General features: G+C 44.4%; 38 protein-coding genes, 1 tRNA gene and 5 pseudogenes. 7 read left to right on the top strand and 37 right to left on the bottom strand.

The window, feature by feature from the left end; all coding sequences use genetic code 11:
- The coding region (dgt, locus tag AC058W_RS06535; RefSeq protein WP_479389843.1) for a dGTP triphosphohydrolase at nucleotides 1–670 on the bottom strand (670 nt) is incomplete at its 3' end.
- Between the two features lie 198 nt (nucleotides 671–868).
- Here dgt and AC058W_RS06530 point away from each other — a divergent pair.
- Nucleotides 869–953, top strand: a tRNA-Leu gene (locus tag AC058W_RS06530).
- Nucleotides 954–1245: 292 nt separating this feature from the next.
- Here the strand turns inward: AC058W_RS06530 and AC058W_RS06525 are convergent.
- The 17 genes and pseudogenes from AC058W_RS06525 to AC058W_RS06445 form a co-directional block, all read right to left on the bottom strand.
- On the bottom strand, nucleotides 1246–2517 hold the full coding sequence (locus tag AC058W_RS06525; RefSeq protein ID WP_118609613.1) for a peptidoglycan-binding protein: 1272 nt from the start codon (nucleotides 2515–2517) through the stop codon (nucleotides 1246–1248).
- Nucleotides 2518–2616: 99 nt separating this feature from the next.
- Nucleotides 2617–3036 (bottom strand): PD-(D/E)XK nuclease domain-containing protein, encoded by a 420-nt coding sequence (locus AC058W_RS06520; RefSeq protein WP_118609612.1) that lies wholly within the window; start codon nucleotides 3034–3036, stop codon nucleotides 2617–2619.
- A 32-nt stretch (nucleotides 3037–3068) separates the two neighbouring features.
- Nucleotides 3069–3215 carry a hypothetical protein gene (locus AC058W_RS06515; RefSeq protein ID WP_479389842.1) on the bottom strand — a complete coding sequence of 49 codons (147 nt, stop codon included), beginning with the start codon at nucleotides 3213–3215 and terminating at the stop codon, nucleotides 3069–3071.
- 81 nt (nucleotides 3216–3296) lie between these two features.
- On the bottom strand, nucleotides 3297–4028 hold the full coding sequence (locus tag AC058W_RS06510) for a DUF554 domain-containing protein (protein ID WP_118138039.1): 732 nt from the start codon (nucleotides 4026–4028) through the stop codon (nucleotides 3297–3299).
- A 1019-nt stretch (nucleotides 4029–5047) separates the two neighbouring features.
- Nucleotides 5048–5752 (bottom strand): response regulator, encoded by a 705-nt coding sequence (locus AC058W_RS06505; RefSeq protein ID WP_025576945.1) that lies wholly within the window; start codon nucleotides 5750–5752, stop codon nucleotides 5048–5050.
- Entirely contained in the window at nucleotides 5745–7310 is a 1566-nt protein-coding gene (locus AC058W_RS06500) for an ATP-binding protein (protein ID WP_118609610.1), read from the bottom strand. The genes AC058W_RS06505 and AC058W_RS06500 overlap by 8 nt, the downstream gene beginning before the upstream one ends.
- Nucleotides 7311–7382: 72 nt before the next feature.
- On the bottom strand, nucleotides 7383–8030 hold the full coding sequence (locus AC058W_RS06495) for a potassium channel family protein (RefSeq protein ID WP_118571070.1): 648 nt from the start codon (nucleotides 8028–8030) through the stop codon (nucleotides 7383–7385).
- Nucleotides 8031–8049: 19 nt separating this feature from the next.
- Nucleotides 8050–8721 (bottom strand): potassium transporter TrkG, encoded by a 672-nt coding sequence (locus AC058W_RS06490; protein ID WP_479389841.1) that lies wholly within the window; start codon nucleotides 8719–8721, stop codon nucleotides 8050–8052.
- 16 nt (nucleotides 8722–8737) lie between these two features.
- Nucleotides 8738–8977, bottom strand: a complete 240-nt coding sequence (locus AC058W_RS06485; RefSeq protein ID WP_479389840.1) for a potassium transporter TrkG — start codon at nucleotides 8975–8977, stop codon at nucleotides 8738–8740.
- Nucleotides 8974–9381, bottom strand: a complete 408-nt coding sequence (locus tag AC058W_RS06480; protein ID WP_479389839.1) for a potassium transporter TrkG — start codon at nucleotides 9379–9381, stop codon at nucleotides 8974–8976. Before AC058W_RS06480 ends, AC058W_RS06485 begins: the two co-directional genes overlap by 4 nt.
- A 230-nt stretch (nucleotides 9382–9611) precedes the next feature.
- Nucleotides 9612–9824 (bottom strand): hypothetical protein, encoded by a 213-nt coding sequence (locus AC058W_RS06475; protein WP_117677573.1) that lies wholly within the window; start codon nucleotides 9822–9824, stop codon nucleotides 9612–9614.
- Nucleotides 9825–10142 carry a DUF3990 domain-containing protein gene (locus AC058W_RS06470; RefSeq protein WP_243098536.1) on the bottom strand — a complete coding sequence of 106 codons (318 nt, stop codon included), beginning with the start codon at nucleotides 10140–10142 and terminating at the stop codon, nucleotides 9825–9827. It abuts the gene before it with no gap.
- On the bottom strand, nucleotides 10135–10359 hold the full coding sequence (locus AC058W_RS06465; protein ID WP_019161275.1) for a DUF3791 domain-containing protein: 225 nt from the start codon (nucleotides 10357–10359) through the stop codon (nucleotides 10135–10137). Before AC058W_RS06465 ends, AC058W_RS06470 begins: the two co-directional genes overlap by 8 nt.
- Nucleotides 10360–10600: 241 nt before the next feature.
- A complete protein-coding gene (locus tag AC058W_RS06460; RefSeq protein ID WP_055153924.1) occupies nucleotides 10601–11044 on the bottom strand; it encodes a hypothetical protein in 444 nt (147 codons plus the stop codon).
- A complete protein-coding gene (locus AC058W_RS06455) occupies nucleotides 11031–11246 on the bottom strand; it encodes a helix-turn-helix transcriptional regulator (RefSeq protein WP_019161272.1) in 216 nt (71 codons plus the stop codon). Before AC058W_RS06455 ends, AC058W_RS06460 begins: the two co-directional genes overlap by 14 nt.
- Before the next feature lie 165 nt (nucleotides 11247–11411).
- Nucleotides 11412–11756 carry a TnpV protein gene (locus AC058W_RS06450; protein WP_019161271.1) on the bottom strand — a complete coding sequence of 115 codons (345 nt, stop codon included), beginning with the start codon at nucleotides 11754–11756 and terminating at the stop codon, nucleotides 11412–11414.
- Nucleotides 11753–12631, bottom strand: a pseudogene (locus AC058W_RS06445) (DUF4368 domain-containing protein); the annotation flags it as partial. The pseudogene AC058W_RS06445 and the gene AC058W_RS06450, both read right to left, overlap by 4 nt.
- 436 nt (nucleotides 12632–13067) lie before the next feature.
- On the opposite strand from AC058W_RS06445, the gene AC058W_RS06440 reads away from it, so the two are divergent.
- The 3 genes from AC058W_RS06440 (at nucleotide 13068) to AC058W_RS06430 (ending at nucleotide 20327) form a co-directional block, all read left to right on the top strand.
- A complete protein-coding gene (locus AC058W_RS06440; RefSeq protein ID WP_226824885.1) occupies nucleotides 13068–13274 on the top strand; it encodes a glycosyltransferase in 207 nt (68 codons plus the stop codon).
- Entirely contained in the window at nucleotides 13271–19897 is a 6627-nt protein-coding gene (locus AC058W_RS06435) for an InlB B-repeat-containing protein (RefSeq protein ID WP_479389838.1), read from the top strand. The genes AC058W_RS06440 and AC058W_RS06435 overlap by 4 nt, the downstream gene beginning before the upstream one ends.
- Nucleotides 19898–20033: 136 nt before the next feature.
- Nucleotides 20034–20327: a hypothetical protein gene (locus tag AC058W_RS06430; protein ID WP_207724676.1), complete on the top strand. Its 294-nt coding sequence runs from the start codon at nucleotides 20034–20036 to the stop codon at nucleotides 20325–20327.
- A gap of 60 nt (nucleotides 20328–20387) precedes the next feature.
- Here the strand turns inward: AC058W_RS06430 and AC058W_RS06425 are convergent, their stop codons facing one another.
- The 3 genes from AC058W_RS06425 to AC058W_RS06415 form a co-directional block, all read right to left on the bottom strand.
- The gene (locus tag AC058W_RS06425) at nucleotides 20388–21416 is read right to left on the bottom strand and encodes an SdpI family protein (RefSeq protein ID WP_118610146.1); all 1029 of its coding nucleotides are present in this window, start codon (nucleotides 21414–21416) and stop codon (nucleotides 20388–20390) included.
- The gene (locus AC058W_RS06420) at nucleotides 21400–21705 is read right to left on the bottom strand and encodes an autorepressor SdpR family transcription factor (RefSeq protein ID WP_207663147.1); all 306 of its coding nucleotides are present in this window, start codon (nucleotides 21703–21705) and stop codon (nucleotides 21400–21402) included. The genes AC058W_RS06425 and AC058W_RS06420 overlap by 17 nt, the downstream gene beginning before the upstream one ends.
- Nucleotides 21706–22075: 370 nt before the next feature.
- The gene (locus AC058W_RS06415; protein WP_118610145.1) at nucleotides 22076–23134 is read right to left on the bottom strand and encodes a PDDEXK nuclease domain-containing protein; all 1059 of its coding nucleotides are present in this window, start codon (nucleotides 23132–23134) and stop codon (nucleotides 22076–22078) included.
- 97 nt (nucleotides 23135–23231) lie between these two features.
- Between AC058W_RS06415 and AC058W_RS06410 the strand changes: the two genes are divergently transcribed.
- Nucleotides 23232–23513, top strand: a complete 282-nt coding sequence (locus tag AC058W_RS06410) for a type II toxin-antitoxin system RelB/DinJ family antitoxin (RefSeq protein ID WP_117677606.1) — start codon at nucleotides 23232–23234, stop codon at nucleotides 23511–23513.
- Nucleotides 23510–23794, top strand: coding sequence for a type II toxin-antitoxin system YafQ family toxin (locus AC058W_RS06405; RefSeq protein WP_117677607.1), 285 nt, complete (start codon nucleotides 23510–23512; stop codon nucleotides 23792–23794). Before AC058W_RS06410 ends, AC058W_RS06405 begins: the two co-directional genes overlap by 4 nt.
- A gap of 118 nt (nucleotides 23795–23912) precedes the next feature.
- Here AC058W_RS06405 and AC058W_RS06400 read toward each other — a convergent pair whose 3' ends face one another.
- The 16 genes and pseudogenes from AC058W_RS06400 to eno all read right to left on the bottom strand — a co-directional run bounded on the left by AC058W_RS06400 (nucleotide 23913) and on the right by eno (nucleotide 38516).
- Nucleotides 23913–24242: a hypothetical protein gene (locus AC058W_RS06400; protein ID WP_118610144.1), complete on the bottom strand. Its 330-nt coding sequence runs from the start codon at nucleotides 24240–24242 to the stop codon at nucleotides 23913–23915.
- On the bottom strand, nucleotides 24239–24691 hold the full coding sequence (locus AC058W_RS06395; protein ID WP_118610143.1) for a helix-turn-helix domain-containing protein: 453 nt from the start codon (nucleotides 24689–24691) through the stop codon (nucleotides 24239–24241). The genes AC058W_RS06400 and AC058W_RS06395 overlap by 4 nt, the downstream gene beginning before the upstream one ends.
- A gap of 144 nt (nucleotides 24692–24835) precedes the next feature.
- Entirely contained in the window at nucleotides 24836–26329 is a 1494-nt protein-coding gene (locus tag AC058W_RS06390; RefSeq protein WP_118138066.1) for a sensor domain-containing diguanylate cyclase, read from the bottom strand.
- A gap of 392 nt (nucleotides 26330–26721) precedes the next feature.
- Nucleotides 26722–28017 (bottom strand): RIP metalloprotease RseP, encoded by a 1296-nt coding sequence (rseP, locus tag AC058W_RS06385; RefSeq protein WP_117846292.1) that lies wholly within the window; start codon nucleotides 28015–28017, stop codon nucleotides 26722–26724.
- Between the two features lies 1 nt (nucleotide 28018).
- A pseudogene (dxr, locus tag AC058W_RS06380) lies at nucleotides 28019–29169 on the bottom strand (1-deoxy-D-xylulose-5-phosphate reductoisomerase).
- Between the two features lie 55 nt (nucleotides 29170–29224).
- On the bottom strand, nucleotides 29225–29326 hold the full coding sequence (locus AC058W_RS06375) for a phosphatidate cytidylyltransferase (protein WP_479389837.1): 102 nt from the start codon (nucleotides 29324–29326) through the stop codon (nucleotides 29225–29227).
- Nucleotides 29280–30014, bottom strand: a pseudogene (locus AC058W_RS06370) (phosphatidate cytidylyltransferase). Before AC058W_RS06370 ends, AC058W_RS06375 begins: the two are co-directional and overlap by 47 nt.
- Nucleotides 30015–30017: 3 nt before the next feature.
- Nucleotides 30018–30726 (bottom strand): annotated as a pseudogene (locus tag AC058W_RS06365) (isoprenyl transferase).
- 176 nt (nucleotides 30727–30902) lie between these two features.
- A complete protein-coding gene (frr, locus tag AC058W_RS06360; RefSeq protein ID WP_117677616.1) occupies nucleotides 30903–31454 on the bottom strand; it encodes a ribosome recycling factor in 552 nt (183 codons plus the stop codon).
- Between the two features lie 33 nt (nucleotides 31455–31487).
- The gene (gene pyrH / locus AC058W_RS06355; protein WP_117677617.1) at nucleotides 31488–32183 is read right to left on the bottom strand and encodes a UMP kinase; all 696 of its coding nucleotides are present in this window, start codon (nucleotides 32181–32183) and stop codon (nucleotides 31488–31490) included.
- Nucleotides 32184–32296: 113 nt separating this feature from the next.
- Complete coding sequence (locus AC058W_RS06350; RefSeq protein ID WP_118411687.1) at nucleotides 32297–33343, bottom strand: hypothetical protein; 1047 nt, start codon at nucleotides 33341–33343, stop codon at nucleotides 32297–32299.
- A gap of 349 nt (nucleotides 33344–33692) precedes the next feature.
- The gene (gene smpB, locus AC058W_RS06345; protein ID WP_025580321.1) at nucleotides 33693–34163 is read right to left on the bottom strand and encodes an SsrA-binding protein SmpB; all 471 of its coding nucleotides are present in this window, start codon (nucleotides 34161–34163) and stop codon (nucleotides 33693–33695) included.
- Between the two features lie 140 nt (nucleotides 34164–34303).
- A pseudogene (rnr, locus tag AC058W_RS06340) lies at nucleotides 34304–36245 on the bottom strand (ribonuclease R); the annotation flags it as partial.
- Nucleotides 36206–36715, bottom strand: coding sequence for a hypothetical protein (locus tag AC058W_RS06335; protein WP_479389836.1), 510 nt, complete (start codon nucleotides 36713–36715; stop codon nucleotides 36206–36208). The gene AC058W_RS06335 and the pseudogene rnr, both read right to left, overlap by 40 nt.
- A 151-nt stretch (nucleotides 36716–36866) precedes the next feature.
- Nucleotides 36867–37103, bottom strand: a complete 237-nt coding sequence (gene secG / locus AC058W_RS06330; protein ID WP_117677620.1) for a preprotein translocase subunit SecG — start codon at nucleotides 37101–37103, stop codon at nucleotides 36867–36869.
- 75 nt (nucleotides 37104–37178) lie between these two features.
- Entirely contained in the window at nucleotides 37179–38516 is a 1338-nt protein-coding gene (eno, locus tag AC058W_RS06325; protein WP_117677621.1) for a phosphopyruvate hydratase, read from the bottom strand.
- A gap of 1109 nt (nucleotides 38517–39625) precedes the next feature.
- Here eno and AC058W_RS06320 point away from each other — a divergent pair.
- Nucleotides 39626–40471 carry a delta-lactam-biosynthetic de-N-acetylase gene (locus tag AC058W_RS06320; RefSeq protein WP_117677622.1) on the top strand — a complete coding sequence of 282 codons (846 nt, stop codon included), beginning with the start codon at nucleotides 39626–39628 and terminating at the stop codon, nucleotides 40469–40471.
- Nucleotides 40472–40810 lie beyond the last annotated feature (339 nt).

Raw genomic sequence — 40810 nt, 5'->3', positions numbered from 1 at the left:
CAAATGTATTTAACCGCTCCCTGGTCGTATATCCAAGAAGCATACGCAACGTAACCGGGATGTCATCCTCCGTAATAATCCCTGCTCTCTGAGCATCATCCATATCATGATGAATATATGCGATCTTGTCTGAAAGTCTTACCACCTGGCCTTCGAGAGTTGACGGACTTCCACTGGTTCTGTGATTCAGGATGCCATCCCGGACCTCCCAGGTGAGATTCAACCCTTCGCCGTTCTTCTCAAGTACCTGTGCAACCCTGACGCTCTGTTTATAGTGGGCAAAGCCATCCGGGTTCACTGCATTGAGAGCTCTCTCTCCTGCATGTCCAAAAGGAGTGTGTCCAAGGTCATGCCCAAGTGCGATTGCCTCCACAAGATCTTCATTCAGCCTTAAAGCCTTAGCGATAGTTCTGGCTATCTGTGATACCTCAAGAGTATGTGTCAGTCTGGTTCTGTAATGGTCACCCTGAGGTGCCAGAAAAACCTGTGTCTTATCCTTCATCCTGCGAAATGCCTTGCTATGAAGGATCCTGTCTCTGTCTCTCTGATAGACGGTTCGTACATCGCATTCTTCCTCCTGCCTCTCTCTGCCCTTAGAATAAAGGCTGAATGAGGCATAAGGGTTTAGCATCTTTAGTTCTCTCTGTTCCATGCTTTCCCTGATATTCATAAGCGATACCTCCACAAGCTGACAAAATACCTCTTATTAATTATATTCTACATAAAATTTCAAATTCCTCTTTTTTTCAAAAAAAATTTGAAATTTTTTATATTTTTTTCAAAAAGTTGTTGACATTGTCTTTTGCATCTGGTATAGTATCACTTGTCGCGAGGGAGAGCACAAAAGAATCCCAAAGAAATGCGATATGCGGAAGTGTCGGAACTGGCAGACGAGCAAGACTAAGGATCTTGTGAGCATTGCGCTCGTGTGGGTTCAAGTCCCATCTTCCGCATTAAAGAATGAGGAACTATGAGAAGTCATGGCGCCTTATTTTTTTGCGTTTTTATTTTAGATATATAATAACCTCATTACCTTGACACTGATTTTTAATGAATCCCGACATACCGATAAAAAACTCTGGCGAATGAGCTTCTCACTGATCTCATAGCACACCTGTCCGTAGTCTTTACATAGTATTCTCAATAAATAGCAGCAATAATACTCTCTATAAATACAGATAAAATAATGACCGGTTATATCACCTTATGATATAGCCGGTCATATATTTTATCTGTTCATATTCATCACAGTTCTGCAATTCTGCTGACTGCCACATAAATTTCCTGTATTTTGTACCAGGTCGGATAATCAACAATCCCCGTCTGTCCCAGACCAAAAATCCCCTGAAAAACTCTGACAGCATTTTTTGTCTCATCTCCGTATATTCCATCCACGGTCACAGTTGGCACTGCCGGATATGCCCCGGCGATTGTATTTAACTGCTCCTGAATCTGACTTACTTTACTTCCTGTTGCGCCAATATCAAGATCATATCCCGGCCATGATGCCGGAATCCCTGATACCGCTTCTGCCACATTAATGTACATATCATTTCCGTAAAAAGCCCGAAGAATCTCAATCGCAGAATATCCCTGATCACCCAATGTTTTACTGCCCCATTGCGTCATCCATCCCCTGTTTCTGCACTGCACCTGCTTTCCATCACAGTACTGTGTCAGAATCGGCTGGCGCACATTCGGTCTGGACAGATAATTCTCAAATAATTCATCTACAATGCGGTCGATACTGTCAAAAATATTTCTGCCATAGATCCATTTATGGTCATATGCAGTGGAAGAAGTTATGGTAAAATCATATCCTTTATTCCGATACCACTCAGTATAAACTCTGTTTAACGTAAACGACATAATCGCCAGGACATTTGCCCGGATCGTATCGTCCGGCCAGGTGGCATAGATTTCGCTGCTGGCTACGTTTTTGATATAATCTCTGTAACGCACATAATAATTCTCTGCCAAAGAATCACTTACCGGGCCATCATGTACTACGATATATTCCGGAATAACAACCTTGCTCAGCACGATCTCTCCCGTCTCATTCACCGGCTTAATCTCAGATTCTTCTATTTTAGGTGGATATTTATAAAACAATGTGTGTGGCGGAATCACCACCCGCTGGTAGCTTTCTCCCTGTTCCATAGCATTTAAAGTTGCCGGCTGTCTGGACAAAACATCCGGCAAAACCTCACTGCCCGCTACTTCTTTGGGTTCAAAACCTTCCGCATCGATCTGCACCGTATATTCTGCATAAGGCTGTTCTTCTACCGGCTCCATACTATATTCCAGCGGCGGCGTTTTTAATTCAAGAACCGGTGTCCGGCCGGAGGAATCTGTCACCACCTCTTCAATGACGCTGTCCGGCGCACCTGTATAAGAGATCCTGACTCTTGCATTCTCTACCGGACGGTTATTCAGCCGGTCCAGCACCACCACCTGATACCGCCCCGTATCCACATTCTCCTGCTGCATATGCATTTCTTTATCAAAAAAAGCCATACAAACATCCTCAACGCATTGCTTCCTTAATAGAATATTCACCGCAGCTATATATGTTACAATTTTTCCTGATGTTTCTTTACTTTCTCATCAAGCTCGTCAAGCTTTCTCATAAGTGGCATCATATACCCGACATTTCTTTTTATTACAGACAATTCCATATTTCCAAATAGTTCCAATGCCGTTATCTCTTAATTCATCTGCATATTTCTTCTGATCTATCTGAGTGATTGCTTTCCTACATTCTATATCTCCTGTATCATTTTCAGAATACTTTACTTCAATAACAATTCCCACATCCGAATCGTCAATTCTAATTAGAATATCACTGAATCCATCTCCTGCTTCCTTATTTGAATTCACTCTCCAACCCGATTTAAATCCCAAAATTCCAAGTAGAATTCCATAGTAAAAGTTTTCTTTTGTTGCTTTTTTTACAAATGTATCGCGCACACTGATTGTCTTTTTCATATAGTCTGTAAATATAGATTCCACTGTTACTCTTTGTGTCTCCATCATAACATGACCGTATCTGTTTTACTTCATTTACTTTATTTGAATGTTTTCTCAAATTCCATAATTTCCTTACGACACATTTTTGCCGCTTCATTACACATTTCCACATCATCACGGTCAATCTCTATACTGTCATCACCCAGATATCTGGTTGAGAAATAAAATCCATCTATCATTCTCATATATGTTTGTGCACTCTTAGAAAACTCCAAATTCATATTTTCCTTCAACACTCTTTCCACGAAAAAAGCATCAGAAAAATATCAGGATACTAACGGAAGTACATAAGTCACCCAGAACCATGACATCGGCATGATCAGTACCATAGCTGGTATCATATCCGCAGTCGGGAAGTTTTTCAGTTTCACCATACGGAATCCTGTTGCAAGCATCAGAAATCCACCACAGGCTTTAAAGTCATTGATCATCCCCGGTGTTGTCAGTGGGAAAATCGCCGTTGCCGCAAAAAACAGAATCAGGAAAATAATCACCTGCGGAATCGCGATCATGCATACAACCATTCCCAGACTGCATGCAAAGATCGCCGCTGTAAATAAATCCAGAATAGATTTGGAAATCAATACAGAATGATCTCCACTCATACCGGATACGATAGAACCATAAATTCCGGTTCCGCTGGCACAGAACAATACAATAATTGTCACTAAAGTGTTCATAAATTCATCTTCAGACATTTCAGAATTTGAATTCTTGATAAATTTGCTGATCACTCTCTGCATTGCACCTGCACCGGCATTGATTTTTTCCCCAAGATGAATCGCAAGACCGATTCCTGTTCCGATTACGATGGAAAAAATAACCGCCGGCATATTTTCCATCAGGCCGATAGTACTGATTCCCATTCCCATAGAACATACACCGAACACCAGGGTAATGTCTGCCTTGAATTTCGGACTTAACTTATGTCCCATAAGGGCACCCAGGATTCCTCCTATAACTACGGATAATGCGTTGATAATTACTCCAATAGGCATAGCTTTTTTTCTCTCTCCTTTACCTGATTTCAGGCAAATGCCGCTTTTTCTGACATCTGCCTGAAGCTTTTTCTTATTATTTAAAACATATCCGGCAGCCAGTATTTCGGATTTACGTCCATAAACTGAGTTCTCTGGAAACGATCTTTCTAGTCGAACGGTACAGTGCAGTCAAAGATTGCCTTGCGTGCCACACCACGTTCGCGTATTCCCGGATGATAGGCCGGATTGTTGGACGAATCCAACGGATGACATTGTACACCAGGAACCGTGATCAGGTCAACATAATAGCGGATTCTGTTTTAAAGCAATATTGATCTTTTAGTTTATTGGGCAGCAACTGTCTGATGCAGAAATCGTCTGCCTCCTTATCGCCTGCTGTCCCTCTTCAATATTCTACCACCGACTTTTCCCAGGTATGAAAAAAAAGAAAAGAATCTCAATTTTGTGATTGTTCAGCGTATAAAAAAAGAGAACATTTTCTATTCCTCAAAAAATACCCTCTTTCTGCGGCATATTGACATATTCTAATTTCTGCTTTTTGTACACAACGTTCTATGATATATTTAATATGTTGCTGCCCTCAATCTGGCAACAGAAAGGAGGGATGCTTGTGTTAGATATATTTATTTCGTTCTTAATTTCTGTCATGGCTGGTATAGCCTGCCACTATATCTGCAAATGGTTAAACAGGAATAAATAACAGCAACTAGCCTCGGTTCGTGTACCGTAAAAGCACACAAAGAAGGCCCTCGGTATTGCAGTACCGGGGGCTTTCGCCTGTATTAGATATTTATTTCGTTCTTTGCCTATTGGCATTATATCATATGCAGTTTTTATTTGCAATATGCTCAATATATTTTTTCATATACCAAAAACCGTATTGCGGAATTGCTCGGGAGTTTGTGATAATGCGTTGTCAATTGCCACACGCAGTCTTGGATTTTTGTATAACAGAAAAAAGCAAACAATCAGATGATTGGGCGATATCCTCTGTGACATACTCCGTATCCAGCTTTTTACTTCTCTATCCTAAGCATGCGATATCCAATGCCAATATGTGTCTGGATATATTGTACTCCATTTTTCTCAGGCTCCAGTTTTTTTCGCAATGTTGCCATAAAAACTCTAAGAGAAGCAACGTCATTATCCGAACATCGTCCCCAAATCTGCTGGGTAATATAGGTATGTGTCAATACCTTTCCCACATTGCGGGACAAAAGGCAGAGCAGCTTATATTCTATAGGTGTCAGATGCAATTCCTCTCCCTTCAGATATGTACAGCCTGCCGTATAGTCTATCTTTAATCCACCATTCTCAAAAACAGAGCTTTCTATCTGCTCTCCGCTCTGCATAACCGCAAGTCTCCTCTGGGTGACACGGATACGCGCAAGTAATTCCTCAACAGAGAACGGTTTCGTAATATAATCATCCGCTCCTGCATCCAGCGCCTCTATTTTATCTGTGTCCTCACTTCTGGCGCTGATCACAATAATCGGCATATTCGACCAGGTACGGATTTTTTTTATCACTTCTACCCCTTCCATATCAGGAAGCCCCAGATCCAGAAGAACAATATCCGGATTGTGGGACGAAGCTTCCAGAATGGCTGAAAATCCGTTTTCTGCAGCCAGATATTTATAATCATGTGTTTTTAATGTAGTAACGATCAGATTGCGTATGGGTCTGTCATCCTCAACCACCAGAATTAATGTTTTATTCATTTAATGTCACCTCGCTTAAGGGTAAAGTAAAAGTAAAATTGCATCCATGAGGATCATGATCTGTCAAAACCAGGGTTCCTTCATGTGCTTCTATAATAGAGTGGCAAAGTGCCAGTCCAAGTCCCAGACTTCGGTGACTATCCGCAACTGTTGTTTTCCCTGTATAAAACATCTCAAAAATATGTGTTTTCATTTCTTCCGGAATTCCCGGGCCATTATCTTCCACACTTATCTGCGCTTTTCCATCTGTTTTCGTTCCCCGAATGCAGATCACAGAACCCGGTGGTGTATATTTTATTGCATTGTCAACTAAATTTACCAGAACCTGCATAATAAGACGTACATCCATACGTGCAAGAACAAGTTCTTCGCAGTCTGTCACAATTTTATAATCATCATGTTTCCGGCTGATATGCCTCAGGGATTCTGCAATCACCTCATCCAGAAGCTGGTCTGTAAATTTAAATTTCAGTCTTCCGTCATTCAGTCTGGTAATGGAAAGCAGATTCTCCACAACTCCGATCAGCCATTCAGAATCATCATAGATATCGCTATAAATCTGATGTTTTGTAGCTTCGTCCAGACGGTCGCTATTGCCAAGCAGCATATCTGCATTACCGGAAATGGAGCAAAGCGGCGTACGAAGATCATGCGAAATCGCCCGAAGAAGATCTGCCCGCAGCTGTTCATTTTTGGCCATAACTGCATTTTTTTCTTTTTCTAATGCATTTTTCGCATTTTCCATTGCAAGCGCACATTCATTTATTACAGACAACAGGATGCTGTATTCAAAAGTGTCCAGTGTTTCTTTTTGCAATGGTATCCCGATCACACCGTAAACATTATCCCCGCTCCGGATTGCCAGATATAAACATTTAGCCTGAGGAAAATGGTGTGTGGACGCACCGGCATGCTGTCTGTTTTCACAGACCCATCTGGCTATCTGCTGCTCTTCTGGTATCAAAAAATCTTCTGTGTCCTCTTTTTCCCCGGAAAAAAGCTTTCCCTCTGATAAAGTTCCGTTTTCTACTACATATGCTGTAATATTGCGGTTTAATAAACGGAGAAGCTGTGTACAGGTGACATCAAGAATCTCTGTTTTCCCTTTTGCATTTTGCAGCAGACGGTCTGTATCGAACAGAATCTGTGTACGAAAAGCAAGCTGTGTAGACAGCTTTGCATGTGTTTTCAGCTTTGCTGCAAGTGCTCCCGTAAGTACGGATGAAATAAGCATTATGAAAAATGTCACCGGATAACCCACCGCATAGGTTTTAAAAGACATCCTTGGTTCTGTCAGAAAAAAACAAAATAAAAATACACTTAAGAAAGAGCCTGCCACACTGCAAAGATAGCCATCTGTCACAATCGAAGTAAGCAAAACTCCCAGAATATATATGGTTACAATATTCGTATCCGTAAAATTCAGTTTCTGAAACAACAGACCAATTAAAGTGCATACCACAAATATAAATACCGTCAGAAAATAATCCTTTGCAGACGGTTTTTCCATAGACCATGTGAATGACCGTTTCTGATGATTCACATTTTTTAAACTCATCCTGTCCCCCACCTTTTTTACTGTTTTGAAAATTATATCATGGGGCTGTGTTGTGGTCAAAAGTCTTTTTTACTATATGCGGAAGCACTTTTGAAGAGCTCTGTATTCTCCCAGCACCAGTAATTTACTATTCTCTTCCAAATACGTATCCGGAGAAATTGCAATATTAAATTCTCCTTCATTTTTTACTGCCAAAATATTAATATTGTAACGCTTTCTGATATCCAGTCCGCCTACAGTTTTTCCAGTCCATTCCTCCGGCACTTCTACCTCAAAAATCGCATGGGAAGCATCCACCTCCATATAATCAAGGATATGATCATCTGTGTAACGGATAGATGCCCATTTTGCAACCTGCTTTTCCGGATAAACCACCTTATCTGCACCATTGCGTAAGAGAAATTTTTCCTGAACATCACGTTCAGCTCTGGATATTACCAGTTTTGCTCCCAGTTCTTTCAGAAGGGAAGTGGTCTCAAGAGAATTCTGAAAACTTCCTCCGATGGTCACGAAACAGATATCGTAGTTTCCAATCCCAAGAGATTGTAAAAATTCCGCATCAGTACTGTCCCCAATCTGGGCGTTAGTCACAAACGGAAGCACTTTATCCACCCTTTCTTCCTTCCAGTCGACTGCCATAATTTCATGCCCAAGCTGATTCAGCTGCATGGCAATATGTTTTCCAAATCTTCCAAGTCCAATAATCAATACATTCTTCATAATATTACTTGTCTCCTTCTCATCCAACTGTAATTTTCTCCAGAGGAAGCTTTGCATTTCCCTTGTTTCTTCCTGAGAATACTGCATAAATCAGGGTCAGGCCGCCTACGCGTCCCAGATACATCAGTATGATCAGCACAACTTGTGAAAAAACATGAAGTCCCGGTGTGACTCCCAAGGTCAGACCTACCGTACCCACAGCTGAAGCTGCTTCATACAGACAATCCAAAAGTGGAAGATCTTCGTATACGCTGATTGCAACACCTCCGCAAAAGAACAATGTAAAATAAAGCATGGCTACTGTGGCTGCATTTTTTATCACATGATATTCCAGTCTCCGACCAAAAGCCCCTGCATTTTCCTGACTGCGAAACGTTGCAATTGCATTCAGAATCAGTACCGTAAAAGTGGTTGTTTTCATTCCTCCTGCTGTAGAACCCGGCGAACCACCAATCAGCATTAACAGTATCATAACCGCTTTGGATGCCTCGCTCATCTCTGAAATGTCTGATGGTATTAAAGCCGGCAGTTCTGGTAGTCTACCCGATCGAAACATGGAATCTAACAGGCGTTCTCCTGCAGGCAGGTTTTTCAGATCACAGGCAAAGAAAAAAACTGTCGGAAAAATAATCAGGCATACAGCAGTCATAAGAATAATCTTGCTTTGCATGCGGTAACGTTTAAAATTCATTTTATTCCTATAAATATCATCCCAGGTAAGAAAACCAATTCCCCCTGGTGATGATCAGCAGCATAATTACCACATTTATAAGGATATTTCCGGAATAGCCCGTCAGAGACGGAAAAGCATTATCTGCTGTTCCCAGAATGTCAAATCCTGCATTACAAAAAGCAGAAACAGAATGAAAGGCTGCCATCCAGATTCCCTTTAAGCCATAATCCTGATACAAAAACCGGCAGCAATCACATAGCTCCTGCTGCTTCAATCAAAAAAGTCCCCTTTAAAAATGAACCTTGTCAATCTGACGATTCCTCCAACTTTAGGTGCTGAAATTGCATCCTGCATTGTACTTCTTTGCATGAGAGATATTTTTTTCCCTGAAAGAAGCGAAACCGCTGCCGCTACGGTTACTACTCCAAATCCACCTATTTGTATAAGCGCAAGAATAACCGTCTGTCCGAACACAGACCAGTAACTTCCGCTGTCCTTTACTACAAGTCCCGTAACGCATACTGCCGAAGTGGCTGTAAAAAGTGCCTCATGAAATGGCGTCGGCATTTTCTCCAAAGAGGAAACCGGAAGCATCAGCAGAATGCTTCCCAAAAGGATCACACCTGCAAATCCCAGAATGATCAGTTGAAAAGACGTCAGGTGTTTTTTCTTACGCATTTTTCTTTTTCCGGCATAAATGATTATAACTCCTTACTAATGATTCTATAGCAATATCTTCATAATGCGTTTTATTATATACAATTGCTTTCAAAGATAGTATAAAAGTCTATGATTCCGTATTAAGATTGTATAAAGACAGTCAGCACTTTTACAAATAGCGTATCAGCATATACTATAATCTTATAACTATTGATTTCTCAACAAAGACAGACGGATATACATTCACCTCAAATCTGATATCCGGATTTCTTTAACTCTTCCCTATACAATTCAGCTATATATGCCGGACCATTGCACCACAGCTTTGTTTTTTCATCATACAGTGCTTTTCCTGTCTTTGAACAAAGAAAATCTGTCAATGTCTCTTTCCTGTCCTTGCCCGTTTCTTCTGCAATCTCATCCGTCACCATAGTGATAAGAAGATCTATTGTATAATTCATTCATTTTTTCTTTCGATGAGCTGCAATGCAATGTAACCAGTCTACATCTGCATTTTCAAAAATAAGCGTTTCAAGATTTCCTGAAAATTTGAATTCAAAAGTCGAAATATATCCGAACTTCTGTCCCTCTTCAATTGTTCCTATTGCAATTGCTTTGGCTATTGAGGTTCTCAGAAAACTTTCTGCCTGCTCCTTGGATGTAGTTAAATAGAATCCCTGCCCAAAATCTTTTCTCTTTGCACATTTGGCAAGATCTGGCTTTTTTACTTCACAATAACTTCCATGATAGAGAACAAAGTCATCTTTTAACTCAAGCACTAATCTCTATTCCCTTTCTTTGCAAAAATTCAGTAATATCTTCAAACACAGCTTCATCGCCTTCACAATGAAAAATCCCATAACATTTTTCTATATATCCAAGAACATCGGCTTCTTTAAACAAGTGGATAATCTGTTCAACAGGTAAATGCCACTCTTCTGAAGCAAGCCGGATTAATCTTGTTTGCATGAAAGTAATCTCTGTTTTCTCACTCATTATGAATCCTCCAAATTTATAACTTTATATGTCTGTATCTGAAATATTCAGTTACAAACTTTATTGGGATAGGCACCTGTGCCGCAAGGGGAAATAGCCCCTTGTACGAAACCTCTGATTTCGCTGTATTTCCCATTTTGAGATTTTTCAAAACTGGGAATGGCACCGCAGGTCGCACGATACAGGTAGATGGAATTGCCTGTATAGAAGTGCGCCCTTTAGTTCCTAAAGGGATTTTTCCTTAATACTTTTTCATCAGCTTATTAAAAATGACAATTCCTGCGATAACTTGAAACAGTAAATATCCGCTAAGATAGAGTACAATCATGCGAGCATTATCAATGACTTCCAATGCTCCGAGAATACCGAAAACCAAAATGGAGAAACAAACAACCAGCAGTCCTAAGCTGTAAGTATATCTTCCGGCTCTATCTCTGATTTTTGTTTTCAACTCGTCATGCTGTTCAATTCGTTCGTTCTCCAAACGCTCTTCGTATCGCTCTTTATTTTCGGGGGAACTCCAATAAAAATATTTGCATATCATCATAATTCCGGGGAAGATACCTGCGCCAGCAAAGCCCCATAAAATGCCCTCTAACTTTGTTTCAATCAACAGCGCAACAATCAAACAAGCCACACCGAAAAGAACATATAGTATCCCGGTTATCAAATTACTCTTTTTCATTTTCTGCACCTCTTTCATAGAAAAAGATTTCTTCAATCCGTTTGCCAAAAAAGTCTGAAATTGCAAAAGCTAATTCCAATGATGGATTATACTTTCCTGTTTCGATTGAACTAATGGTTTGTCTTGAAACACGAAGCATTTTTGCAAAATCATCTTGATTTAATCCTCGCTCCTTTCGTAACTGCTCAACTTTATTCTTCAAAAAACGCCTCCTTGTATGACAAGTTTCCTTTACAAACTTACTATAGCATGACACGCATCTCTTGTCAAGTTTCCTTTACAACATTTACTTCTTTATCATGGGAAAATTGCAATTTATTCATACAGTAAGAGCACCCAAACATTTTTCGTCCGGGCGCTCTCAGTATCAGTCATAAATCAGCTCAAACTTCACAATCTCCTCTGCCTGTGCCTTGCAAGCGTTCATCTGCCGCACCCATTCCATTTGATTTTCAGCTTTCAGTTGCTCTGTCACGCCGTTGCGCTTCGCCAGCTCCGGCACGATCAGCTCCATGCGGTTTCGTGCCGCTTCGTCAATCTTGGCGCAATGTTCAAAGAGCTTGTCGGATAGTACCCGCTCATTGAACAGTATCGGGCGGTGCATTTCCAGATACGCCTTGCGGAGTCTGCCGTAGTGTCCGAGGGGCTTGGTCTTGCGGATAACGATGTTCGAGATAAGATAATCACCGTTCTGTGTGTAAGCGATATTCATGCTGTTTGTACTCCTTTCATCGGCTCTCTCTGCGGTAAACTGCTGACAGGGACGAACACGCCCTTTGCAATGTCCTCTGCACGAATGCCGGCTTTCTCGGCTTCGATTTCCGCCTTTTTCCTCTCCTTGATTTTGTCCTCGTATCGCTTCTGCGCTCCGCTGGCTTTACGCTTCAAGTAGTTCTGATGAAGCCTGCCCTTGCGGTCGCGCTCATGCACAAGAATTTTCTCGACAAACTCGTTGAGCATGGCAATGGTCAGCTTGTCGAAGTTCTCATACTTATCAATCAGAGCGATAAAACGGTCAGCGTCCTTTTCGTGCGTTTCATAGCTCTTGATAGCCTTTTCCAGAGCAGAGATTTCAGCGGTAAGCTCGGCTTGCTCCTTTGCGTATTGAACGTCCAGAGTGGCGTATCTGCTGTCGGACAGCTTTCCTAAAATGTTGTCCTCATAGATTTTACAGAGCAGGACTTCCAGCCCGGAAGCCCTCTGTCTGGCGGCAGCAAGGCGTGTGCGCTGTTTCTTAACCTCTGTTGGCTGCTGGCTGGACTGCACTTCCTGTACCACTCGGACAAACTCGGCTCGGTCATACTTTGCATACTCGGCAATGGCTTTGAGCATTTCGGAAACAAGGGACAGTACCACATCTTCATTGATACGGTGCTGGGTCTTGCAGAGCGTTCCGCAAGGAACTTTGATGTACTGTGAGCAGGTGTATTGAGAAATGCGCTTGCCGTTGTTGGTGCGGTGGACATACATCTTGCCGCCGCAATCGGCGCAATAGAGCAAGCCCGTGAGGGGAGCTGCTTCGCCCCAGCCGTCCGGGTAGCGTCTGACATTCCCACGGATTTTCTGCACAAGGTCAAAGGTCTGCTGGGCGCGGCCATCACCCTCCACGCCATCTATAATCTGCTCATCGCCTATGGCGGCGCGGCGCAATATATCGCCTATGCCCTGCCGGTGGCGGTGGGAAGGTTGTCTGCTTTCCGCTTATCGCAGAGGGAATAACCGAATATCTACTCCCTGAGAGCTGCTTTTTGGCGGCTCTCAAATTTTTTGAAAAATTTTTCGTTTTGGGTGAGAGTTTTTTCGATTTTTTGTACCTATATAAGTGAAAGGGTTTTTATCACAATTCCAGACAAACCGGAAAGGGGGGCAAACGATATGTACGATACCTGCAAGACGGGTCGCACTCGTCAAGCAGCGGGTGCGGGAAAACACCCGCCGGAGGCAGCGGCGCGAGGCAATAAGCCTCTCCGCTTTCTGCCTGATGTTATTCACGGCACTTGCCGGGGCGGCGGACGCACTTATAGTGCGGGGACAGACCGCCGCATGGGGCGTGTTCGGCACGAGGCTGCTGCGGGAGGACGCAGGCGGCTATGTGCTGGTGGCCGTCGTCTCCTTTGCCGCGGCGGCGGCGATCACCGCGCTGTGCATTCGGCTCAGAAACAGGAAAAATCAGAAAAAAGGCGGGACAAACAAGCCCGCCCGATACGAACAGGAGGAGAAAAGCCAATGAAGAAACGAATACTCAGCATACTGCTCGTCTGCTGCATGGTGCTGACGCTGCTGCCGGCGACCGCGTTTGCGGCGGAGGTAGAGACCGGCGCACGTGCATCGAACCCGGGCGGTCTGTGCGAACACCACCCGGAGCATGACGAGGCCTGCGGCTATACCGAAGGGACAGCGGAAATTCCCTGTTCCCATGAACACACGGAGGAATGTCATAGTCTAATAACCCGGTGCGTCCATGCGCATACGGCGGAATGCTACACGGCGGAAAGCGTGTCGGAGAATGCCGACGGCTTATCGGAGGCAGAGAACGCAGCACCGACGGAATGCGTTCACGCGTGCACCGAGGAAAGCGGCTGTATCCTTCAAACATCAGACTGCAAGCACGCGCATGACAAGGATTGCGGCTATGCACCGGCTTCCATGGGGAAGCCCTGCACCTATTTATGTGAGATTTGCGATTCCAAGGACGGAAAAACGCCAATGCCTCTGCTCGGGGCAGCCCGTCCCGCTGCCACCCAATACACCTATACGCTGCATTACGATGCCAACGGCGGCAGCGGCGCGCCGCCAAGTCAGAGCGTGGACAGTTCGGAATTTCATGTATGGGTTCCCATATCAGAAATAATTCCAACCCGTGACGGATATACCTTCATGGGTTGGGCGAATTCTCGGACTGGTAAGCCGATATATGGCGGAAACGGCGGTTATACCAGTTGCCTGGTAGTACATGGGTATGATATGAGCACAACCATCTATGCCATATGGGAGGTGCACAATCATAGCTGGGGCGAATGGACCTCCAACGGCAACGGAACGCACACACGCACCTGCATCACGGACAGCAGCCACACCGAAACAGGCAACTGCTCCGGCGGCAAGGCCACCAGCACGGAGAAGGCCATTTGCGAAACCTGTCATACGGCCTACGGAGAACTTTTGCAGCTCACCAAAACGGTCATCACCACCCCGCCCACGCTGCCCTCTAAGGGGTACGTCGGCGAGTGGTACCTTGATGGAGATCTCAAAGGCGGCGAAGCAAAGGCCCAGGGGACGGACATCGTTGTTCCCGGCTCGTTCCGCTTCAAGCACAATTGGGGCGGCGTAGTAGACCCGGGCGAAAACCGCATGGAAATCCTCTTTACCCCCGACGATACGGAGACATACGCCACGGCGGAATGTATCGTCACCGTGACGGGGCTTAAGTACACGATCACAAGTGTCATAGAGAAAGTCATCAACAACATGCCGTTGGGTACGACGTTTGAGGATCTGTGGCTTCCTTTCGACGTCGATGTAAAAACCAACACCGGCGATATCTTCTATTCCATCCCCGTGACATGGGACGGCTCCTCCTATGACCCGAACAAATATGGCGAGCAAATCATTACCGGCCAGCTGGATGTTGAAGGGAGCTTCTACGAGAATGAGCTGGAGCCGACAAGCACGGTCAAGGCCATTGCCAGAATCACGCTCATTGGCGACGAGCCCATTGTGCCAACGCTGGATCCGCCCACCTACTCCAGGCAGATATACAGCGGCGATTTTTGCCAGCTCGCCTTTTCCGACGAGTATCTTTCCGGCGGAAAAGCCACGGCAGATGGCGAAACGGTTCCCGGCGTGTTCACTCTGAACGAGGAGCAGGAATTATACGGCTACTGGCGGAGAGATGGCGGGCTTGTTCAGGTGGGACCGCTAGCGCTCAAGGTCACCTTCACACCCGATGACCTGCAGAAGTACACCACGGCGGAATGTACCGTCAACGTGGACGTCATTCCCCGCAAATTCAGGCAAGCCAATACATCGTATATTGACAATAAAAAGATTGGAACAGCCTTTGAGGATCTCGGTCTGCCGAACGCGTTCTATTTCTTCGCGGAGGCCGATGAACCAAACCACGAGGGAAGCGGGCTGAACGGCAATGTGCCCGGCATCATCAAGTGGGACGATTCAAACTACGACCCCAATTCTTATGAGGAGCAGACCATCTACGGCGAGGTCAACCGCGCCGAATTTGAGAAGTATTACATCGTACCCGAGGGCGCCGACCTCAGAGGAGTAATCAAGGTCACGCTGCAGGCAGACCCGGCCGAGACGGAGATAACGCAGCCGCCCGTATTCCGGTGGAGGAACGGCGATTTTGCGCAGCCCGACAATACCATGTTCGTCGACAGGAGCTTCCAGATGGGAGCCACAGGCGGGGAAACCGCCGATCTTGTGGACGGCATGGCAAAGGTCAAGGGAACGGATACCGTCGTCCCCGGCACGTTCTCCTTCAAGGAGGGTACGCCCAGATGGTTTGACGAGCTGGGCGAGAACGTTGTGACGGTGGTATTCACGCCGACTGACCAGCACGGCTACAGGACGGCGGAGACCACGATCAAGGTCAACGTCATCAAAAATACCTTCAAGCGTTGCGAGGAGCCGGATCCCATTACGGAGAAAAAACTCGGCACGACCTTTGCAGGGCTTAACCTGCCAGAAATTGTGGTCGTCGAGGCTATCGACGGGCTCAGGGTTGGCATGGAGGTTTCGTGGGAGGAATCGTCCTATGACGCGCAGTCCACGGCTTGGCAGACCATCCCCGGTACGCTGGTATTCGACGCTAACGACGAGCACAAGTATCAGCAGCCGGAGCCTGCGGTAACAGCCGCAATCCGGGTGAAGCTCCTAGGTCCGGAGGATGCGCCGGCGATTACTACCACGACGCTGCCCGGCGGCACGGTCGGCTCGCCGTACCACCATCAGCTTCAGGCAACCGGGGGAGGCTTCATTCTGTGGGAGCTTTTCAGTGGCGAGCTACCCGATGGCTTGACGCTGAAACAAACCACCGGCGAGATCAGCGGCACGCCCACTGCGGAACAGACCGCCCAATTTACCGTTCGAGCTCTCAACAGCGTGGGCAACGATAAGAAGGAACTGTCTATTACGATAACCAACGCCCCCACCGCCGAGCACACCATCACCGTCACCACAGCGGGCGGCGGAACGGCTTCTGCAAGCTCCACCTCGGCGACAGCCGGAACAGAAATCACCCTGACTGCCACGCCAAACACCGGCTATCACTTCAAGGAGTGGCAGGTCGAATCTCTGGCAGGACTTGTAATCACCAACAACAAGTTCACCATGCCGGACAGCAATGTGGCGATCAAAGCTATCTTCGAGGAGGATTCACCTTTTGCACCCACCAAGCATACCGTCACCGTGAAAACGGACGGCAACGGAATAGCTTTCGCATCTCCCTTATTGGCCGTGGCTGGTACGGAGATCACCCTGACCGCCATGCCCAAAGAGGGCTACCACTTCAAGGAATGGCAAGTCATCAGTGGCGGCGTGGCCATCGAGAACAATAAGTTTCTCATGCCGGACACCAATGTGGAGGTCAAGGCATTCTTCGAGGAGGGCGCGCCTCCTGCACCCACCAAGTATACCGTCACCGTGACCACAGAGGGTGGCGGAACGGCTTCCGCATCTCCTGCAAAGACTGCGGCCGGCACAGAAATCACCCTGACTGCCACGCCAAACACCGGCTATCACTTCAAGGAGTGGCAGGTCGAATCTCCGGCAGGACTTGTAATCACCAACAACAAGTTCACCATGCCGGACAGCAATGTGGCGATCAAAGCTATCTTCGAGGAGGATTCACCTTTTGCACCCACCAAGCATACCGTCACCGTGAAAACAGACGGCAACGGAATAGCTTTCGCATCTCCCTTATTGGCCGTGGCTGGTACGGAGATTACCCTGACCGCCATGCCCAAAAAGGGCTACCACTTCAAGGAGTGGCAAGTCATCAGCGGCGGCGTGGCCATCGAGAACAATAAGTTCCTCATGCCGGACAGCAATGTGGAGGTCAATGCTGTCTTCGAGAAGGACGCGCCGCCTGCACCCACCGATCCCGGCAAGCCCAACATCAGCGTCACCGGAGCCTACACCTACAATGGCTCCGAGCATACCGCAACCGTGAGCGGTTATAATCCCGCCACAATGGACATCGCAGGCAACACCGCCACAGACGCAGGCGATTACACCGTTCGCGTCACATCCAAGACCGGCAGATGGGCGGACGGCAGCACTGGGGCCGTGACCGCAGCGTGGAGCATCGGCAAAGCCACGCAGGAAGCGCCTAACGGCTTGATCGGTGTCGCGCCCACTACCGAGGGCGGCAGCGACGGCAAGATCACCGGCGTGGATGCAACGATGGAATACCGTGCGGAGAGCGAGACTATCTACACCACCTGCACCGGTATCGAGATTGAAAACCTGCCTGCCGGCAATTATTTCGTCCGCTATGCGGGGGATCACAACCACTTTGCCAGCCCCGATGCGGAGGTCACAGTGGGTGAGGGTACGCCGCTTGCGGATTGTACGATCACCTTCAACGCAAGCGGTGGCAGCGGCAGCATGGATTCCGTGACCGTCAATGCAGGGACAATTTACATCCTGCCCGCCTGCGGCTTCACTGCTCCCGCCGATCAGGAGTTCAAGGCTTGGGAAATCGGCGGCACGGAGTACAAGGTGGGAGATTCCTACACCGTGCTCGTGGATACCGAAATCAAGGCGCTGTGGGAAAACAGCGTTATTACCCCCACCACCTACACCGTCACCGTCAGTAATGACGGAAACGGCACGGCTTCCGCCTCTCATGCAAAGGCTGCGGCCGGCACGGAAATCACCCTGACCGCTACGCCCAACACCGGCTACCACTTCAAGGAGTGGGAGGTCATCAACGGCGGCGTGACCATCAAAGACGACAAGTTCCTCATGCCGAACGACAACGTGGAGATCAAAGCAATTTTTGAGAAGGACGCATCTCCTGCTCCCACCGAGTTCACCATCACCGTGAAAACGGACGGAAACGGCACAGCTTCCGCCTCTTATGCAAAAGCTATTGTCGGCACAGAGATCATCCTGACCGCTACGCCCAACACCGGCTACCACTTCAAGGAGTGGCAGGTCATGAGCGGCGGCATGACCATCAAGGACAATAAGTTCATCATGCCGGACACCAATGTGGAGATCAAGGCCATCTTCGAGGAGGACGCACCTCCTGCTCCCACCGAGTTCACCATCACCGTGAAAACGGATGAAAACGGCACGGCTTCCGCCTCTCATGCAAAGGCTGCGGCCGGCACGGAAATCACCCTGACCGCTACGCCCCAAATCGGCTACCACTTCAAGGAGTGGCAGGTCATGAGCGGCGGCATGACCATCAAGGACAATAAGTTCATCATGCCGGACACCAATGTGGAGATCAAGGCCATCTTCGAGGAGGACGCACCTCCTGCTCCCACCGAGTTCACCATCACCGTGAAAACGGATGAAAACGGCACGGCTTCCGCCTCTCATGCAAAGGCTGCGGCCGGCACGGAAATCACCCTGACCGCTACGCCCCAAATCGGCTACCACTTCAAGGAGTGGCAGGTCATGAGCGGCGGCATGACCATCAAGGACAATAAGTTCATCATGCCGGACACCAATGTGGAGATCAAGGCCATCTTCGAGGAGGACGCACCTCCTGCGCCCACCGAGTTCATCGTCACCTTTGACGGCAACGGCGGTACGCCCTCTGTCGGCAGCATGACCACCACCGATCGGAAGCTGACCTCTCTGCCCAGCGCCTCCCGAAGCGGCAGTTACAGCTTCTACGGCTGGTACACCGAAAAGAGCGGCGGAACAAAGATCACGACGGATACCGTATTCCATACAAATGCCACCGTCTACGCCCACTGGACCTACACCGGCGGCGGTGGCGGCGGCTACAATCCACCCGTCACCTACTACACGCTGCGCTTTGAAACAGGCGGCGGCAGTGATATTCCCAGCGTGCAGGGAACGTACAATACCTACATTGACCTGACAAAGTACGTCCCGACCTGGCGTGGACATGCCTTTATCGGCTGGTACAGCGAACGCAGCCTGACGAACAAGGTTTCCGGTGTTTATCTGACGAAGGATATGACCGTGTATGCAGGCTGGCGCGTGGACGAAAATCCGGGCACAGACGTGAATCCCTTTACCGATATTTCTGAAAAGGACTGGTTCTACGGCGATGTGATGTTCGTCTACGAAAACGGATTGATGCTCGGTACGAGCAAGACCCTGTTCAGTCCGCATGGGACGGTGATGCGCGGCATGATGGCGACCATTCTCTGGCGCATGGAGGGCAGCCCCGTACCGAAGGGCAAAAACAGCTTTACCGATGTGGAGGCCGGAAAGTGGTACGCTGACGCGATCACATGGACGGCGGAGAACGGCATTTTCGCGGGCTACGGCAAAGACAAGTTTGGCCCGGACGATCCCATCACCCGCGAACAGCTTGCAGCCATCTTCTACCGCTACGCAGACTACAAGGGCTACGATCTGACCGTCAAGGGAGATCTGGACAAGTTCAAGGACGCGGACAAGATCACGGATTACGCAAAGACGGCGATGCAATGGGCGGTCGGCAGCGGCCTTGTGAAGGGAAAATCCGGCAATCTGCTTGACCCGCAGGGCACGGCGACCCGCGCTGAGATCGCCGCCATGCTCCACCGCTTCATTGAGAAGTATAAGCTGGTGCAGGGCAAGGCTCCCGGCGGTCTGATGGGCTGGATCGACCCGAAGCGGCTGCAAATCATCGAAAAGTAAACAGGCTCACCTTTAGGGGTGCGGGCAAATAGCCCCGCGCCCCTTTTCGGTTTCATTTGTCAGGAAAGGCGGTTGCTCTTTTGAACAACCGCCTTTCGCCATTTCTATCCGATTTGAGCAGAAAGGAAATCAGTCTATGACAAAAGAGTACGGGAGGTGTCGCTGTTGCGGCTTGCCGCCGCACTTCTTCGCCGTGGGCTGCCGCTCCCCGCCGCTCTCCGTTTGGATTCGACCGCAACACCGAACAAAAACATCCAAAGAGCCGGTCGCCTCTTATAAGGAGGTCAGGATCGGCAAGACCCTCTATCGCGTGACAAGCGTGTTTTCCGGCGAAAAGGACCTTGGCAGGACGCTGGAGCAGCTTGCAGTGCGCCGCGCCATGACAGAGCTGGACGCTCCCGCGACCGCGCAGCCCTGTCACGCATCGTAACTGTACTCTTACAGCACCAGCCATACATACAAAAAGGTCTTTTTTATAATTAAACACACACTAATTCATCTGACATTTCTCTACGAGCGTATCATAAATTCTCTTTGTTTCTGATTCATCTGCGCCATTTACCACCAATATTTTTCCGCCTATATCCATAACTACATATGAGTGGCAGGATGCATGGGTGTAGCGGATATAATCTCCATAAATATCATCTCTAAAATTTCCCATACCATACTTCAGGTTTCCCATACCATTTGTTCTGCGATCATTCCCATTCTGAAATAAATTTTCTTTGTATGAGATACTGTCAATCTGCTCATAATCCACTGTATAATCACTCCATCCCTGTGCCTCAACAGTAAAATCATTATCATGGAAACTGATATCAATACTCCCCCAGAACAAAGTCCATATAGTAAATATTATGACAAGAACTGATACGATTACATATATCACGATTGTTTTCTTGTTATACTGGATTTTTAATTTTTCTCCGGCTGCCATTTTTTTCTTATAAAAAAGATAAGAATAAAGAATGCTGACAATTGCAGCAGCCATAATGCTCACAATATACAAAACCAAAGCAGCAATGCTTTCTCCAAAAAGGCCGCAAAGCATACATAGGACACCTGATGCCACCCATAATTTTCCACTAAATCTATGAGTTGCACTCCAGTTTTCTTCATCCTGCAGTGTCCATACAACCCTGATTCCTATGGTGTTATTCTGTTTCACCTTCGGCAAATAATTTCCTATGATCATAAGCAGTAATCCTGTTCCAAAGTAAATTACTGCCATAAACAGATTCTCACTATCCGCATCCATACTGATCAGTCTTGCCATACCATTATAGATTAATGCGGTAACAGGTATTATCCATATGACCATCCCTATAACCTTGCTGCTCTGCTGTCTGTTCCTGTTGTCATAAAAGATGATTGTCACCAGTATACAATCTGTCACTACAAAAAACACGTTTATCCATATGCTCTGCGCCATCGTAAAACCCACCAAAATTCCTGCAAGCATTACCAGTACAGAACAGATCAATGTACCTTTATATTTTTTAATCATTTCCTTCATGATCCGATGCCCCCTTTAAGTCTGTGATCCACAACATAACATCTTCCAATACAGAAGTATTTAGTTCATAATAAATAAATTTTCCTTCCCTTCTGCTCCTGATCAGATCAGCATCCTTTAATATTGCCAGATGTCTGGATATGGACGCCCCCGTCACCGAAAAATGTTCACATATCTCTCCTGCTGAAAGCCGTCCGCCCTTTAACAAATTTAAAATCTCACGTCGTATTGGATCTGCCAGTGCTTTCAGTGTATCCTGTAATCCCAATAGTTCATCACAGCCTTTCATTTAACATTTAACCTAATTGTTAAATATAATATAGTATAAGAACCTTCATATGTCAAGTACAGTCTCCTACTGCTTATTACTTTTGCAGCCTTCGCGTTACTGTTCATACACCACTATCCCGAGACATACAAGCCAAAATCCCATTGCCGCAGGCAATCTGGAATGAAATTTTGGCTACGTTACTGTGAACGGAGTGAACAGTGTATATTCCGACCAATGAGCCGGAATTTGCAGATCACCATAGTCTTGTCATCGACCTTTTTGATTTTCTATTTTCTCACCTTCTTTTTACATCCATTACCCCAAAAGGGTAAAAAAATAGCCATCTGAATGGTTAGTCCAAATGGCTTATGTGATAATCCTTACTGGATTATTTATTCTTTTCTTTTAGTTTTAAGATATATTCTTCTTCTGCCTGTTCTAATCGTTTCTGAATAGCTTCCTCCGATGGCAACTGCGATTTTATTTCTTGTAAGCGTATATTATCGTAAGTTGCGACTCCCATAGGTGTCTCTATTCCCTGAAAAGCCCACTGAACCTCTGTCTGATCCTTATCTTTACATATCAGAAGACCAATTGTTGGATTATCGGATCCTGATTTCATTAACTCATTGACCGCATTTACATAAAAGTTAAGTTTTCCTGCAAACTCTGGTTCGAATGATACTGCTTTAAGTTCAACAACTACATAACAGCGAAGCTTAATATGATAAAAGAGCATATCTATTTTTCTTGTTTTACCAGCGACAATAATCTCTTTCTGTCTTCCTATAAAGGCAAATCCTGATCCAAGTTCTAGCAAGAAGCGTGTAATATTCTGCTCTAATGCATCTTCCAACTCTTCCTCATCACGTCCTATGAAAAGTGATACAAAGTTGAAATCATAAGTATCTTTTACGATTTCCTGTGCAAGTTTTCCTTGTATGGCAGGAAGTTTTTCCGCAAAATTAGTAAGTGCATTACCTGATGATTGGTATAAATTTGCTTTTATACAACCAACAAGTGTACTCCTGCTCCAGCTTTCTTCTATTGTTTTTCTCACATAAAATAAAGCTTCTTCTATTGTTTTACATTTTGTTACTATTTCCACATGATGTCTCCATGGTACAAATCCGAAGATTGCAGGAAATTCTATTTCTGCACCAGCTTGGTGCAGTTTTTGATTTTCACTAATTTCTGCACCAACCTGTTGCAGTTTTAAGCTGTTTAAATCGATACTGTTTTCAATCGTATGAGCCATTTCTGAAAAGATATCGCTTGATGAATAAAACAAGTACCATTTTTTCATATTCCAAAGATTTCTTGCTGAAAAACCTTTTTCATCAGGAAATTCATTTTGTAAATCGAGACTTAACTGTTCTACAATTCCTTTTCCCCATTTTTCTTCCGCTTTTCTTTCTACTAAATATAATAAATTTCTCTGTGGAATTTTTTACACGAATATTGTTTATTTTCGTGCATTATATTGATATTTTCGTGCATTATACATATAATAGTTATATCAAAACAAATAAGGAAGTGATACTATGGCAAAAACAACAACTAGCAATATCAGTATCCGTATGGACAGTGATCTCAAAGCAGCAGCAGAGGCTCTTTACGAGGAACTTGGCATGAATCTCAGCACAGCCTTCAATATTTTTGTACGTCAGTCTTTACGCGAAAGAGGAATCCCTTTCAAAATCACAGAAGGGACGCCAAACAAAGAAACCGTCTCGGCAATGCTTGAGGCAGAAAGAATTGCAAAGGATCCATCTATTAAAGGCTATCATAATGTTGATGATTTTTTTGCAGACCTTGAAAAATAACCAGATACGAAATCAGAAACACTACGCAGTTTAAGAAAGACTATAAGCTTGCCAAACGACGTGGTATGAATATCACCTTACTGAAAGACATCATTACAAAACTTGCAAATGGTGAACCTTTAGGTGCCAGACATAAAGACCATCCTTTATCTGGTGACTGGATCGGGCACAGAGAATGCCACATCCAGCCAGACTGGCTTCTTGTATACCGAATCGAAAATGATATTCTTGTTCTCACTTTATCACGCACTGGCACACATAGTGATTTATTTAATATGTAGTTTATAAAATTATGCGCACCAGACAACCAGTGCGCATAGTTTTTATTTCACATATTCAGCAATCTTTTTCTTATCACATTTTTTTAAGCATTTCTGTAAATCTACATTTCTCTTTCGTTTAAATTCCATATTCCTTATATAACTGCTCACGTTTTTCAGGATCTGTCGATACAATCTGGATTTCTTCCGTTCTTTGATCCTGAATCAGCCGATTAATCAGAGTTCCTAAACGAGCTTCTCCTTCCGCCTTAAGCCTTTCTGATTCCAGTTCCAGAACTTTTCCTCCCATAACATCACCTATTCCTTTCCGGATATCCTCTTCTTTTTCGAAGATATGATCCGCTATCTTTACAATTAGTTTTGTCAGATTTGTATATAGTTCCGCTTTCCAAAAATACGCACCAGTCCAAAAGCCAATGCGTATTTTTTCTTCTTTATTTTTCTTCACTTCAACACAAAATCCCTCAACTCATCCCTCTTCCTCACATGCAGCTTATCAAAGATATCCGTCAGGTAATGTTTGACGGTGTTTAGGGAGATTCCGAGGTGGTCGGCGATTTCCTGGTTGCTCCAGTTGCGGCAGGCGAGCATGGCAATGGAGAATTCCATGGTTGTCAGGGCATCTGTGACGCTTCTGTCTGAGCCGGGGTTGTGGACTGCGATCCAGCCGCGGCTGAATGCGATGACTGCTTCTGACAGTTGCTTATAGAGCCCAGGGTTTTCTTTTCTCACAGTGGATTCCAGAAGACCCTGAAGCAGTCCATGAAGTTCGATAAAAGGCTCCAGAAGTTCATCCTTCGCTGCCATATGCCATGCAGTGAGCAGGGCTTCCTGGGCTTCTTTCTGGTGTTTCAGACTGATCTCACACATGGCAACCATGCAGTACAGGTAAATCATGCTGATGGGATGTGTGCCATCTTTTTATCCTTGAAGCTCTCCACTTTTTCTAATGCATGTCCCGGCTCAAATGTTGAATTTATCAGCGGTAATACTGTATTTTCGTCCATTTTTCTTTCGTTTCTTCTATATCCTTTCCTGACATTATTTCTGTTCTTCTCTTGTCTCTTCCTGATAGACATTAAATCCGTCTCTTCCGCTCTGTTTGGTTTTGTACAGTGCGATGTCAGCATTCTTATACAGGTCAAGATATCCCGTTCCTTGTTCCGGGGCAAAAGAAATTCCGACACTGATGGTCACATTCTCTCCGTTCATTTCTGCGAAAGGAAGATTCTCCATTTTCCGAAGCAGACTCTCGATTCTTGCAACAGCGCCTTCCTTATTCTCTGTTTTCCGCATAAATACTACGAACTCATCTCCGCCGATACGGCCTATGATGTCGCCCTCGCGGAAATGTGCCTGAAGAATCTGTCCAAACTGCTGGAGGACTTTATCTCCTACAGCATGTCCATATCTGTCATTGACATACTTGAAACAATCCACATCCATGATCACAAAGGTTCCCGGTTCCTGTGGATGTTCCTGCAGCACATCATTGATTTTCTCTTCTGTGCTTCTCTTATTATAGGCATTTGTCAGCGCATCCGTCTCTGCCGCACGAAGAAGCTGCATATTTCTGGCTTTTGTTTTATGAAAAATATACAGAATCAGCAGACATACCATGATGACAAATCCTACGGTAAATATCAGTTCATACCATCGAATGAAATCGTAGGACTTCTGCGCTTTTGAAACCGGAATTACATAACAGATCATCCAGTCATTCAGTCCCATACTGGTATAGGCCAGGTAACGGTCTGAACTGCGGTCATTTCCGTTTCGCATTATCATCAGACCATCTGTACCCGTTGTAAAATCCTTCTTTACCTTCCCAAGAGAGGACCCGCCAAGCATTGTCTGATTATCATAAAATCCGAAAAAATTATCTCCATATGTAATCTTGTGATAGGTAGAATCTCCGTCATAAGCAATGATCTCACCATAACCGTTAGTTATCAGTGTATATCCGACATCTTCAAAGAAATCATTAAAGAGCATACGGCTTAATGAAGTTACATTGTAGGAACCGCAAAGGATTCCGATTACCTCTTCATCTTTCCATACCGGTACGCCCAGAACCACTCTGGTTTCCTGATCTACACTGCTCTCCAGAGGATCACTCAGCGTTTCTTTTCCCCTGATTGCCTCTTTGAAATATCTTCTGGCAGATACATTTTTCGTCACCCCGTTATCATAGTGGGCAGTTCCATCCGGTTCTACCAGCGCCGTCCGCTCCAATGCCGTCTTTTCAGCAAGAGCATCTAGCATCTCCATATTTGCATCCGACAGCAGATCGTCAGACTTTCCTATCTCTTTTGCAATGCCATTCAGATATCCGTAATGAATGTCCAGAATAGATTTTACGTGTTCACTTTGTCTTGAAACATTTGTCACAATTGTTTTCTGTGACCTCTTCTCAATAGAGCTCTGTACGCCCAGCAAAAATATGACCAGACTTACACCTACTGCACATATAAAGATGAGAACTGCCTTTACATATGCTGTTGTTTCATTTTTCTTTTTCTTCCTTGTTGCCATCTTTTTGCACCTCACATTTTTCCATTTTGCTACTTTCACACACACTATCCTGATCCTTATTCCAACTTAATATCTGGCAAAACTCCACGAATAATTTTTTATCGGCGGAGCATTTGAATGAGGCAATGCGGCAGCATCGTCAACTGAATACAATACTATCCGGTAAAAAGCAGACAAGCAGACAAACATGTTTACACACTTAAACATATTTGTCTGACAGATAAACATCAGAATATCTCTAATATAGCAAAAGCAACGCAAAAAATCTATATATTCAGGCCTGTTTCTTTCACAAATTAACGTAAAAAAATGACAGAGTTCCATTTTTTTGAAAATCTGTCATTTTTAAGTCCTGTACAGCAGTATTCTATACCAAATAACTGCCCCGCAGTTTAAATAAGCTTCACAATGTCATTATACATGACAAATACCATCAATGCCATCAGAAGCATCAGCCCGGCGAAGTGTATGGAACCTTCCACTTTTCTGTTGATCGGTTTTCTGCGTATTGCTTCGATAATAAGAAATACCAGACGTCCTCCGTCCAGTGCCGGAAGAGGCAGGAGGTTCATTACGCCGAGGTTTGCAGAGAGAAGGACTGCCATATTGAGCATATTCATCCACAGGATCATTGTTCCCTCGCTTTTGCTTTCCTCATAGGTCGTTCCAATCGCATCGACCACACCGACCGGACCGCTTAAGTCTTTCATCCCAAGTTTGCCTGTAACCAGTTCTTTCAGGCTGAGGATCGTTGTGCGGACCATGTATTTTACTTCTACTGCGCCGTATCTGATCACATCCAGACCTTTGGCTTTCTCGCAATATACGTTATACGTAAATCCTGATTCTGCCGTGCGGTACTCTTTTGGAGTAACCGTGATATCGTATGTCTTTCCATCTCGTTTATAAGTTAATTCTACCGGAGCTCCTGTCAGAGGATTCTCCTGTATATATTTCTGATAGTCTTCTGAATTGGAGATCTCTGTTCCATTGATCGAAGTGATCACATCTCCGGCCTGAACACCTGCTGCCTGTAATGGCATTCCGTCCATCACGGATTCCACTGTCATGACAGAAGCATCGTCACCATTGAAGTTGCAGCCCAGAAGATATCTCACATTTGTATCCGATTTATAGGAAATATCCATCTTCTTTCCGTCACGCTTAACAGTCAGATTGATGGTGTCTCCCTCTTTCAGTTCATTCAGATAGGAATACACATAGAGATCTTTTCCCAGGTCAATGTGATATCCCTGATAGCTGGTGATTATGTCGCCTTCCTTCAGTCCGGCTTTCTCAGCGGCAGATCCTTCCGTTACGGAAAGCACTCTGGACGGCTCATATCCCACAGCTCCTACAATGATCACAGACAGTACAAATGCCATGATAAAGTTAAAGACCGGTCCGGCAGCAACCACTGAAATCCTGCCCCACACCGATGCACTGTTAAAAGTTCCCGGCTCATTCTCTATATCCGTATCCTCTCCCAGCATGGCACAGGAACCGCCGATAGGAAGAAGTTTCAGCGAATATCTGGTACCGTTTTTCTCCGTACTCAGCAGTCTCGGTCCCATTCCAAGGGAGAACTCTGTAACTACGATCTTATTCAGCTTTGCAAAGAGAAAATGTCCCAGTTCATGGAAGAGAATGATTGCACTGAATATGAGGATTGCAATAATAATTTTCAATCTACCACCTGCTTTCGATCCATTGATAAGTTTCTTTCTCGATTTCCAGAATCTGATCCAGATTCCGGATCGGCAACTGCCGTATGTCTGCTCATAGACTGCCCGATAATCTCATAAATATCCAGAAAACTTATCTTTTTCTGGAGGAATTTACGCACCGCCAGCTCGTTTGCCGCATTAAAGACGGTCGGCATACTGCCACCTGTCTGTGCCGCTTCGATAGCCATCGGGAGTCCCTTAAATGTCTCTCTGTCGGGTTCTTCAAAGGTAATCTGTTTCAGCATATGGAAGTCAAGTCTGTCGCCTTTTAAGATATCTCCGGTCCGGATAGCATAATGCATACTGGATCGGGAGTCTCATATCAGGTGTTCCAAGCTGTGCGATCACTGCACCGTCCTCAAATTCCACCATAGAGTGAATGATGCTCTGTGGCTGAACCACTACCTGAATATGATCCAGATCTACATCAAAAAGCCATCTCGCTTCCATAACCTCCAGACCTTTATTTACCAATGTAGCAGAATCGACTGTAATCTTCTGTCCCATTACCCAGTTTGGATGCTTCAGGGTATCTTCCAGAGTTACTTTCTCAAGGTCAGCTGTTTTCTTTCCACGGAAAGGACCGCCGGAGGCAGTGATCAGCAGTTTATGTATCTGCTCTCTCTTCTCTCCGTGAAGCGCCTGGAAAATTGCGCTGTGCTCGCTGTCTACCGGCAGAATCTGTACACCGAACTGTTTCGCCAGCGGCATGATCAGATGACCTGCTGTCACCAGTGTTTCTTTATTTGCCAGTGCAATGTCCTTGCCTGCAAGGATTGCTTCCATGGTAGGTCTGATTCCGATCATTCCCACGATAGCTGTGACCAGAATATCCGATTCCTGCATTCTCGCAAGTTCGATCAGACCGCCCATCTGGCTTACGATCTTTACATCCAGATCCTGTACTCTCACCGCCAGATCTCTGGCTGCTTCTTCTTCTTTCCAGACCGCTACCAGTTTCGGGTGAAATTCACGAATCTGTTTCTCCAGCATTTCCACATTGCTTCCTGCCGCAAGGCCGACTACTACTTCCAGGTCTGCGTTTGCACGTACCACATCCAACGTCTGTGTTCCGATTGAGCCAGTGGAACCTAATATTGCTACTTTTTTCATATATACCTCTTTCTTCTTACTGTCAGTTAACAATTATCCCAAATCCAATCATATCTCAATACATAACAATAGAAAGAAAATAGATTACCGGTGCGGTGAAGATCACGCTGTCAAATCTGTCGAGGATTCCGCCATGACCTGGGATTAGTTTTTCCATAGTCCTTGATTCCCTGGTTTCTTTTGATTGCAGAAGCTGCCAGATCACCTACCATGGAGATGAGTGCTCCGACTGCACAGATCACTGCATATTCCAGCATCGGTCCCTGCGTTGCCGCTGCATAGATCACGCCCAGAAGTGCAGCTCCGACTACACCGCCGACTGCACCTTCCACTGATTTCTTCGGGCTTAAGATTGGTGCCATCTTATGCTTGCCGATCAGCATTCCACGCAGTAAGCACAGGTATCACAGCCCCAGGAACACAGGAAAATCAGCCATACATGGAACTTTCCGCCCGGAAGGCATCTGGTAAGGTAAATAAATGACAGCATCACTGCTACATAAACAATTCCAAACAGCGCCGGCATCACCTGAGCTGCCTGATAAGCCGGATATGTGAATACATAGACACAACATGATCAGTACCAGCCCAAAAATAATTGCCAGAACACCATATCTTTCAAAGTCAAGCAGTACAGCCAGATAATAAAGTACTGCACCTGTATATCCTGCTGCCGTCAGCAGATTCAGCTTCTCATCCTGCACCTTCATTACCTTATATAACTCTCTCATTCCGATGAGAGAAACAGCAAGAAGTGTGAAAAACAGCACATAGCCGCCGCTTATGATGGTAGCAAGCGCAATGATCACGAGCAGGATTCCGCTTAAGAGTCTTGTCTTAAACATCCTTTATTCCTCCTTTACTCCCCCGTATCTTCTGTCTCTCTGATTATATTTCTCGATGGCTTTTACCAGTTCTGCTTTATTGAAATCCGGCCATGCCACATCTGTGAAATAGAATTCCGTATAAGCCATCTGCCATAACAGGAAATTAGAAAGACGTAATTCTCCGCTCGTACGGATCATCAGTATCAGGGTCCGGGATTCCTGCGGTATCCAGATAATTGTCAAATACATGCTCGTCGATCTCCTCCGGCTTTACTTTACCGTCCACTGCATCCTGTGCCAGTTTGCGGATACCCCGGACGATCTCATCGCGGCTTCCGTAATTTAATGCGATCTGGAAATAAATCTCATCATATTTCTGGGAATACTCCTCCAGATGCACGATGCTGTCCTGGATATTCTGGTCAAATGCGGAGATTTCTCCGATCACGCGGACTCTCATCTTATTCTTGTCAGCCAGTTTGATACATTTCTTCAGATAGCTGCGAAACAGCTTCATCAGGCCATCCACTTCTTCTTTGGAACGCTTCCAGTTCTCTGTGGAAAACGCATATACTGTCACGTATTTGACTCCCAGTTCTTTCATGTAATCGCAGACTGTCTCCAGATTGGCACAGCCCTTCACATGGCCATAGCTTCTCGGCATTCCCTTGGCTTTCGCCCAGCGTCCGTTGCCATCCAGAATAATAGCGATATGATTTGGTACATTCATACTTTTTGTTTCCTTTTCCTGTTCTGTTATATTTTATGATACCAGAGTCACACATTCTGCACTGACTTTAAGAAAGTAAGACTGCAAAAACAGCCTGGCTGCGGGACAATCTCTGATATCAAGTTGACAAAAACAACAAGAGAGCCCGCATCATGGAGCTCTCTTTTTCGTTTCCCTTATACGGTCATGATCTCTTTGCTCTTTGCATCCACTGCCGCATCAACTTCTTTAATATATTTGTCTGTGCTCTTCTGAATCTTATCCTCAAGCTCTTTGATCTCATCCTCGGACACATCCTGTTTTGCAAGTTTCTTATATGCATCGTTTGCATCACGACGGATGTTACGGACTGCAACTTTGGCACCTTCACCTTTTTTCTTAACATCTTTTACAAGCTCTTTACGACGTTCCTCAGTAAGTTCCGGGAATACAAGGCGGATTACTTTACCGTCGTTGCTTGGGTTTAATCCAAGGTCAGAAGTAAGGATTGCTTTCTCGATTCCTTTGATCAGGCTGGATTCCCATGGCTGGATCTGAATCATACGGGCTTCCGGAACAGTGATGTTTGCCACCTGCTGTAATGGTGTCGGAGCTCCGTAATAATCTACTGTAAGTTTGTCAAGGATATGCGGGTTCGCACGTCCTGCACGGATCGTAGCCAGTTCACCCTCAAGGCTTACCAGTGTTTTTTTCATTTTCTCTTCATATTTCTGAATTCTTTCATCCATTAGGTTAGTCTCCCTCTTTTATAGATTTTATTATTATACAGTAACTTTTGTTCCGACGAATTTGCCATGAACGGCATTGATAATGCTGTCTTTCTCATCCAGTGCAAATACCAGCATCGGCATCTTCTGTTCCATACACATGATAGATGCAGTCAGGTCCATCGCTGCCAGTTTCTTCGCAACTACTTCTTCGATGGAAATCTCATCATATTTCACTGCATTCGGGTTTGTCTTCGGATCGCTGTCATAGATTCCGTCAACAGCTTTCGCAAGAAGAATCGCTTCTGCCTCGATCTCTACTGCACGAAGTACGGTTGCTGTGTCTGTGGAGAAGTACGGATGTCCTGTACCGCCTGCAAAGAATACGATCTTGCCCTGTGCGAAGCTCTCTTCCACTGCGTCTTTGGAATAAAGGCTTGTGAATGCGCCGCATACGAACGGTGTGAAAATCTCCGTCTTTAATCCGAGATATCTGCAGATATCAGATACGTAGATACAGTTCATAACTGTTGCAAGCATACCGATCTGGTCAGCTTTATTTCTGTCGATCGTCTCGCTGGTACGTCCTCTCCAGAAATTACCTCCGCCGATTACGATACCAATCTGCAGACCTTCCGCAGCGATCGTCTTGATCTGTTTCGCAACTTCGATAACAGTTGCCTCATCAAATCCGGTCTTCTTCTCACCGGCAAGGGCTTCACCGCTTAATTTTAATAATACACGCTTCATAATTAACTGTCTCCTGAAATTAATTTTATCGCAGATAACAGAATTTGCGATATGCTGCCTGTTTAACAAGCCAGATATCATGTTCCATCTTCTGCTATATTCGTATTTTTATTTTACCATATTCCGGCAACAATTTCATTACCATTTTCATCAACAGTAGTAGAAACTGTAAAATTGCTGTAATAGTGGAATCCGGTCTTGCCAGTCTCCGGGTCATCCTCATAGCTGCTGCCCTGTGGTGATCCACATGCACCCTCCAGCGCATCCAGTGGCTGTCCGATGTACTGCTCCGCTTTAGAAATCATATCTCCGCTGTTTCCCGGATCATCATCGCCACCGCCGTTTCCGTTATCTCCCGGATCATCGTCTGAACCACCATTTCCGTTATCTCCGGAATTATCTGTACCGCCGCCGTTTCCGTTATCTCCATTATTATTCTGGTCATCGCTGTTGTTATTGTTATCTTTTGAATCAGAATTATCTGTTGAATCTGTAGTATTGCTGCTATCTGTAGAATCAGAATCACTGTCATCTGTCATTCCCAGACGTTTCTTTACATCAGCAAGGGTAGATATCTCTTTCTTAGTTGTACCTGTCAGATATTTCGCATACGGAATCGAGTCATCACCTGTTCCATCCATGCATAATGTAATCTGTGAAATAGTTTTCAGCGGAATGTCGCGGAAGAAGCATTCATTCTTCTCTTCATCTGTATAGGTGATGCGGATATCATAAGATGCTGTGCTCTTGTTTGCAGTTGTCTGTGTATCTGATGGCATATAATACAGGGCTTTATCCTTATCCTTCAGTGTAAACATATCATTGATAAGGTCTTCTCCCCATCCATCATCTTCTTCATCCTCATCGGAGCTGTCTTCGTCGCTTACATGTGTACGGATATAAAGTGCCTGAATGTCATCACCTGTATTATTTACAAATACCACCTTGGATGCTGTTGCAGTTTTCTCTCCCATCACATTCTTTATATCATCATCTGATGTCTGCTGCATATCTACCATGTCAACTGCCTTGGTAACCTCAGGAGTTGGCGTAGCAGTTGCCTGTACAGGCTCTGTCTCTGTCGTCTGTTTCTTACCACATCCGGCAGCGGCTACTGTCATTACCAACAGACCTGCCAGTATTAAATAACGTTTCTTCATATATATTCCCTCCTATATCCGGAATATCTTTTTTCTTTTAACATTTTCATTTTTTCAATTTCCTATTATTGCAGAGTATCGAAAACTTGTCAACCAAACGCATTCGGATTTCATACATTTTTTAGACTTTCGGATTTCGTATTTTCTCTTTTTCATCTATTATGCCATAAAAAGAATCATTTCTTGTAATTAGCACATCTTTTTATAATCTGTTATTTATGCCCAATATAAAATCAGCAGGAAATGCCATTATATTATTCTGGCGTTTCCTGCTATCTTTTGGTATATCGTTTCGTAAATAAATATATCAATTGCACTAAAACGATGTGCGGGATTATATATTTACTTGTCAGTACAGATTCTTGACTTTAAAGTCTCGCTCTGCTTCTCTTCTCTGGTCTTTCTTCGCAATGTCCTGTCTCTTGTCGTAGAGCTTCTTACCTCGTGCCATACCGATTTCTACTTTTACCAGGCTGTCTTTGAAGTAAACTTTCAGCGGTACAAGAGTCAGACCTTTTTCTTTCAGTTTTGCTTCTATCTTATTGATTTCATATCTGTGAAGCAGGAGCTTACGGATTCTCAGCGGATCCTTATTAAAAATATTGCCTTTTTCATAAGGACTGATGTGCATTCCGTAAATGTAAACTTCTCCGTTCTCCACGCGGATAAAAGACTCTTTGATACTGCATTTGCCCATACGCAGAGATTTTACCTCTGTTCCTGCAAGGGCAATACCTGCTTCATAAGTATCTTCTATAAAATAATCATGAAATGCCTTTTTATTATTGGCAATCAGCTTCATTCCTTTTTTCTTTGCCATAATATCCTCCAAGCCATTTTTATTCAGTTATAACATATTTATATAAAAACTTCCAGACAGGAACTTTACTGTGATTTCATTTTGTCTGGCTCGCGCTGCATTTTTTACATTGAGTAGTATATAAATATCAAATAGCCTCTTTATTCCTCAATTTCATCATCTGTATCCCATATGTCAGAAACCAGCTCAAAATCTACTGTTTTCAGCATTTTGTCTGCATCTGCCACGCGAACACATACTTTATCTCCAAGCTTGTAAACCTTCTTTGTCATTTCGCCACGAAGTTCATAACTTTCCTGATCAAACACATAATAATCATCACGCAGTGTATTGACATGTACCAGACCCTCTACCGTATTCGGAAGCTCCACGTAAAGTCCCCATCCTGTAACGCCGGAAATGATTCCTTCGAATTCTTCCCCAAGATGATAAGACATATACTCTGCTTTCTTCAGCTTGTCTGATTCACGCTCTGCCTCATCTGCACGTCTTTCGCATACACTGGACTGTCTTGCAACCTCATCCAGAATCTCTTTGTAATGTTCGGTTCTGCCTTCACGCATCAGGCGGCCTTCTTAAGTTATCTTTGATGATTCTGTGGATCTGTAAATCCGGATAACGTCTGATTGGTGATGTAAAGTGACAATAATATTTCGCTGCCAGTCCGAAATGTCCGCTGCATTCTGTTGTATATTTCGCCTGTTTCATAGAGCGAAGCACCAGGCGGCTGATCATTGCTTCATTTGGAAGTCCCTCGATACTCTCAACGATCTGCTGGATTTCCTTTGGTGTGATCTCTTCCTTTGCTTTCTGAATCTTCACTCCCTGATTATGAAGAAGTGTCAGAAGACTCTCTACTTTCTCCGGATCCGGATTATCATGAGTTCTGTATACAAATGGAATCTCCTCTGTGCAGTATTCCTGTGCCACTGTCTCATTTGCCATCAGCATGAAATCCTCAATAATCTTCGTTGCCACATTTGCCTCGTATGGTTTTACATCAATGGCTTTTCCTGCGGCATTGAGAATGATCTTGCTTTCCGGAAAATCAAAATCAATGGAGCCTCTGTGGTGTCGGCTGCTTCGGATGATCTCAGACAATTCTTTCATCATAAAGAACATCGGAATCAGTGCTTCATATCTCTTCTTCGCATCCTCGTCCGCATCTTCAAGAATGTTCTTTACATCTGTATAGCACATTCTCTCATCTACGTTAATCACTGTCTCCGCAATCTGATGAGAAACTACCTTACCTTTTTCATTAATGTCCATCAAACAGCTTAATGCCAGTCTGTCCTGTCCCTGGTTCAGGGAACAGATTCCATTGGAAAGGCGTTCCGGCAGCATTGGCACAACGCGGTCTGCCAGATAAACACTGGTTCCCCGTTTCAGTGCTTCTCTGTCCAATGCACTGTTGTACTGAACATAGTTACTTACGTCTGCAATATGAACACCAAGATGATAAATACCTCCCTCTTTTGACAGAGAGATGGCATCATCCAGATCCTTGGCATCTTCACCGTCAATAGTAACAGTCTGCAGATGTCTCAGGTCCAGTCTTCCATCTCTGTCAGCATCCAGTACGTGATCCGGAACTCTCTGTGCCTGCTTCTGTACTTTCTCCGGAAATTCACTTGGAATTCCGAAGCTCTTGACGATTGCCAGAATATCTGTACCCGGTGTACGGATATTTCCCAGATTTTCTTTGATCTTGCCTTCTGGGTTCTTATTTTTTGAACCATAATCTGTGATTGTTGCGATTACTTTATCCCCATTTTTAACTCCCGCAGCTTCTTTTCGCGGAATAAAAATGTCTTTGGAAAATTTCGGATTGTCACTGATCACAAACCCAAAGTCGCGGTTCAGCTGATAAGTTCCCACAATCTCCGGCATGCCTCGTTCCAGCACTTTCACAACAACACCTTCCTGACGTTTGCCTTCTTTCTGTCCGTCAAGGATGATGATCCTTACCTTATCCTGATGCATAGCGGTTCCTGTGTAGGCTTCCGGGATAAAAACATCTTCGTCCTGTCCCTCAATCTCTACAAAGCCAAAGCCTTTCGGATGTCCGATAAAAGTTCCTTCTGCCGGAGTTCCTTCCAGGATCTTCCTTCACGATATCCTTCTCTTTCATCCCGAAAATCCCGTCCCCGATTCTTCCGGCGATCCTTCTCCCGATTCCACTCTTTATCTCTATCTTTGTTTCTGTCTTTTTTCTTATCTTTACTGTCTTTATCGTTTTTATCTTTATTCTTCTTATCTTTCTTCTTTTTTCCGAAATCTGCTTCATACTCATCTTTTCGGTCATCATAGTGGCGGTCATCTTTTTTCTTCTTCCACTTTCCTTTGACCTTCTCGTATCTGCCTTTGTGGTCTACAGACACCTTACCTTCGTCACAAAGCTCATCCAGAACATCGTACAGATCTTTTTTCTCCTCTTTTGAAAGTCTCAGAAGAGAAGAAATCTCACGAAATCTCATTGGCTGATAAATGGGATCTCCCATCAGTTCAAGGACAAACTTCTTTCTGCGTTCTATATCTTTTCTACTCATCTTTCTCCTTTTATTTCATTATAAACAAATATTACCAGTGTACTGACCAATACTCAATTAACAACCCAGGAAGTATAACACACTCATGAAATTTAAATGACACAAAAAACACCCTTGTACGTGACAAGAGTGTTTCCAGTTTCTTACTCAATTAACCAAGCATATTTAATGCTACAGATATTACGAAAAATAAAATTCCCATAATAGTGGTTGCCCTTACAAGTCCGCCCTCCATGGAACGTCCCTTGTTCTTACCCCAGTAAGTCTCTGCTGCTCCGGCAATAGCACCAAGTCCCTGCTGCTTGCCTTCCTGCATAAGAACTACTACTGTAAGAGCGATGCAATCTATTATGAAAATGATACTCAGAATGATCTTAACAATATGCATTTCGTTACACCTCCTAATCAACTGAGTTTCATTGTAACATAGCCGCAGAGGGATTTCAACCACATTTCCGAGTTTTTAACAGCTTTTTTCGCTCTTTTTAAAGGGATTTTCGTACACTGCAAGTTCTCCCAGCGTCTCATGGATCCGCAGGAGCTGGTTGTATTTTGCGTTTCTGTCCGAACGGCAGGGAGCTCCTGTCTTGATTTGTCCGGCTCCTGTGGCAACTGCCAGATCTGCAATAAAAGCATCTTCTGATTCTCCGGAACGGTGCGAAATTACTGCTTTGTATCCTGCTTTTTGAGCCATTTCCACTGCATCCAAAGCTTCTGAAAGAGTTCCTATCTGGTTTACTTTTACCAGAATCGCATTGGCAGCTTCTAATTTGATTCCACAGGAAAGACGCTTAATATTAGTCACAAACAGATCGTCTCCGACAAGCTGGATTCTATTCCCCAACCTTTCTGTCATCTGTTTCCATCCTTCCCAGTCATCTTCCTCCAGACCATCTTCAATAGAAACGATTGGAAATTTCTCGATCAGTTTCTCATAATATTCTATCATCTCCCCGGAATCTCTGAGAACTTCTTCTCCTTTCATCTGTCCTTCACCCGGAAAAACATATATGCCTCTTTCTTCATCATACAATTCACTAGCCGCCGCATCAATCGCAATGCAGATGTCTTTTTCCGGTTCATAGCCTGCTTTTTTTACCGCTTCTATGATCAGTTCCAGTACGCTTTCTGAATCCGGAAGGTCCGGTGCGAAACCGCCCTCGTCTCCAACTGCCGTCGACAGGTTCTTCTGTTTCAGAATGATTTTGAGAAACTGATATACTTCTGCGCACATACGAATGGCTTCTTCCATATCTTTCGCACCGACCGGCATGATCATAAATTCCTGCAGATCTACGGTGTTATCCGCATGACGTCCCCCGTTTAAGATATTCATCATCGGTACCGGCATCTGCCTGGTGTGGCATCCTCCCAGATATTGATACAGTGGAATACGAAGCGCCGCTGCTGCTGCCCTTGCCACTGCCATAGAGACTCCAAGTGCTGCATTCGCCCCGACGTTGCTTTTATTATCTGTACCGTCTGTCTCTATGATTTTCTTATCAATATAAGCCTGATTCAGGGCATTTTCCCCAAGAATGGCTTCTGCCAGTTTTATATTTACATTCTCTACTGCCTTACGAACGCTAAGTCCCGTATAGTATCCTTTCTCCCCGTCACGAAGTTCTACTGCCTCAAACTTCCCGGTAGATGCTCCGGAAGGGACGATTGCCCTTCCTGTATATCCATTGATTCCAATCACACCTTCTCCTACTGTAACTTCGACTTCTACCGTAGGATTTCCTCTCGAATCCAGTACTTGTCTTGCGTGAACCCTTCTTACAGGCAGATAACGTAACATATTAGAACCTCCTGCTTCTGATATTTAACCGGATCAGGTAAATCCACTGCCCTGACTGCAAATAGAAATAATCAGCAAATATGGACTTGCCTGTATCCGTTTGACTTGCTTCATAAACATATTTTTACCCAATGTTCTTCTTAGTATGCGCTGTTTAAACATATTCAATCGGATATTCGCAATTGAATCAGGGGACTTACTTGATTCGTTAAAAAACACTGGTTATTTTTTGAGTTCATTATTATTTTCAGAATATTTCATCAGTATAAATCATTTTAATTATATCTTTTAAATGTTTTTATAAATTTTCTATTTTTATGCTTGACATTTCAATTTTTATCTGTTATATTAAGTTCATAAAACAAAAGGGATTACGAAAATAAAAAAAGAAAAGGAGTGAGACCACCGAAAACATAACTTCTTCTTTATAATTTAAGAAAGTGAGGTACAGACCACCAGAATAGCTAAGTTTCAAATTCATGATTCATAATTTATGAAAGGCAGGTACGGACCACCAAGAACTTAAAGTTTTAAATCCAATTAAGTTTTATAAGTTCCTATCAAACACAAGGAAGGTACAGTCCAATGAAAACCTAACGATTTACCTTATTTTAACTCATTAACTATTCCATATGAAGAAGGTACAGTCCAATGGAAATTTAATTTTTTAAATAACAACCAATCAATACAGGGAAGGTACAGTCCGATGAAACGTTAACGATTTACCCTATTTAAAATGTAACAGTTAACAGCATACAGAAGGTATAGTCCAATGAAAACTTAACGATTTACCCTATTTACATCTGATATAGCGAATCAGAGATACTAACAAGGAAGGTACAGACCAATGGGACAGTAAGTTTTAACATTTAATATTTCAGTTTTACATATAATTTCATAGAAAGTGAGGTATCATCCCTTGGATACAGAATCTTAACAGGAGCCACGATAAGCAATAGATCGATGGCTCTTTTCTTTTACATAATTTTCTTAAAATATCTACATTCAAATTATTCACCTGTTCTCATTGCTTACTGCCTTTCGCTTCTATCTTTCTTTTTTATCTCATATATTAAAGCAATACCACATATTTTGAGGTTCTCATCTCTATGCGTCGCAAATACATATCACAAGTCAAATTTTTCTCAGCCAGATCTATAAGGATTTTTCTTTTATTCTTTATGTCTGCACTCATTGGATCGGCTGCCGGAAAGATCGTCTCTCACCATATCGCAAAACAATCCGCTCTCCCATCTTCCTCCCAAAGTTCCAACTGGGGGCTTAGCTTTCAGGAAGAAGGAAAACGTCCTGTGGGAAATGCCACGATTGAAGAGCTATCCCGGTATAATGCCTTTTATGCTGAAAACACTGAGGAGAAGAAAATCTATCTTACTTTTGATGCCGGCTATGAAAACGGAAATACCCCTGCCATCCTGGATGCATTAAAAAAACATGAAGCCCCGGCTACATTTTTCGTTGTGGGAAATTTTATTTCTGAAAATCAGGAGCTGATAAAAAGGATGGAAGCCGAAGGACATATTGTTGGAAACCATACGATGACACATCCTGATATGTCAAAGATTTCCACGCAGGAATCTTTTCAAAAAGAACTGTCTGGTGTAGAAGATATTTATAAAGAAATTACCGGTAAGGAAATGACCAAATTCTACCGGCCGCCGCAGGGAATTTACAGTACCCTGAATCTGTCTATGGCCAAAGAAATGGGATATCATACCTTCTTCTGGAGTCTTGCTTATGTGGACTGGTATCAGGATAATCAGCCAGATCCGCAGGAGGCTATCGAAAAGCTGACCAGACGAATTCATCCCGGTGCTATTGTTCTGCTGCATAGCACATCTTCTACTAACGCGCAGATTCTGGATGAACTCTTGAACAAGTGGGAAGATATGGGATATTCGTTCCATTCCTTAAATGAGCTGATTGAACATTCCTGATCCCGTTCCCCGCATGCAAGATTTTCATAATTGAAGCAAAAGTTAACTCTACCCCAAAAGGAGAGGCACTCAGCAGGATCTTTATCCTTCAGAGTACCTCTCCTTTTGTTTATAAATCAATACTTATGAGAATATCAATTTATGTTACGTTATGTGATTTTGTAACCGTCCTGCATTTTTACAGTTACGGTTCGTTTTTACAGATAATTATTCAGCGTCTTCTGCTGCTTCAGTTTCTTCTGGCTCTTCTGTTGTTTCTTCGCTGTCTACAACTCCACCTTCAACTACCAGATCTTCCGGATCAATGTTGTCACCATAAACAGGTTTCAGAGTTTCGTG

It is taken from the genome of Blautia sp. CGZ-1-C1, assembly GCF_056504575.1.
This window is presented reverse-complemented; position numbering and strand designations above follow the sequence as displayed.

Excerpts from the sequence above, each read along its gene's own strand:
- AC058W_RS06525 (WP_118609613.1), bottom strand. The coding sequence starts at position 2,517 with ATGGCTTTTTTTGATAAAGAAATGCATATGCAGCAGGAGAATGTGGAT.
- AC058W_RS06520 (WP_118609612.1), bottom strand. The coding sequence starts at position 3,036 with ATGATGGAGACACAAAGAGTAACAGTGGAATCTATATTTACAGACTAT.
- AC058W_RS06515 (WP_479389842.1), bottom strand. The coding sequence starts at position 3,215 with ATGAGAATGATAGATGGATTTTATTTCTCAACCAGATATCTGGGTGAT.
- AC058W_RS06510 (WP_118138039.1), bottom strand. The coding sequence starts at position 4,028 with ATGCCTATTGGAGTAATTATCAACGCATTATCCGTAGTTATAGGAGGA.
- AC058W_RS06505 (WP_025576945.1), bottom strand. The coding sequence starts at position 5,752 with ATGAATAAAACATTAATTCTGGTGGTTGAGGATGACAGACCCATACGC.
- AC058W_RS06500 (WP_118609610.1), bottom strand. The coding sequence starts at position 7,310 with ATGAGTTTAAAAAATGTGAATCATCAGAAACGGTCATTCACATGGTCT.
- AC058W_RS06495 (WP_118571070.1), bottom strand. The coding sequence starts at position 8,030 with ATGAAGAATGTATTGATTATTGGACTTGGAAGATTTGGAAAACATATT.
- AC058W_RS06490 (WP_479389841.1), bottom strand. The coding sequence starts at position 8,721 with ATGAATTTTAAACGTTACCGCATGCAAAGCAAGATTATTCTTATGACT.
- AC058W_RS06480 (WP_479389839.1), bottom strand. The coding sequence starts at position 9,381 with ATGCGTAAGAAAAAACACCTGACGTCTTTTCAACTGATCATTCTGGGA.
- AC058W_RS06475 (WP_117677573.1), bottom strand. The coding sequence starts at position 9,824 with ATGAATTATACAATAGATCTTCTTATCACTATGGTGACGGATGAGATT.
- AC058W_RS06465 (WP_019161275.1), bottom strand. The coding sequence starts at position 10,359 with ATGAGTGAGAAAACAGAGATTACTTTCATGCAAACAAGATTAATCCGG.
- AC058W_RS06460 (WP_055153924.1), bottom strand. The coding sequence starts at position 11,044 with ATGAAAAAGAGTAATTTGATAACCGGGATACTATATGTTCTTTTCGGT.
- AC058W_RS06450 (WP_019161271.1), bottom strand. The coding sequence starts at position 11,756 with ATGAATATCGCTTACACACAGAACGGTGATTATCTTATCTCGAACATC.
- AC058W_RS06435 (WP_479389838.1), top strand. The coding sequence starts at position 13,271 with ATGAAGAAACGAATACTCAGCATACTGCTCGTCTGCTGCATGGTGCTG.
- AC058W_RS06430 (WP_207724676.1), top strand. The coding sequence starts at position 20,034 with ATGACAAAAGAGTACGGGAGGTGTCGCTGTTGCGGCTTGCCGCCGCAC.
- AC058W_RS06425 (WP_118610146.1), bottom strand. The coding sequence starts at position 21,416 with ATGAAGGAAATGATTAAAAAATATAAAGGTACATTGATCTGTTCTGTA.
- AC058W_RS06420 (WP_207663147.1), bottom strand. The coding sequence starts at position 21,705 with ATGAAAGGCTGTGATGAACTATTGGGATTACAGGATACACTGAAAGCA.
- AC058W_RS06410 (WP_117677606.1), top strand. The coding sequence starts at position 23,232 with ATGGCAAAAACAACAACTAGCAATATCAGTATCCGTATGGACAGTGAT.
- AC058W_RS06395 (WP_118610143.1), bottom strand. The coding sequence starts at position 24,691 with ATGATTTACCTGTACTGCATGGTTGCCATGTGTGAGATCAGTCTGAAA.
- AC058W_RS06390 (WP_118138066.1), bottom strand. The coding sequence starts at position 26,329 with ATGGCAACAAGGAAGAAAAAGAAAAATGAAACAACAGCATATGTAAAG.
- AC058W_RS06375 (WP_479389837.1), bottom strand. The coding sequence starts at position 29,326 with ATGGAAAAACTAATCCCAGGTCATGGCGGAATCCTCGACAGATTTGAC.
- frr (WP_117677616.1), bottom strand. The coding sequence starts at position 31,454 with ATGGATGAAAGAATTCAGAAATATGAAGAGAAAATGAAAAAAACACTG.
- pyrH (WP_117677617.1), bottom strand. The coding sequence starts at position 32,183 with ATGAAGCGTGTATTATTAAAATTAAGCGGTGAAGCCCTTGCCGGTGAG.
- AC058W_RS06350 (WP_118411687.1), bottom strand. The coding sequence starts at position 33,343 with ATGAAGAAACGTTATTTAATACTGGCAGGTCTGTTGGTAATGACAGTA.
- smpB (WP_025580321.1), bottom strand. The coding sequence starts at position 34,163 with ATGGCAAAGAAAAAAGGAATGAAGCTGATTGCCAATAATAAAAAGGCA.
- AC058W_RS06335 (WP_479389836.1), bottom strand. The coding sequence starts at position 36,715 with ATGAGTAGAAAAGATATAGAACGCAGAAAGAAGTTTGTCCTTGAACTG.
- secG (WP_117677620.1), bottom strand. The coding sequence starts at position 37,103 with ATGCATATTGTTAAGATCATTCTGAGTATCATTTTCATAATAGATTGC.
- eno (WP_117677621.1), bottom strand. The coding sequence starts at position 38,516 with ATGTTACGTTATCTGCCTGTAAGAAGGGTTCACGCAAGACAAGTACTG.
- AC058W_RS06320 (WP_117677622.1), top strand. The coding sequence starts at position 39,626 with ATGCGTCGCAAATACATATCACAAGTCAAATTTTTCTCAGCCAGATCT.